Consider the following 57,671-nt stretch of genomic DNA (forward strand, 5'->3'; position numbering starts at 1 on the left):
TTTTTTGTTTATTTTCCCACTCATTTTACTATTATTAGCAAGCTGTGATCCATCTTCTACACCTAAAGAAAAATATTATTCAAGCACCAAAACCACAAATCTTGAATTAGAAAACGTTAAGGCAGTATCAATAGGAAGGTCTAAATATGACGTAGCAAGTTGTTTGAGGAAGAAACCAAAATTTATAGAGGTTACTGAGCAGCCTCCGTACACTACCTACATTTATGGAAAAAGTACAGAAAAGTATGATGTTGAATTTAAAATAGTAGATAATAAAGTCAGCAGATATTATTTGCTTAGTGACAAGTATGCTACAGAGAAGGGAATACATACTGGTGACAGCAAAAAAGATGTTATTAGGGCGTATGGAGAAAATTATTACGAAAGAGAAGATACCGGAGCAACAATAGTAGGGTATTTTGATAAAAATCATAAACTCAATATTGAGTTTTCTTTAGATGACAAGGATAAAGTTGGAGGCATTTTGGTTCAAAAAATGAATAATTAAGATGAGTAATAATCATTTTTGCTGCAGCTTTTAATATGTACTCATTTATGTAAATTGAGTATGTTTGAGCTATAAATCTAAAACAAATAAACAGAAAGGGTTTTTTCCTATTGAGTACGTTTACTAAAGTAGTACCGTCAGCTTTTATACTTCTCTATATAGTATTTTTCTTTTTAGATATTTCTTATCATTATGGTGTTCCTTATTCATATAGCTTTTTTCTTTTTTTATTTTTGTCGTTAATATCTCTAGTCTTATGTTTAGTAATATGGTTTAAGGACAAGGAACGTCTTTTTCTATTTTTGAGTGTAGTTTCAACCCTCCAACTTACGTTTACTGTCTTTATTTATCTTTTGCCAGAAGCAGGAACTAAACCATTAATTTATGAAAAAGTAATCACAAAAGAAGATGTTTTACATAAATAAGCTTACACAAAAAAACTTGAAGAATGTGTATCTAGTATAAGGTTATTAAAGAGATCCCTTAAATAAAGAGGATCTCTTTGGTGTAGGTTTTTGTAATAGTAATTATATTAAATAGATCTGTATACTTCTTCATTACAACGTGGTGTTTCATACTTATTAAAAAAAGAAATGTGTACAGTTAGTATAAGAAAAGGGATCTAACAAAAACCATTAATTTATATTTTAACCATAATATGTTATAGTATTTTAAAAATGGTGGTGTAATAATGAACGAAGGTAAAGAAACACCCGAAAGAAAAAGAGAGAGATTAAAATACGAAGAGTTAAAAAGAAACCCCGCAGGGAATATGAATGATGCATTTAATAGAAATGAAGCTGGAAACCTATCTGGTTTAGCAGGCAGCTTAGGATGGAAGGGGCTAGGTATACTTATTACTGTACTGATTATAGGCTTTATCGTTGTGTCCCTATTTTTAAAATAATATGAGGTTTATAAATTAAGAGTACTGGAGGAGCCATTTTGAAAAATTATGCAGTGTTTATTGGTAGTTTTATAGTGTTACTGTTTGCTTTTCAAATTGTTTCTGGGCTATTTCTTACACTTACATATGTACCTGAGACTTCACAGCATTTGAGTAGCTCAACGATCAGTATTTTTTCTTTTAATTATCCATTTTTAAGTTCTATTATAGCAGCGACTTTTTCATTTATTATTTCAAAGAAAGTATGTAAAGTTAAAAAGAGCACCTATAAATGATTAGGTGCTTTTTGTGCTGAGAACATTCATTATGGTTTTTAACAACTGTAGGTTTTCCTTTTTATGGTATTATATATAAATACATATTTAATACTGCCGAAAGAGGGAGATACTTAATGTTGCAATCACTGATTTTTGATATGGACGGAACGCTGTTTCAAACAGATAAGATTTTAGAATTATCGCTTGATGATACCTTTAACCATTTGCGCACAATCAATCAATGGGACGCTAGTACTCCTATTGATAAGTATCGTGAGATTATGGGTGTACCTTTACCAAAAGTATGGGAAGCTTTATTACCTATTCATTCAGATGAAATGAGAAAGTATACGGATGACTATTTTTTGAAAAGCCTAGTGGAGAATATAAGAAAAGGGAAAGGTGCTTTATATCCCAATGCAAAAGAGGTCTTTAGCTATTTAAAAGAAAATAATTGTTCCATTTACATAGCAAGTAACGGTTTAAAAGAATATTTAGAAGCAATTGTAGACCATTACGATTTGAATAATTGGGTGACAGAAACATTTAGTATTCAACAAATCCAAACCCTCGATAAAGGTGATTTAGTCAAAACAATTATAAAAAAATATGATATCAAACATGCTGCAGTAGTAGGAGACCGCCTATCTGATATCAATGCTGCAAGAGATAATGGTTTAATGGCAGTCGGGTGTAATTTTGATTTTGCTCAAGAAGCTGAGCTTGCGCAGGCTGATGTAGTAATAGATGATTTAATGGAGTTAAAAAGGATTGTATCTAACATAAATAGTAGCTTGTCAGTCTAATGGAATAGATAGTAGGCTTTTATGCATTATAGAAAAAGGATTAATCTCATTTGTCATCACAAATATATTCATAGTAGCATTAGAGCTAAAAAGCTGGGGCTAGGTTGAAAGATAAAACTTTTTCATTATGAGAAAGGCGGGGATGAAATGGCAATAGGAATCGCATTAACTGTTTTAGTATTAGGTCTTATGTTTGCGAGTGGACTAAGCCAAGGAAAGTTAGCTAAAAGAAAATATATAGTATGGGGAACGACTATTATATTAATAATAACTCCATTCTTTTCATGGGTTGTTTCTATTCTGTTTGGTATTAATCAAGGAGATGGTTTTGCAGCAGTTGGTTTAATGATGTTATTATTGCCGCTTTTCTTTTTAATCGGAGTCGTTACTCTTCTGATAGGTATTTTTAAGAAGGACAATATGAATAAATCTATTTAGAAAGCAAAGAAAGCTCTAAGATTTATTCATGGGGCTTTCTTTACTTTTTATTATCTCACTTAACGATATGATGATTATAGATATAATTGATTCTATAAAAATAGCAAAATTAACTACTCCAATTCCCATACCAGTTAATCCTCCGTAAAAATAGCTTATGACAACAATACTTAGACTAACTATTCCTGCAATTAAAGGTATTGTATATTTTAAAGAGGATGTTGTTCTGCCCAGTTTGTATGAAAGTAAAAGTAAGCAAGCAACTGTAGTTATAACAATCAAGTACATTATAGCCATTTTTAACCTCCTTGAGCTGTATGACATAAATATTACCATAAATTTACACGTTGATAAATGGTTTTTTGAATCTAGAAACAACGATTGGAAATAAATCATAGCCTGTCTATCTCATAGATTTTAAAAGCGAGTTTATACCAACCCAACATATGTATGTGTAATTTACCAAAGAAGTTTGTTGAAAAAGAAATTTTTTAATTAGTATCTATTAAAGGAGGAAGCGAATATGCAGGATAAAACGATGATAACAAAAGTTATGGCTTACATAACTAGATTCAATGAACCCTATACAGAGTTACTAGTTTGCGAACACAAAGATTATCCAGAAGCAGGAGTTCAAGTTCCAGCCGGTACTGTAGAAGAAGGAGAAACAATTGAAGAAGCTTTATATAGAGAGGTCAAAGAAGAGTCTGGGTTAATGGATTTTTTATCGGTGAACAAAATAAAAACATACGTCTATCATCATGAAAGTAAAAGTCAGTATCATGAACGACATGTTTTTCATTTAGAAGTTCAAGAAGAAACGGCAGAAAGGTGGGAATATAAGGTGAATTCTGAAGGGGAAGATGCAGGATTAATCTTTTTCTATTATTGGGTTCCTGTTGGAGCTGTTCCTAAACTAGCTGCAAATCAAGATGACTGCATTAATCAGTTATTCGTATAGTTTTGAATTTACTCATAAAAGAAACATGCAGTTAAACAAAAAATAAAACCGATTTTCACATTATATTAAACCGTCCATAAGGAGAATAGGAAACATGCTTAATCAATTAAAGCTGTGGGCTAAAAAGTTAAAAAAGCAGCTATTTATCTTATACTTAGCTTATAAAGATGAACGAGTATCTTGGTATACCAAATTATTTACTGCTTGTGTTGTTGCATATGCCTTCAGTCCAATCGACTTAATTCCTGATTTTATACCGATTTTAGGCTATATTGACGATATAATCATTGTTCCTTTAGGAATTATGATTGCTTTGAAGATGCTGCCTAAAAATGTAATAGAGGACTGCACACTAAAAGCAGAAGAGCTCATTCAAAATGAAAAACCTAAAAACTGGGTTGCAGGTTCAATTATTATCATAGTATGGCTACTTATTTTTATGTGGAGTTGTTTTATTGTTTTTAAGTTTTTAAACTGAATGTACTCTTATAAAGAAAAAAAGATATATATATAAGGAAGCTAAACAATCTCTAGAGAGTTTATTGAGTAGTAGGTCAAATGCTTGGAATGGGGCTTGTAGTAAATGATTTTATCGGAAAAATCAAATGGAGAAATATACTTGCATACAATCCTGTAGAATACTTTGCATTAATCCTAGCAGCTAGCGGGGTCATCATCTCTCTGATACTAGGTATACAAAGTTTGTACCGATGGATAATTGACCAAAGAAATCGAAAAAAATGGGTGAAACAGACTGTGTTATCTTCAACAAAGGAGTGAGAGCAGATCCTTATTTCCTCCATATGCATCTTAAAGCAGAAACAAAGGTTGTATCTTAGCCCATAGTTGGTAACCACAGGTATCAATTATGGGCTAATTTATCTCTATGCCTTTTGAAGAAATGTTCAGGTTAATGGTTATATTTTTATATAAATTATATTGATTTACAATTAGAAATAAAGGTTGAAATTAAACTAATAATCCATTTATTTAGTACGTTTTTTTATTATCCATTTTTTAGAGATGTAGTGTAAGAGAAAGCCTCTGTACTGATTTATAATATAGTAACTAACAATATAGAGTATACTTCCAAACAAAAAGCTATTAAGAAACATTCCCGTTAAAAAATTCTTTCCTACTTTCGCTCCTAGTTCTAGTCGATTATCCAAATTTCCATCTGCACTTTGAAGTAAAGTTTGATCAAAATCAAGTGGAAATATATATCCTCCAACTACTGTATTCAAATAAAACATCAACGGAAAAGCCCACATAAAAAACATTCCACCAACGAGTCCTGCTATGCTGTTTCCTTTACATAACTTAGCTAAACCTACGGATATTATAAGGCCAAATCCAAAGGTAGGAACAAAGTTCACAACAGAACCTAGACTAAAACCTAGCGCAACTTTATGTGAATGATCTTTTAATCGTAATAGTTTAATAAGTAAGTATTTAAACCGGCGCTTCAAAACCACTATTTTGTTCACATTATTCCTCCTATCTCTTTACGCTTGTATCCTATTTTTTCTTTTTATGGTTACAACCATAAAAAGGTGCTTTATTGTATGAAAGATTTAGCGGTATATACGTAAAAAGAAGAGTAACTTTAACCATTATAAGTATATTTATACTTTATATGACAAAATAAATAATTACCTCCTAATAAATCAAGTGTTTTTTTTAATTGTCACAAAAAATTCACAAATAGGTTGTTTCTTTTCTATTTCTCCCTGCTAAAATTTTATAGTCAAGAACAAGAAAAATATAACATCGGGGGATATACTTAGTGAAAAAGATAATTTCTTCATTAGCTTTATGCTCATCATTGATTGTTTTGCCAACAATCAGCCATGCAGCTTTAGGAGACAAGCTATTAAAAGAAGGTATGACAGATCCAGACGTAAAAGAATTACAGGATGTTTTAAGACAGAAGGGCATATTTTCAGCTACTTCGACTGGCTATTTTGGTTCAATTACAAAAGATTCAGTTCTAAGCTTTCAGCGTTCTCATAGTTTAACCGCTGATGGAATTGTAGGATCTAATACATATCAAGCGCTAATAGGTAATTCAACAAGTGCGGTTACGAGCAGTACGCTTCTAAAATATGGAATGACTAGCAATGAAGTTGAAAAAGTACAGCAATTGTTAAAGGAAAAAGGTTACTTTAATGCCACACCAACAGGCTATTTTGGTACAGTTACTCAAACTGCGGTTATGAATTTCCAACGGGATCATGGCTTAGCCGTGGATGGAATAGTAGGTCCAGCTACTTTGAATGCCTTAAATAACACATCTAGCAGCTCCACTGGTTCTTCAACTGTCAATAGTTCAACGCAAGCGACAGCTAGTGATATTGTTGCTTATTCCAAAAAATTCATAGGCGTACCATATGTGTGGGGAGGAACGTCTCCGAGTGGTTTCGATTGCAGCGGTTTCATTTATTACGTGTTTAAAAATGGAGGTGGAGTAACTGTACCGCGAACAGTAGCTACCTTGTATCAGTCAGGAAAAAGTACATCTACTCCAAATGTAGGAGATATTGTGTTCTTTGATACTACTGGAGGTCCTTCACATGCTGGAATTTATATTGGAAACGGGCAGTTTATTCATGCTGGCAGTTCAACGGGTGTAACTATTGCATCGTTAAGCAATTCTTACTGGGCACCTCGTTATTTAGGAAGTAAATCTATCCTCTAATAGATTACTAGTAAAAAAATATAGCAATTGAAACTAAGCAGCTTTATTCTTATTTGTGTAAATAAAGTGAAAAGTCCTGATATATAGTCAGGACTTTTTGTTATAGCAGCGAACAATGGTCTTAATATAAATGATGTAACTAACTCTCTTTACACTAAAAAACTGACCAATTATGGTCAGTTTTTTAAGGTTAATAAATAAGTTATTTTGCTCACTTCTCATATCGTTTGTAATTTTATCATTAAAAAATGAAAAATAAGTAAAAAAAATAATATTAATACAAATAAGTAAAAAATATTTAAGTTTGTATAAAATTCATGTGATTCACAAAAATATTGAGAAAGAACGTTCGTTGAAATTTTTAATGTTAACTTTTATATAAAAGCTGTGATTGCTTACAGAATGCAAAGTTCTTTTGAAAGCACCTTTTTATTTTTATGAATATTGAGCTTTATGATACGATATGAAGTGAACTTTTTAAATGAGGGTCTATATGCAAAAAATTAAAGGTAAAAGAATAAAAATCAGTATATTTATGCTGGGATTAGGGATTGTTTTTTTTCTGTTTGCCGGGAAAGAACTTGTGGTAAACGAAAAGCCGGTAAAATCTGACGTGATTATTGTGTTAAGTGGTGATAATGATCGACTGGAGAAAGGAATTGAATTATATAAAAAAGGCTATGCCTCTCATTTAATCCTTTCGAATGGTCAAGAGAATAATTTTTATCATCAAGCCAAGGAATCAGGGGTACCTGAGAATTCAATTATATTAGAAAATCACGCTACAAGTACTACGGAAAACGCTAAATTCACAAAAAGGCTAATGATGAACTATCATTTTCAATCCGCTATCGTTGTTTCTTCCAACTATCATATGAAAAGGGTAGAAAAAAACTTTAATAAAGAATTTAAGGATACCCAAATACAATTAACCTATTGTTCTAGTGGAAGTCGCTATTATAATCCACAGAGATGGTGGGAAACTGCTTTAAATAGAAAAGTTACCTACACAGAATACGTCAAGCTTATTGGCAATTATTTTGGTTTTAGCGGAAAGAAATCTAAAGAATTATTAAGAGAATTTATCTAACAAAATCGTATAAAAAGTCCATAGGGGATGTCTCTATGGACTTTTTGCTATTTAAAATTACGAGTAGTTGAACGTAATCTTGTAAGCTCATATGAAACGGAATGATAATGGATTACTTGTTTAACATAAAGGAAAGCACGGTGCCCCATATAAAGATTACTAAATAGAATAATCTTTGCAGCAGACCGGTAGGCATAGGAACAAAAAATACAAACATAATGAGTATGAGGATGAATAGTAAGGAGACTAAACAGCCATAAGTCCAATACTTGCCGCTGGTTAAAGAAGATGCATATATCCAAAAACCAGCTAAAACAGTGATCATGCCAAGCTGAGCGAATATTGAATGCCAAAATAAATTTATATCAGCCGGTATAAAGCCTGAAACAATGTTACCCAAAGCTAATATAAGAATAAAAGCTGTTGCTAGTTGGGTTATTTTTGTTTTCTTTAGGTTTTGTGAAATGTACAGAACACCAATTGAAAGTGTTAATCCGTTTATAATAAACAATACGTTCATCCAGAAATGGTGAGGAGAGCAAATTTTATGAGGTGCAATTGAATAGGTGTAGGTTCCACAAGAAGTTACGCCAAGATCACTCATTGCGTGATGTAAAAAACTGTAGGAAGCAGTTGAAGTCAAAATAAAAAAAGGTTCAACTAAAAAATACAAGCAAGTAGCAAACCAGCTTAAAATGCCAAGCTTTTTTGATATATACAGAATCATCACCTCTTAAAAAGTATTATATACGAATTGTATATCCAAATAATGTTAAACAGAATGGTCTTGACGCCTATTTTTAAGTAGGGCTTGAGGTTGATGCGAGGAAGGAGGACAAAGTGTTTAAACTTGAAGGTGCTTAGGAAAAGGCCTCTTTACTAATGTTTTGTAGCGGTAAAGAGGTTCAAAAGCTGCTTAATTAGAAATGAATAACGGCTGATTATGCACCCCCATACGTAAAGTTAATGTATTCCAAACGCGGTGACATTCAAGACATTTTCTCTAGAATTTTATAATCTGATGTTTTTTGAATATCTACATCATATTCATGGGCAAATGTTTCTAATTCCTTAAAAACATTTGGTGGATTGAATAATGCTATTCGCATATTCCACCCGTTTTCTACTTTTACTACTGCTAATTTTGTTTTCCAACTTAACCGTTTAAATACAATTTTTTTAATGTCCCTTGGTTTAACAGTTTTTGCATATACTTTAAACCGTAATATATATGTTCTATAGGTTAAAGTATCTTTGTCTATCTGAAATTCATATCTGAGGAAAAGGGAAAGAAACGAACAAAGGATAGCAAAAAGAAGTAAAAAATCAAGTGCTTTATATTGAACTGCTTGAATGCATAATAAAGCATTTAAAGGTAATAGGATGAAAATAATAGTTTTTTGAGCAGTAGCTTTAAATAACATAGAATCTCCTTTCTTTAGTAAATAAGCCAACTGATTTTTTCTATGATATTATTTAAGTGTTAATTTAGATTAGATTTATATTAGGAGGTCTTGTACATGTATAATACCATTTCAGATTTTATCAAAGAATGGAACAACGAAGCTACGCTAACTCAAAAAGTTTTGGATAGCTTAACAGATGATTTATTGAAACAACAAGTTTACCCTGAAGGACGTACGTTAGGAAGAATTGCTTGGCATTTTACAACAAATATTCCAGATTATCTAACTGAATTCGGACTGAGCATAGACAGAATAGAAAGTACAGCAAGCGTTCCATCTTCAGCACAGGAAATCGCTATAACCTTTAAAAATGTAAGTTCTCACGCTGCTAAAATCATTGAACAGCAATGGACAGATGAATCTTTAGAACTCACTCAAGAAGCGTTCGGAAGAACCCAATCAAATGCCACAATCTTAATGGGACTAATCAAGCATATTGTTCATCACCGAGGTCAAATTACCATTCTGATGCGTCAAGCAGGACTAAAACCCCCTGGAGTTTATGGACCTCCAAAAGAAGATTGGGTTCATTTAGGTGTGGAAAACCCACCGCTTTAATAATATCAGGTAAATAAAAAAGAGGCTGTTCATAGAAAATACTATAAAATTTTTTTCTAGGCAGCCTTTACGTAAAACCTAATTAATCAGTTAGTACTTACTCTGAAAAAGCTTTTGAGTACTGCACAACACCTTGCATATTTTTTGATAATCCCTCTGTTAACTCTAAGGTCATAAAGAATTCTTCAGGCACGTCAAAATGTTCTTTCTTATCGCTGTATTCTTCATTTAAAAAAGCGCTTTTCACAACTTCTTCAGTTTTATTATATTCTTCAGTGAGTTCTTGTTTAATTAAGATATCCATAATTAGTATGTGTATATTTTATAGTGTTATATTTTATGAGTCCACCCTTAATACATAATATTTGTAAATTTTTATGGTAAAATATACTATATATGTTAAATTAGAGTGTGTGAATAAGGGGTAATATCTGATGTTGAACGTATTATTTATATGTTTAGTAAGCTGCTTCATTATTTATATTGGGAAACGTGTATGGAAAAAAGGTAATACTAGTTTCATTGCTGGGTATGGAAAGATATTTACACCTAAGGATGAAAAACAGATCGCTAAAGGAATTGGCCTTATTATTATGTTATTTGGCTTTGAATCTATAATATTCCCCATTCTCTCTTTGTTTTTTGAAGGGATTGGATTTTATTATGGATTGCTGGTTGTATTAAACTTCTTCGCTATATTTGGACTTATGATAAAGGATCAGGTGCAGGGAAAAGTCTAAGGAGGAGAAAAAGATCAATAAAAATATTCGACTTATGATTGGTTTACTCAGCACTATTATCCTGTGTTTCTATGGAGTAAGAGGTTTATTCATACATGAAACAATACCGTTTTCTTCTTACCTCTTTGCGGTAGGTGGAGCTATCTCCACCATTACTCTTATCTGGGAATTAAAAAAGAAAGATACTGCTTAAAAGTGGAAGGAGTGATGATGTGAAAAGACGATGGATTTCCTGGTGGATAGCTAATATAATTTGGATCATACTTTTCGTCGTAGGCACAGCTGTTGTCTGGACAAGAGAAGTGGATGGAGCGGGTGTTACCCAAACACCAGAGCTAAAATTGTTCGCATTTATAGTGTTGCTAATTGTATTTATTTTCCCTTTGATTATTCAAGTTATATGGCTAATTATTAATTTTAAAACTAGTAAGCATGTACTATAGAAACTAGGAATGATGTTATGGAATAGAGAGGGATGATGTGTATGTACAGCAAAAAGTACTCTAAATGTGATTCAACTCTAATCAAAGCTCGTATTCAATCATCACCTGGTACAGTAGGTGTAAATAAAACACCGAGCAGCATATTAAACAACAATCACAATTACAGTGAGTTAATACCTTATGTTTGTTCAAGCTGCGGTTATGTGGATTTTTTATGTGGAGGAGCCTGGAAAGTTTGTTTAATAGAACTTTTAGGATTGTTCGTTTTCGAATACACTATGATACGTTACTGAACTTGGTATATCCTCTAATGTCTATTTTAATTAAAGGGCAAGGAAAATGGTTTGCGGAGGCTGCTTATTATGAAGAGAACACTTAGTTTTCTGTCAGTAGTTTATTTAACCGTTCTAACTGCATGTAACCAAGAAAGTACAGGAATAAATATAGAGAGCTCTGCTATCATTGTGATAGTTGGAAATAAGGAATATAACGGAACAGAAGATAAATTAGATCAAACACAAGAAATAGGAGACCAAATAGGAACAATAGAAAAGAAAACTAAAGCAACTAAAATGCCGGCAGGTAATAATCAATCAAACTATTTTACAGTTGGTTCAGAAATCTATTCAGTAAAAGGAACAGAGGATTATATTATAGTTAAAGATAAAGATCATAAAAGTCAGTTAATGAAAAAGGTAGCCCAAAAAAGGTGAGTATTATTTAAGTTGACTACTTTATCTTTTAGAAAATACGTTCTATGTGAGCGTATTACATATATCAAAACCTAATTATAGTAAAACAAAAAAAATTTAAGAGGTCGAAAGTGAATAAAAAAATTCGATGGAGCTTAGCTAGTTGTATAACAATTATAGGGGCGTTAAGTATATATTTTTTGTTCTTTTCTTACGATAAGTTTTATGTAACAAAAGACGAGAATATGTTTAACACAAAGCTTTTAAGTGATACATATGGAAATTATGAGTGCGTGGAGATGGCTGATCAAACAAAGTATGACTCTAAGAAATATTTTAGAGCCTTTGGTAAAACACAAAATGGGGATCTTGTTTATGCTATTAAAGGTGATCCTAAGCATAAACAAGTGCTGCTAGTTGAAAACACAGAGATGCCTATGTGGTTTTTATATTCTAGTCAATAAAGGGGCTAAAGTGTCTACAAAATCCATTATGTTAATTAAAGAGGATGTATTATTTTTCTCTTGAAATATAGTTGGAATAAAGAAGGCGCTGCGTTATGAAAAAGTTCTCTCTTAGTTTATTTATTGCTTTTCTAGTATTTATAATTTCAGCTTGTTCAAATACAGAGTATGTAAACAATGTCGAGCACTTAAAATTACAAAAAACAGAGGTAAGGCTAACAGATGATAAAAAAATCGTTGGGGAGATGATAGTACCTGATAAAAAGAATAAAAGTAAACGTATCGTTCCAACCGAGTTATACTATACATTCACGATGGAAAACACGTCCAATAATATTATGGCTCTCTCTGATCTCGATAAAACAAAACTTCGCATAGAACCAGATAAGGAGTTAGTATCAGCTGTAAAAGAAGCAATTGGTTCAAATATTTATAATATGGATAACAATAAGTTAGGTATTGGTATGAGTATAGGAGAAATTCCATCTAAAGGAACAAGTAAATTTACTCTTAGTTATACCTTAGGAGCAAAACAAAAAAATAATGAATTACCTCTTTTGCCAGCTGAAGAAAAACTAAAAAAGCTACAGGCTAATGCATTAAAAGGCACACTCATTATCTCTCAAGATGACAAGGACATTGCGGAGTTCAGGTTAGATTCAAGACAATAAACATGATTTCAAGTGTAAATAAGCGAATAATCCACTTACTCTGGCAACATACGGAGTTAGTGGATTATTCTTTTATATTTAAGCGCTTTTATGTGACAACTTTTTTTACGTGTGAGATTAGTTTTAATCATTTAGTCACGATAAGCGCTCGAATAATTTCATTCCAATAGTATTTGAAGTTTTTTTCGCTGGTATCTTTTTTCGCTAGACTCATTGATTCCTTCGTATTCTCTTTTTTTATAGACATTATGATTTCCCCTTATCTCTTTATATTTAGTATGTTGTGGTTTGATTTACCATATTTTATAATGAAATTAGCAATCATTACAGATGAACATTACGATTGAATCAATCGAAATATCCGATTATATAGAGGTGAGGAAAATCGAAATAAAACAACTAATTACATTTAAAACAGCTGCAGAAAATTTAAATTTTACCTATACAGCTAAAGTTTTAAATTTTGCTCAATCAAGCGTTACCGCTCAAATAAAAGCTCTTGAAAATGAACTTGAAACGCCTTTGTTTGAACGTTTAGGGAAGCGCTTAGTTTTAACAGAGGCGGGTAGAGAATTTAAAAGATACGCTGATAAAATGATTCAATTGACTAAGGAAGCAAAAAACGCTGTAAGCGGAGTGGAGGAGCCTGCGGGTACACTTATTATTGGATCTTCTGAAAGCCAGTGCACGTACAGGTTACCTCCAATATTAAAAGAGTTTAAGGATCAATTTCCAAAGGTTAAAATGATTTTTAAGCCCATTTACTCTCACACACAAACAAGAGCGCAGCTACTAGACGGTACTCTTGATATCGCCTTTACAATGGAGCCTATTCAGCATCATGATGCAAATTTACATACACAATGTCTTGTTGCAGAAGACTTAAAAATTATTGCTTCTCCTCAGCATCCTTTAGCTGATAAAACGGATATCTACTTAGAAGAGCTTGAAAATGAGACTCTTTTATATACTGAGTCGGGTTGTTCATATCGGGTAGTATTGGAAAACTTGTTTCGCGAGGCAGGTATTTGTACATCAACTAAATTTGAATTTGCAAGCGTGGAAGCTATTAAGCAATGCGTCATGCTGGATTTAGGTATTGCCATATTGCCCGAAGTAGTAGTAAAAGGAGAGCTTGAGAAAGGCATATTAAAAGAATTGGCTTGTACTAAAGTTGATACGCCCCTTTATACACAAATGGTTTGGCATAAAGATAAATTTATGTCTCTTCCTTTACAATCTTTTATTCAATTGGCTTGCAGTACTTTTGGTTTAAATTATATAGGTATCCAAAGTGAAAAACTCTAGGTACGTTAATTATGCTGACTAAAGAATTACACAGGGTATATAAAATAATCTAATGTCTTTCCCAATAAGATAAAAGGTGAAGGAAATCTTCATTCCTTCACTAATATATAGATGAACCTTAATAAACTAGATTTTAATTGGTGAAATCTGAGTTAGGAGTTGATCTGATTTGGAAACGAGAGTAAATCAAATCGAACTAAATGGTTTAACATTTCAATATCGAGAGGCGGGTGAAGCTTCGGCACCCGCCATTATTGCACTTCACGCTTTGGGAATGAGTGCAGAGTCTTGGGATGAAGTAGCAGCTGTATTAGGGAAGGAATATCGGTTTCTAGCTTTAGATCAGCGAGGGCACGGTGGAAGTGAGAGAACCGGCACCTATACGTTTGAACTTATGTGCGATGACTTGCTTCAGTTTGTAAATGCGATGAATTTGAAGAGCTTTACGTTGATTGGGCATTCTATGGGTGGTACGGTGTCCTATCTTTTTTCTGAAACATTTCCAGAAAGGGTAGATCAATTGATTGTTGAAGACACTCCTCCACCTTTTACAGGAGAAAAGTTCGAAATTCCTGCCAAAGCGCCTGGTCCTTTACCGTTTGACTGGGAGGTTGTACCTTCAATTCTTCAACAGTTAAATAACCCCAATCCTAAATGGTGGGAAAGTCTTACAGAGATAATTGCACCTACTCTCATCATAGGAGGAGGATCCAGCCATATTCCTCAAGATAAATTGCAAGAAGTTTCTAAGCGCATTCCAAATTGTAAATTAGTAACGATAGAAGGGGCTGGACATGAGGTGCATGCAGGAAACTTATCCGCTTTTTTAACTGCTGTGAAAAGCTTCCTTGATTCGTGACTTTCTAGAGCTTTTATTTAATTTGAAAGTTTGGTTAAGTAAATAGAAAACAAATAAAGAGCCTTAAATAAGGCTCTTTGTTTGTTCTTATTCTTTTACGATAGGAACATTCTTAAAAAATTGTTCTCGAATAGTTGCCGATTTAACTGCTTTATTAATCTTCTCTTTATTATTATCTATAAATTGCTGTGCGTTTTCTTTATCAAATAACTCATTGCTACTTGGTAAAGTTTGAATGTTTTTGGAAATGAATTGTTTCATTTCTTGTCTAGATACTGAGAATTTCTGATCATCTATTTTAAAACTGTACCCTTCAGCATTAGGTATTAGTATCGTTAAATAAATAGCATTATAAAGAAAGTTTTTCTCTAGTGTATCCTTACCGTCGAGCCAATATTTTAATATTTCATCTTCTGATAAAGAGTCCTCTTTAGTACCATACATTATTTTTGGTGTTTTATTATGTAAATTAATTTCTTTAAACGTTTCTCCTCCAGGCAATGCTCTTACAATAGCTACTACGTTAGAATTATCTCCAACATAAGTTCCACTGTGGTCTTTAAGATCTTTTACATCAACAGTGTTAATGCTTGTGACTTCTTCTTTTGAAGAACAGCCGGTTATACCTACAAGTATTAATAAGATCAAACAAAAAAGCACCTTAAAATATTTCATAAAAACCTCCATTTTCTTACTTTAATACCCTTATGTGGATATTTAACGAATTATCAGTGTATCGTAAATATGATGTTTTGAAAAGATGTAGGTACTTTTGTACAAAATACTCTTTGCTATAGGAAAAGTTTTGTCTACTGTAAGTAGAAGGAAGGAACTTTGAAACATGAAAAGACCCCAAAGCTTTCTTAAAAAAGCGCTTTGAAGTCTGCATATCTCATGTTTTGATTTTAGGAGCTAATCTCTACAATTGATTTGATGATTTGTTCCCAGTCTTCACTATGGACTTCATGTCCTGTACGCTCAAGAGCTATTAGATTAGCATGAGCAATAGCTTTTGCAAGAGCAAGTCCATGTTCGTATGGGAGTGCCGGATCTTCTGTTCCATGAATAATCAGTGTAGGTATGTTAATTTCACTCAGCCTGTCATAATATTGTCCGCCTCCTTGAAGCAAAGCATGATTAAATCTACTCGGCAGCTGTTTAGCACGGGCAGCTTCTCTTTCTGCTAGCTTATACATTCTTTCCTCTTCATAAGGTTTTGTCCCACTTAAAATTTTCCATCCACCTGCAAGGTAGGGAACGGTTTCCTCTTGATTTGACCAGTCTATGGAAGTGCTCTTCGTGTGGTAATCAAGTATCTGCTGATCCATTGGGGGCAATTTTTCCGCCTCCGTTCCAAATACGCTTGATGCAATTAAAGTAAGGGAGTCTATGCGATCCGGATATCTAAGAGCAAGGATTTGTCCTATCATCCCGCCCAAAGACATTCCCACAATATGAGCTTTGTCTATAGAGTAAGCATCTAAAACACCAATTGCATCGTCAGCCATATCCGTTATTGTATAGTTAGACGTACCGGGTGGATAAGTGGTAGATCGCCCTAAATCACGATGGTCGTAACGAATAACAAATCTCTCATGTTCAGCGAGGCGAAGACAGAAGTCTTCATCCCACCAATCTAACGAAGACATTGCTCCCATTATTAAAAGTACAGCAGGATTCTTGGGGTTTCCAAAACTTTCTGTACAAATCTCAACGTTATCAATTTTTATTATCTCTTCATTCATTCGTGTACCTCCTTTTAAGTGTTAGAGAAATGAAAAGCAGTCCTTTATTCAGTTCTCTAACATAGGGATATTTCCTTTTAGAATTTTATTTAGGAAATCGGTTATTCTACCTATCTCTTTACCTTTTTACTAAAAAGTAAAATATAGCGTTCTTGAAAATGTAACTAAGGAAAGAGCCTAAACTTGTTGGAGACTAGGGGGATTCAGCTTTTGCTGTCTGAAACATGTTGATAAGGCAGGAAAGTTGAATGCATGTATGGAAAAATACTTATGTGAGGTGAAATAAGAATGAATGATTACTATGGAGAAAATACCTTTTAAACTTTAATTACATTTTTTCATTTATTACAACTTGATAGATTAATCTACATATACGGGATTGCTGAATTCGTGTGCTATTGATAAGCATATGAATTCAACGTTCTCATGAGGAGATGCTTTATGAAGCGGTTAATAAATAAAATTGCGATTGTTACTGGTGCTAGTCGGGCAAAAGGTATTGGTACTGAAATATGCAGGGAATTAGCTAGAGAAGGCGCAGATATTTTTTTCACTCATTGGTCAAAGTATGATCGTTTAATGGATTATTTTAATGAGGATGATTTTAAATGGTCGAAACATCTTATGGAAGAGATTCGCAGTCTGGGAGTGCGATGTGAATCAATGGAATTGGATTTATCGCAACCCGATGCACCAAGAAAGTTGCTTGATGAAGTTCAAAACAAACTAGGTTCTCCATCAATCCTTGTAAATAATGCAACACATTCCGTGGACGTAGATTTTCGTTCTATAGATGCTGATATGCTTGATGCTCATTATAACGTGAATATTAGAGGGACATGTCTTTTGACTGTTGAGTTTGCACGTCTAATCGAAGGCAAGCATGGCGGTCGAATTATTAATATGGTTTCAGGTCAAGATAAGTCACCTGAGCCTGGGAATTTGGCTTATGTTGCAACAAAAGGGGCTGTGTCTACGTTTACTAAATCAGTTGCTATTGAATTAGCACCTCTTAAAATTACCGTTAATGCTGTAGATCCTGGACCAACTAACACTGGCTGGATGAGCAGTGAGTTAAAGGAAGAGCTACTGCCAAAGTTCCCAATGGGTCGACTTGGTGAGCCCCGGGATGCCGCAAAATTAGTTATCTTTTTAGCAAGTGAAGAATCAGAATGGATTACCGGACAAATTATTCACTCAGATGGAGGCTTTTGGTGATTTAACATAGTAGCGGTCTTCGACTTTTTAGCGGATTTTTGCATGAAACAAGCAGTTAAAAGGATCTTCGAATGAAGATTCTTTTTTATAATGTAACGTAATATGACGATAACCGATTTTCTCCACTTTATTAGTCAGTCCCAAAGGATTGTTAATGGGCTCCAAAAGAAAAAGTACGGGCTTTTCTAAATCAGTAGTAAGATGAGATATTTCATTTATGACGAATGCTTTATCATTTTCACTTATTGACGACAAATAGGATATATTCAGGGGGAAGGTTTATATGTCAAGCTTTGAGGACGAAGAAGTGCTAACAGGAGGGAATGTCTCTAACGTTTATCGCTCGGGAGATACTGTACGACGAGAATTAAAATCAGATAGTCATAAATTTCATAAGCTATTAAAGCATTTAGAGAACAAAGGTTTTAGTTATGCACCAAAATTTTTAGGCATTGACGAAAAAGGAAGAGAGGTCTTATCATTTATTGAAGGTGAAGCTGGTAATTATCCCCTGAAGAAATATATGTGGTCTGATGATGTTTTAATAGAAATAGGGAAAATGCTCCGTCTTTATCATGATTCAGTGAGTGATTTTTCATTTGATGACAGCTGGAAATCAATAGATAACACTCCTAAACCATTTGAGATACTATGTCATAATGATTTTGCCATATACAACATCATTTTCAAGCACGAAAGACCAGTAGGCATCATTGATTTTGATGTTGCTGGGCCCGGTCCAAGAATTTGGGACATTGCTTATACTCTTTATACGTGCGTCCCTTTAAGTAGATTTTATCTTTCTGAAACAGGTGAGAAGATTTATTATAATTCATTGCAGCATGCTCAACATATAAACCGAAGAGTGAAATTATTTTTTGAATCATACGGCGAAGAATTACAAGAAGGTTATTTGGAAGTGGTATTGCTGCGATTAGAGGGGTTATGTAAAACAATTACAAGAAAAGCCAGTGAAGGCGACAGTGCGTTCCAAAAAATGATACACCAAGGGCATCTTGAACATTATCAAAATGATATTAAATTTATTCGTGAACATAGGAGAGAATGGGTTTAAGGATAAGTTTTAATTAAAGAAACAACACACTTTTATTAAAAAGCGTGTCTTTAACACCCTTTATGTAAATGATGGTTGTTATTCTTTGTAGAGGAGCACTTGTTATGCGAATTATTAATATTAGAGAACAGGTAGAGTACAAAGATAAAGCTATTGAATATATTCAGAGTAAGTGGGCGAGTAAAGAGAATTTAAGACTTTATGAAGACTGTATTATACATAGCTTAAAGACAAATAGTTGTCTTCCAGTTTGGTACTTGTTAGAAGATAAAGGAGAAATTATCGGCTGTGCAGGGCTTATCACCAACGATTTTATAAGTCGAATGGATTTATGGCCCTGGGTGTGTGCACTTTATATTGAAGAAAGTTATCGAGGTAAATCCTTAGGTGAGCAACTTCTTTTAAAGTTGAAAGAAAATACGAAAGATGCCGGATTTGATAATCTTTATTTATGCACTAACCACGTTGGATACTATGAAAAGTATGACTTTATATATATAGGTGATGGTTATCATCCATGGGGGAGTAGTTCAAGAATCTATAGGGCTAATTTAATTAAACTGTGATTGTATTTAATAGATTAACTATCAATTTTTATTTGAAATGTTTTTAACTGTTTCAATCAGTGAATAGCGGGTATAGGTTGATTATACAAGCGTAGTGCCCCCCAGGAACATGCATGTATATTTCTTTTTCTTACTTACCCTGTTTGAACCCTCCTATTGTGGCGGGTTCTTTTTTTGTGTTTAAAAGATACAACTTTTTAGACTATATACACCGGACACCTTAATCATATCTTATACTCAATGAATCAATGCAACAACAGTGTTACGAGATGAAAGAGGTTCAGTGTAGTTTTGAATTGCGGTAGCAAAAACGACCGTTACGTACTAAAGGCTAGCTTTTTATATGTGCTCTAGAAAGAAGCATTATGTTGACTAGGAGTGAATGTAAGAGAGATTGTAGAAATACTATGGACAGATATAGCCAAATTTTTAATTGGTAAAATATTTTTTGTGATTTTACGCGCTTTGCTTATGCCAATTTTCATTTTTTTCATAGTATGTACTATAAATGTATAGGGAGGTGAAGTTATGCCAGGACGTCGTAGTGGAGATCGTCGTACATCTCAATCTCGCTCTATAGTAGATAATTTTCGAAGAGGAGATAAAATTCAAGTTTTTTCTGCTGGAAGACAGCTTGATGGCAATGGTACGTTTATTCGAGCAGAAGGCGGATTTTTAGTATGGGAAGATAATTCAGGTAATAGAAATACGACTAGTTTAGAAAGTATCAGCGTTCGCAGATTAAGAAAACGTAGTTGCTAATCTTTTGGACAGGCTCTGATTTTATATAAATAAAAAAACACCTTCAAGCTGAAAACCGGGTATGGGGTACCGAGCAATCACTTGGAGGTGTTTTTTCTCATGAAAAACTGGTGATTTCGTTTTGAATGTATTCATTAGTTAGCATTTTTAGAGATTAATTTAGTTAACCACTATAGATTAATACCTTTCATAAGACGGAAGGTTTCAAGAAGTAAAACGTTTAACCCTAGCCATACGCCTCCAAATACATATCCTGCTGCAATATCGCTGGGATATTGTATGCTGAGATACAAACGACTAATCGCAATAAGCAACAAAATAAGAATGGCTGCTATTGGTGCTAATGTAGGAACCCATAATCTTTTAGAGTGTCGAACCAGCATAAACACAGCAAACCCATAAATAACAAAAGCCATTAAAGACTGTTCGCTTGGAAAGGTGTATGAAAGGTGTTCTATTAACGACTTTCTAATAGGGGAGAAATGATGGAAAATTCGTCTCAGACTTTCTTCGTACAGCTCTCCGCCGCCTGCAACAGCTACCAGAGATAATAATTCAATTTTTTTATCTCTGCCTTTCCATAAAATCCATACAAGTGTAAAGAAAATCAATGCTACCAGAACTTGCCTGGATCCCAGCGTGAAAAATACCCGCATTGGTACATTCCAATCTTTATTAAAAAGGACTGTTATTAATAGACTCGTTATTTTGTTAAAATCTCCAAACTCGTTTGCGATAAAGTCTTGCGTCATTCCAATCATAAGCAGAATAAACCCTAATGTTACTAATGCTGTAAATATAAAAACAAGCCCTGCCCGTTTCCGCGTATGAAACACATTTACTATCCACTTGAGACAATTAATTGCTATCTTTTTAATCGTTACTTTGAACTTTTTATAAATGTAAATAGCAACGAACAAACTTACAGTTACAATCATCCCAATGATAAAGTACTTCTTGATAGAATGATGAAACTGTTCCCACTGAGGTCCTAATAACTTTCCTAGAGTAATAAATGTGGTGACCCAAAGAAATGATCCGCTATAGGCGTACAGTGCATACGTACGAAAAGGAAGCCGAGTAATTCCTGAAAAATATCCTGTAATATGTCTAATAACTGGGAGGAAATAAGCAATAATCAACAGTTTGTTTCCATGTACACTAAACCATTTTGACATTCTTTCAATTCGCTCTGGCCCCATATGAAGAGTTTTTCCGTATTTATCAAAAAAAGGAGTCCCTAACTTATAACCAACTCCGTAGGCTATAGTCATTCCAACCATACTCCCCATACCGGCAACCAAGATACTTCCCACCCAGCTCAAATGTCCTTGAAAGGCAAGAACCCCAGCGTAGCCCATGAGCAGCTCCCCTGGAAGAGGAAGAGCAAGAAGTTCCAGCATCAATGCTAGAAACAGCACGATATATCCGTATTGATTTATATAAGATGTGATAAAATCCATGGTTTGTCCTTCTTTCATAGTATGTATTTACCTAAAGCACAGTTAGTAACTTGAATTTTATTGAAAATAGGAGAAGTGAAAAGAGTAATTTCACCTTTGTTTTTTTAATGTAGCACTATTTATAAAAAAAACTGGATTTTTCATTGATTTTTAATGTTATTTTTAGCCTATTTTTAATTACAAAACGTAGACTGAAAATGTGCTATTTGAAAGCTCAGCTTAAGACTGTATGTTTTTCTAATAAATAGTGTAAGAAATTCCTAAACAATCTATGTAACGAAAAAGAAGAAAAGATACACCACACAAATTGATTAAAAAGGCTAAATACCCGGTATTAATTTTTTATCATGTTTACTCTTTTATTAGTAAAGTAATTTTTTACTCGTATAAACAAGAGAACAAAAAGGTGCGTGAAACAGCCCAGGCTTTACCACATTGCAAATGCATAAAAACTACAAGGAGGGAAAGTCATGAATAATCGCGAGAAAGATAAATACCTCATTCTTTCCGCTACATTTGGAGAGGGACATAAACAAGTGGCAAATGCGATAAGCGAGGCAGTAAATGAGATGGTTGCTGATGCTGAGCCTATTACCATGGATATCATGGAGTGGATTCATCCCAACCTCTATCCAATCAGCCACTATATTTATAAAAAAAGCATTAAGAAGTTTCCTCAAGTGTATAGCTTTTTGTATAAAAAAACTCGTGTAAAAAATTCGTTTTCCGTTAAGCTAAATTCGATCTTTTTATCGGGCATGCAAGCTGTGCTTAAAATCATACAGGAAATAAAACCGAAAGTAGTGGTTAGTACCTATCCATTTGCCGCCGGGATTATATCAAGATTAAAAGAGCAAGGGTTAATTGATATTCCAGCGGTAACCATCATCACAGATTATACGGATCATTCTTATTGGATTCACCCCTCTACAGATCAATATGTGGTAGGATCTGCTCGATTGCGTGATCAATTAATTGTGTTAGGGGTAGAGGCAAACAAAATTAAAAACACTGGAATACCTGTACGGAAAAGATTTATGGATGTTCTTCCAAAAGACCTTCTCTTAGATAAATATATGATCAATCCAAATATGTTCACCCTGCTCATCATGGGAGGGGGAGACGGATTTTTTGGAAAAGGGATTTCAACCTTTAAGGCATTAGAATCCATTTCCACACCGATTCAACTTTTTATAGTATGTGGTAAAAATAAGAAATTAAAAACACAATTAGAATGGGAATTAAAAGGCTCGAAGCATGACGTGAGAATTTTTGGATACTGTGACAAGGTTGAAGAATTAATGGCTATTTCAGATTTAATGATCAGCAAGCCGGGGGGAGTAACAACCTCTGAGGCAATGGCGATGGATTTACCAATACTGCTTTATCATTCGTTACCAGGACAAGAAGAAGACAATGCAGAGTATTTATGTCGTTCGGGATTCGCACTGTCTGCAAAGTCAGAAAAAGAGTTAATTGCGCAAATTGAAAATCTTGTCCGCGATTCAGCACCTTTAAGATGGATGAAACAAAGAATGAAAAAATATCAAACCAAAACATCATCCATAGACGCTCTCCATGTCATTATCGAAGCAGCAAGACGCGGTCCATTACGTAACGTAATAGATAGCAGAACGATACAAAAGCAAAAGGAGATAGAGGTGAGTATATAATATGGAGTTCATGATTTTTGCTATTATTTTTTTTATTTTATTATACACCGTTATTCCGTATTTCTTATCACGTGGTCTAGGAGTGAACGTAGTTAAAAGAGGAAGGGATTTATCTAAAATTGCTTTTACGTTTGATGATGGTCCGAACCCTATTTATACGCCGATACTTCTTGATTTATTGAAGAAAAATGAGGTGAAGGCAACCTTTTTTGTGGTCGGTACTAAAGCAAAAAAGTACCCTGAACTGATTCAGCGCATGCATAATGAAGGGCACTTAATCGGAATTCATAACTACGTACATCACTCCAACTGGTTTATGTCGCCTTGGAAAGTTAGAAATGGACTTAAGAATACAGCCAAGGTGATTAAATCTATCACTGGAGTCACACCTATTTATTATCGCCCGCCTTGGGGAATGCTCAACCTTTTCGATTTTATGAGAAGAGGTAAATATAAGATTATTCTATGGTCAATCATGGCGGAAGATTGGCGAACCTCTGGCGGAAGCGAAAAGATTAGACAACGCCTAGCCAACATAAAAGGCGGGGATGTCATTTTGCTGCACGACTGCGGAAATACGCTAGGGGCAGAATCTGAAGCTCCAAGAAACACAATTAATGCGTTAAAAGATGTATTAAAAACAGTGCAAACAAAAGGATTCACTTGTGTCCGTGTTGATGAATTGGTAGAAAAGCTATAGGTAGTAAGAGGATTATCTTTATTAAAGCTTGCGAATGAAATTTTAATTCTTGTTATTACCGTAACTAAATATCTTGTCTGTTATAAAAAAGAACCTCTATTTTAAAGAGGTTCTTTTTTATAGTCAGTAAAAATATATGGTAATATAATCATATATTGGTTATATTTATAATTTAGTGATTTTTAAAATCTGTATTGAATCAACAGTCAATTTAAACGAAATCTATGAAAGTAGGGTAGTTCTTGAAAAAAGTTATTTTGAAATTCTTTGTATATTTTTTAATCTTCTTTGGAGGAAACTTAATGATTAATATTTTGTTTACCTCTAATTTTGATCTTTTAACAACATTTTCAACCGCTTTTGGAGTTTCCTTTGGGATTGCTATCTTTGAGTATTATACACATAAAAAAGGCAAGGTAGCATAAGGTGCAGTGTTTTTCACCCAATACATAAAAGATTTTATTAGAAACTTAAATGTCATAGTATTAAATTATAAAAATTTTGAGGTTTGAGATGGGAAATTCGTTGAATTACATTTATTTTTTTATTGCCATTATAGTTAGCTTGTACTTTTTTATCACCAATAAACACTCCAGAAAGCCACTATTCATGTTGTTACTATCGATGCTTTTATTTTATAGCAGCGCGTATTTCTTTTACTATAAGACTTATCCAATTAACTTACTCAGTACATTATCCATACTTGTGCTTTGGTGGATCATCCTTTTATTGCTAAGAGAGATTTACTCTAGAGAAGAAAATATTTTCTGGAATCTTTGTTTAATCTATGTAGCGCTATACCACTATTTGCATTATGTTTTTGATTCATTGGCTCAAAAGAACTTTTTGTATGGATTTATCTTTTATTTTTATACAAATGTAGGATTACTTCTGCTTGGCTTGTACTATTTCTTAAGAGTCTATAAAAATAGAACCGTGCATTAGAATGAAAAAAGCTCTTTGGAGATCAATGTCCACAATTCTTGTGGCGTTAAATTTTTATAACAGATTGCTTTGGAGAAAATCAATTATTTTTCATCATTTAATAAATATTATTAAATCTCATGGACGCCTTGTATATTTTTATATTATTTACCGCACTTTAAAAGAAAAAGGTGAGGCTGATATAATGGCTAAAATAATTCCATCCTTATGCATTTTGCTCGGGGCTTATGTTCTTATTGTATTCATCGACGTTTTTCAGGGGAACTATATGTTTCAATCGTTTTATAACCTAAAACAATATTTTGTAATTGCCCGTGGGGAAGATTATTTTTTGGTTATTTTATTTGCTTCAATATTCCTTGCTGTTAGCATTTTTCCTGTTTTAAAAAAACAATAGCCTCCCTTCTCATGAAAGGGTAGGCTTTATTTTTTGTTTTATATATGCTGTAATCAGCAATAGGATGGGAATTGCTATATGAAAAGGGAGGTGCAATAAATAAGGAACAATTTTGAGTCCTTCATTTATATGAGCTTGGTAACTAGGAGCAATCATCAGTGAGGAGAAAAAAATAACACCGCCAATTAAATAAATGTTTGTAACAGAAGGTTTCATTCGAAACAAATCAGCCGCGCCAATCACTGCACAAAAGAAATAGATGGTTATTTTAACAAAACCTAAAATGACCATGAGAATAAGAATAAAGGTATCCAGTCTTTGAATAAAACTAGCTATGTTAATGTAACTCACAGCTGTAAGAGCCGGGAAAGAGGATCTTAAAACAGTCTCTGGTCCGAGTACACACAAAAGAATAATTGAATTAATGGTTAAGGTAATTCCTCCTATTATAATGGCGGATAAACCAATTGTTGCGGCCTGATTTTTTTTATTTAAATAAGGAAGAATCATAGTAAAGGTAATCAATTCCCCGAAAGGTACAGTAATGCCAAGAGGGACTAACTCTTTTCCTATGTTTCCCCATCCATTCGCTAATACGGGTTGAAGGTTCTCCACCTTGATGTAGCCTCCTACTACATACAAAATATTTAATATAAAAAGAGTCAGTAAAATAACAACAAAACATAAGCATGTAACTCGTGCGAATGCTTCTATTCCTAAGTGAGTACTATAAATTAACACAAAGGTCATGCATATGCCCAGTGTAATAATCGATGTAACATAGTAAGAAGAGCTAATTAGTAATTCTTCAAAATCACGTAGTACTCTGGAAGCAATATAAACAAAATATATAATATAACAAAAGCTGATAGCACCGCCTACGTATTTACCCCAGATTTTAATGAGGTAGCCAGTCAAAGGCATATTAGGGTATCTCTTATATAAGGAGATATAGACTAAATACAGTAAACATCCAAAAAAAGTAGCCAAAAGGGGGACTATCCATGCATCTTGCCTAGCAGCCTTTCCGATATCTAAAAGCAGCGTACTGCCTAATATAAAGATAAACATCATACAAAATAATTGAAACCCGTCGATTTTTATTTTAGTCAATGCTTTTTCAGCTCCTCATCTAATTTACTTCATAAGGATTTGTCCGCATTCCGGTATTTACAATACTGACGTTCACATTCATCGATACCTTCGCACTTGAAAATAGATTCTCCCAATTCTGTTTATGCTGACGCCAATAACTAGGGTTGGTTCGAGACAAGCTATCACCAAAGCCAAATATATCTGCCTTTTCTTTTTGTGCGATGCGAATAGTTTTTGTGATTTCCTTTTGTACTTCTTTTTCCAATTCTTTCAATACCTTAGGGTTGTTTAAATCTTTTTGGCATGATGTTTCCGTAATTTCTCCCACGACGTTCAAATCTGTATGAATGAAAGGTTGTCCACGGCGGATTGCTGTTTTTATTTGGCCTTTTATTCCAGTCGCTGTAACTGTGATATTCTCATTTATATTACAAGGGAAAACAAGGGCTGTGCTTTTCACTTCAGACGTAACAAGTTGAACAGATCGAGCCTCATCGCCATCTAGCCATCGAACTAATTTTCCTTTTCTAAACATGGCTAATCCTTTTACCTGCATAGCACTTGGGCTGGTATTCTCTAAATTGCCTGCTTCTTCTGCCTTCTGAGAGGGCTTGTTAATGCTGATTCCAGGAAGAGATAGATCTTTTCCCTCACTCAAAAGCATAGAAATAACTTCATATGCTTGTACATTACTAACTATTCCGTACATTTTTTGATTATTCTGGCTGGTACTTAGGATACTTTTGACTGGAGTAACCTCAAAAGGTTCAATCACACCGAGCAATTTCTCAGCAGTCCCATCACGTGCAATAAAAACTGGAATACTTGTACGAGCTTGTTTGCCTCGATCCAAAGCATCAAATAATAAGCTAAGGTCATTTCTTGCTAATTTTTCACCTATAATGATAAGCGAAAGATGTGAAGTAATATGTTCTCTTGGAATGACGATGGAGGCTTTTTTTAATGCCTCTACTAGTGTTTTGGCAGTTACTGTGTAGTTAATGACAGGAAGACCCTGTCCTCCTGACGAACTGCCCTGTGATAAACCACTTGGATTAATGATCTGATAGGTTACTTTATAAGGTTGTTCCAAATTTTCGTTCTCATCAATTCCCAATCCTATAATAACTCCTATTTGGTTTAATTCTCGGTAATTCGAACATCCTGAAACGCATAAACAAATGGCAGCGATCCATAAAAGCGAAAGATAAGTTTTCATTTTCTATCCTCATTCATCTTTATACGACGTCTATTTATTTTGATGTTTTTTCAACAGAGATGGTAAAGAGAATCGAACTAAAGTATCCTTTTGCTCTTTAAAATCAAAGGGAGCAAAAGGTGAAAAGTAGGGAATACCAAAAGATCTTAGACTACTTATATGAAGCCATATACATAAGGTCATAAGCAAAATTCCATATAAGCCAATAAATGCTGAAATTAGAATCAAGATAAACCGAAAACCACGGGCCGCATTGACAATGCTAGTAGATGGCAGTGTAAAATTGCTGATGGCAGAAATAGCAACAATAATTACAACAGCCGCTGATACAAAACCTGCTTCTACAGCTGCTTGTCCTAAAATCAGTGCTCCTACAATGGAGACTGCTGGTCCAATTGCTCTAGGCATTCGGATTCCGGCTTCTCGCAACATCTCAAAAGCTAGTTCCATCACTATCATTTCTACAATTGCTGGAAAAGGAACTCTTTCTCTTTGCGCCATTAAGCTGACCATTAATGTGTTTGGAATAAGTCCCTGATGATGCGTAATCAATGCTAAATAGATAGCAGATGCATACATAGAAAGAAAAAAAGAACCAAATCTTAGTATCCTTAAAAAGGAGGAAATGTAATAATTCTGATAATAATCTTCGGGAGACTGAAAAAATTGAGAAAAAATAGCAGGCGCAATTAATACAAAAGGTGTTCCTTGTACAATAATAGCAATTCGACCTTCTAATAAATTTCCTACAACGGCATCAGGTCGTTCCGTATTTAATAGAAGTGGAAAAATAGTGGTCCTATCATCCCGGATAAATTCCTCAATATAGTTCGACTCAAGGACCCCATCTACCTTAATCTCTTTTAAACGTTCTTTGATTTCCTCTACAATACGTTCATCTGCATTCCCTTGGATATACATGATTCCTATATCTGTTTGGGTTACGCTTCCAATTTTCATGCTGTCTAAGCGTAAATTAGAATCCTGAATTCTAGCTCGTATCAAGGAGGTATTAGTCCTTAAATTCTCTGTAAAACTATCTTTGGGTCCTCTAACAACAGTTTGACTGGTTGGTTCTGTTACTGCGCGGGACTGAAGTTTTTTTGTATTGCCAATGAAAATTTTAGAACTTCCATTCAGTAGTATGACCGTATCACCAGTTAAAACTGCCGACACAAATTCATGCCAATTCTCTTTTATAGTCAATTGAGATACAGTCAATATTTGAGGTATTTGTTCTTCTATCTCTTTGACGGCTACTACTTGATTACTTTCTTTAAGCCACTGAATAAGAGGCGTCATGATATTCTCATTTATAATGTTTTCATCTGCTAATCCGTCAAGGTGAATAACGGCTGCTTTTAACGTTTTTTGATACGGAGACTCAACCATTCGAAACGATATATCAGAACTATTTCCTAATTCGTTTAATAGTCTCTCTATATTTTTATTTACATCATCATATAAGGGAGCTGCTGAACAATCTGGTGTCTTTTCTCTATTAGAGCTTTTCAGAAGATATTTTTGTCGCACGTTTTACCACCTTTTATATGAGTGAATATTTGTTATACAACGAGTAACGTTATCATTCCTATAAAATGTAAAAAATATGCACATGAGGAAAATACATAAAATGATAGGAAATGTATCTAACTTTGTTTTCTATTTTGTCGCATTAGTTGAATGTCAAAGTAGAGCTGAGGATTCTTTAGAGTTTTTAGATGAAAATCAAAGCGGGTTAGCTAGTATTACTTTATATCCAGTGACAGATCAGAAGGTATTGTTTTAAGAGTGAAGTAATTGGAGAGAAAAGCACCTCACACTTCTCTGTATATCTGATGTTTTTATAACCGATATCGTACATTGTCATAATTAAAAATGAAGTGAATATTCACATTGATTGATTCCAAAATTCCCAATGCAAAAGAATAAAAAGCCCTCTCTTAAGTTTAATTGCTTAGAGATTGGGCTTTTGTATAGGAATATCTTTAGTATTATAAATGAATTTCTACGCTACGTTTCTCTTAAACAAATGGGAGTTATCTTTTATGCCTTAACAGTCTGTTTTTTTACAGGAATGTAGATATCAATCTCTTTATTTTCTGAACCATAACATCTTTTATCATACAGTTCAAATTCCATTGATCCGTAGTGCTCATAACCCGATTCAGGGAACCATTCTGTAAAAACATAATTCCATGTGGACTGAATGGAAGAAGTAAAAGATTCTTCATTTGATTTTGGTGTAGTAAATACGGCATAGTCTAGTTCAGGGAAACTTCTGTAAACTGTTCCTTTAGGCGCTGAAGTGCCTTCCTTTACTTCCATGCCAATTACATAAACAAACTCACCCGTTTCAGGATTAAAATCGGTGCAAATACCAAGCTCCGTGTTTTCTTTTAAGGGATTGGGGATTTTAGAGCCTAATCTATTTTGCATGTACTGTTGCCAAAATTCAGGAATGTCTTTGTTATTCTGGCCACCCTCGTTCTTCGTTTTTAGCTCATATCCAATGACATAAAAAGCAGATTTAGTGACTAGTTTTGGTTCCATCTTATTTCCTCCTGACAAAAGTGTGGTAGTTAGGTAGGCTTTTCCCCGCAGCGGTCCAGATATTCTCCTTGCGTTACGGTATTGCTTCGGCGAAACATCATAAAAGTTTTTGAACGCTCTGTTAAATGATTCTTGATAGTGGAAACCAACATCAAGTGCGATATCAATGACTTTTTCATCTGTGAAAAATAAGCGTTCTGCTGCGCGTGTAAGTCTTCGTTTCCTCACATAATCCATTACCGATTCTCCAACCATGGCTTGGAAGACACGGTGATAATGAAAAGGAGAAAAGCAAGCAATTTCTGCTAACTTTTCTAAAGTAATTTGTGTCTCCAAATTCTCCTCAATGTAATCTAGCGTTCTTTGTATGCAAGTTACATAATTCATTTACATTCACCTACCTTACGTCCACTATAACAGCAAACAAATCGTTGTTCTTAACATTTTTTGCTATATTCAATTAGATGAGGGTAGTTTTGCAATATACGCCTCTAGATGTATAGTCCTAAGGGGATTTTAATGTTAAAATTTTCTATGTAAATTAATGGGATTAATACATTGGTAAAGGGAGCGTTCGAATTGAAGAAACTTTATTTTAGCTTAATAATTATTTTTTTATTAGGTGCTTGTTCTTATCAGGAAAGTACAAAAGAAGTTAGTGAAGAAATTGTATTACCAACTTCTATATTTAGTTCATCGAAAAATAATGCTGTAATTGATGAAAAGGAAATGAAAGAAAGTATAAAGACTTACTTAAATACTAACGAGGATTTATCCAATATCAGTGATCAATTTGAAGAAATGATGGATTCTGATCAACAGCTAACTAAAGCTGAAGCGAAAAAACTTGAACAACTAAACAATCTGGTCAAAGAAAATGATCGTAACTTTTCCACATATATCTCGCACAATACTCTACCAGAAGGATATAAAAAAGAGTCAGAGAGAATTAGCCGCTTTATTATGGGTTCCAATCAAATTTTGGATGAACTGGATCAAGCCATCGATGACATGGTTGAGCATATAAGCGAAGGAGGTTTTTCTGAAACAGAAATTGAGTCACTTATGAATAAAAATGAAGGCGTAAATGGAAGGGAACAGAAAAAGATAGAGAATTTTCTAGATGACAAAAATATTGATACAAAAGCTTTTGGACGAAAGAGTTAAAACAATTTAATAGATTTGCTTTGGTTAGGGAGAGTTTACTATTGGAGTAGTTAAGTCTACAAATAAACTTGCATTTTCTATTATCTATTTAGTCTTCGGTACAGTTTTGGGGATAGTAGCCAAATATTTAGATACTATTGCAGGTGCTGATGGAAGCTGGTGGATGAATATTCTGCCGTATTTCGGGGATTTGTGTTCAAGGACAGGTATTTGGGTACTGATTGCTACCCTTATAGCCGCGTATAGTAAAACCAAAATTAGTGCGGCTCTTAATACATTCATGTTCTTTATAGGAATGCTAACAGGCTATTATATATATTCCGCTTTTCTATTTGGATTTTTTCCAACTAGTTATTTTTTACTGTGGGGAAGTATCGCACTAGCGTCTCCGTTTCTAGCAGCTATTGTATGGATGGCTAAAAATAATTTACGTCTAGCTTGGATATTACCAGCGTTGCCTATGGGGTTATTGCTAAGTCTTTCTTTAGCGGTTGGAGTATTTTATATACATGTAAATTATATTGAAGAGTTCATTATGTATGCTGTTTTATGCGGAGTCTTTTACAAAAATCCAAAGCAGCTAGCGGCAACAATTTCTGTTTCGTTTATCATTTCGTTTATTATCAAACAAGTAAGTCCATTTCACTTTTGATTTAGATTAAGGTTTAAAAAAAAATGAAAGTTTACTATGTGAAAAGGGGATTTCGGTAACTAACTATAAATACAATTCAAAACGGCTTTTACATATATATTTTTCAAAATACAGTAATTAGGAAACTTTTATAGAAGTAATTCGTATAAAAGGCAGGAGGTGATGGACATTAACACGGAAAAACGTCTGGATGAAATTGAAAGAAAATTAGATGATTTACATAATAAGATAAGTAAGCAAGAAAATAGAGTAAAGTATAAACCTATCTTTACAATTGTACTCCTTTTATCTGCAATTCTCATATTTTTTGTGCTGATAGGTGTTGTAAGCTTTTTTACAGGTTAATTTTTTTACTAATCTCTCAGAATTATTTCTGGGAGACCTTTCATTATTTAAACTAACGACAATTCATTTTGTATAAACTTCTATATAATATACCCGCTTAAAATAAAAGGGGATAAAATTATGATGGGAAATGAAAAGAAACGTTCCACATTTAGTGCGACTTTCAAAACTTACGAACAGCTATTAAAAAAGATCTTACATATGTTCTTTACTAGATAATATTCTACGCCATGTTAACTAAAGATATATATTTTAATAAAATATAAAGTAGTAAAAATGACATTATGGTGTTTACATGGAGGAAGAGCATGAGAAAGTTTTATATTGCTTTATTTAGTCTTTTCTTTTTTATTTCATTAGTAGTTGGATGTCAAAGTAAAGCTGAGAATCCTTTAGAGTTTTCAGGTGAAACTCAAAGCTGGTCAGCTACTATTACGTTATATCCCGTTGAAAATAGTAAAGAAACAGCTCAAATGAACTTAAATTATCTAGGTGGTAAGGTAGAATCCGTAGGAGATTTTGGGATTAATTTAGACACTTCAAATAATCAAAATGAAATTGCAGTAAGAGACGCAAAGTTAAATAAAGAAGGGAATTTCAAAGAAAAAGTAAAGGTTGACGCTAGTAAAGATGTAATTAAACCTGAATATATGATTTTAACTGTTAAATGGAATGAAAAGTCAGAAGATATGATTTTAAAAGTTAAGTAATTAGGAAGAAAAAGCACCTTATACTCATCTATATCAAATATTTCCTCAGTTCTTTATCCTTACTATTTGTTAAAATATAATATTATATATCAGGAATTTTATTTTTGCAGTTTAGATTAATATAGTAGCGGTTTTTTGGAAAAATCCTTAGCTCACATAATTTCTAGTTGATTCCTTAAAAGGTGAATGCCCCCTCAAGCCTTCTGAGTAGGGGGGCGCTATACGAACATTTTCAAAATCTAATAGAAGATTATTAATGCTCACTTTCGTCTATTTCGTCTTATTTTCACGTAAATAGTCGGTGATGTACCAATGACGTTCCCGCAGGAGTCTAATGCTTTTACTTGAAAATAGGGACCAACTGCCTGAGCATGGATATCTGTTTCAAATCCAGTACGAGGGCTACTAAATATCACTACTGACAATTTAAAAGGCGTTGGTCCTGCCAGTAACTGCCAAGCAACCGTTTCTGTTGAACCATTCCATGATGCGTAAGCTGTAGCTTGACCGTCATGCAATAAGTCTACCGTTATGCTAGGCGGGTAAAGTGGTAGACCTACCCACTTATTTTTAAACGCTCGATAAGAAAGGTTCTGATTTGGATACCGCATATCATATAACAAATTAAATGAAGGATTTCTTTGTGTATTACCAGCATTCTTAAATTCTGAAAGGTAGGGCTCTTGCCCCCACCCAATGAGTTGATTTCCATTGGAAAGCTTTTGCGCATTTCCTTGACTTGGAACGTATAAAGCTGGGTCATGATAATACGTTCGATCTACATTGGCGACCTTGTGTTTATAGTCTAAGTGAAGAATTAAACCACGCGCCTGTCCCTCAGGAGGAGAGGTTGAAGAGGCACAGCAGGCGTCATCAAACAAGCTTATCCTATTTTCGGACCTATAGCGCGCATCATGCTGCCAAGAAAATGCAGCGTTCGGTCCAAGCTTAAAATCACTTTGTTTTCCACCAAGTTGCCAAATTACCTTTCCCGTTTTTTTATCAATGTTATAAATGGCCCACATATTACGCATACTCACTAGAAGTGTATTGTTTGGCCCTTCTTCGACTGAATTTACGTGGTAGCAATCCCATATATTATTAGAACTTGTCGCGGATGAAGCAGGTACCACTGAATCAGCTGGATTAATATGTTCAAGTGCACTCCAAAAGAAGAGAAGCTCTCCCGTCTCAATGTCTACTTCTTGAATAGAGTAATCATCAAAATACCCGCGTAATGGTCCACCATACTTAGATAAATCTGCAGGTACTTGTTTTACTGCCGTAAACAAAGCCGTATTCCGTTCGGTGATTGTAAACTCATGCACATCAGCTGTAAATCCTTTTTTAGCAAATAATTTTTTAATGACCTTATAATGCTGGTTGATAATTTGAAAATAAGCACCAGGTTCAGGATCGCCTGCTGGAAGGTTTGGGGTTGCGGTTTGAGTTCCTGAAATTGTTCCTTGCCACATCGTAAGAACAGGATTCCCGCAGTGCATTTGTACTCGAAAGTCTGTGTTTTGGATATATCTACTAGCAAGTGGTCTAAACCATATTGGATTCCCTGTCTGATCCATAATTAGTGCCCCAGTTTGGCCAATCATCGCTGCTTCATATACCGTATAGGGCGCAACAAATAATAGGCCGGGAGCTGTTCCGGGCTTATCAACATTAATGGTAACCTTCATGGGATGTAAATTAGGAGCCGAAACAAAATTCCATACTTGCGGGTTTGAATGATTGGTGGATGATTGTGAATTAAAATTATCCATTCCCACTCTCATCTCCTCTAAATTTTATTATTAGCACTGTCGAGCTATTAATATGTCATTTACGTCAGAATATGTACATATGTTTTAGGTTTACTTGTGTCTTTTGTTTATTTTAAATGTTAATATGTAAAGACACATGAAATAAATGTAAAAAACGAGCCCTTAGCAGATAAGAGCTCGTTTTTCTTGTTCATATACCATTATATATTATCGATGCAGCAATATTTTAATCGTGTTTAAAGTTGAACTACTAAATAGATAATAAGAGATTTCTTTTATGTCTAAAACACAGACAATTTCAAAAACTTTATGTATAATAAATGCTACATTTGTATTAATAGCTAAGATTAGGAGGTATAAATAATGATACAAGAATTTAATAAATATACGCCCCTTGATTATAACCAAATAAAAAATAACGAACTTGTTCATAGATGGATGAGACCTCTTTCCGCTAACCTGACAGAAGGTCAAACATTAAAGGAAGCCATTCATTTACTAGATATGCACGGTATTGAGGGGTTACCTGTTGTTTCCGCACAACAGAAAGTTATAGGGGTGCTGACAACTCCGGAATTATTGAGATCCTTAACTGGATGCCACTCACTAAATACCAAAGTTGAAGAAGTTATGAAGCCTTCAATAAACAGTGTTAGTCCTCATGACTCTATTGACACAGCTTGGAAAATACAAGGAGGGATTTTACCTGTTATAGATGAAAAAGAAAAATTGGTCGGGTTATTAACTAAAACGGATATTCTTCATTCGTATTCTTTCTATTTAAAGCATCTCCAAGAAAATCCTTATGCTGTTGAAACATTAGACGCTGTTCTAGAAAGCGCTTACGAAGGTATTGTTATTGTGGACACAAATGGAATTATTAAGGAGTTTAACGCGGCCTACTGCCGTTTTTTAGGAAAAAAACGTGAAGAAGCTATTGGAAAACATGTCACAGAGATTATAGAAAATACCCGTGTGCATATCGTTAGTGAAACGGGGACAGATGAAAGAGGTTATGTTCAACGTATCCAAGGTCAAGACATGATTGTTCATCGTATTCCGATTAGAAAGGAAGAGAAAATTGTAGGAGCAATTGGCATGCTTATCTTTGAAGGCGTCAGTGAGCTTTATAATATCTTAGGTCGTATGCAGGAATTGTCCCGAAAAGTAACAGAATCTCATTTGCCAAATCCTGAACAAATAGAGAATAACAATCATTTTGATCAAATTATTGGAGAAAGTCCCGCAATACAAACCGTAAAAGAGATTGCTAGAAAAGCAGCAAAAACACCTTCTACCGTATTAATTACTGGAGAAAGTGGCACCGGAAAAGAATTATTCGCAAAAGCAATTCACTATTCTAGTCCATTTTCAGAAGGACCCTTTGTTAGTATCAATTGTGCCGCTATTCCTGAACAATTACTTGAAGCAGAGTTATTTGGCTATGAGGAAGGAGCATTTACAGGAGCACGCAAAGGAGGAAAGCCAGGTAAATTTGAACAAGCTCATAAAGGTACCTTATTTCTAGATGAAATTGGAGACATGCCCCTACTTATGCAAGCTAAGATACTCCGAGTATTACAAGACAGAGAAGTGGAGCGAGTCGGAGGAATGAAAAGTCAACATGTAGACGTACGAATTATTGCTGCTACTAATAAAAGGTTAGAAGAGCTAGTTAAGAAGGGAGAGTTCCGTGAAGATTTATATTATCGTTTAAACATTATTCGTTTGAGTATTCCGCCACTTATAGAAAGAAAAGAGGATATTCAAATATTACTCATACACCACCTTAAAAATTTTTGTGAAAAGTTTGGAATCATTAAAAAAAGCTTTTCTTTTGAAGCAATGCGGTATTTACAAGAATATCAATGGCCAGGAAATATACGGGAACTTGTCAATACGGTGGAAATGTTAGTAAGTCTAGTAGAAAATCAAGAAATTACGGAAGAAGACTTACCTGCTCATTTTCGAAAAAAAGATACAAGCTCTTTTATAACAGAAAAAAATAGTGATACAAACAGACTCTTAAAAAAGGTAAGAGAAGATATTTTATCTAGTGAAAAAGACACTATTTTGAGAACGCTTGCTGACGTGAACGGTAATAAGGCTGCTGCCGCGAGAATTCTTGGAATTCAGCGTTCTACTCTTTACATAAAATTAAAAAAATACGGATTATAGTTCAAGTGTCTGTATAATCGGACATATATCAAACACTTATGTATTTAAAAATGGACACTTTAACTAAAAGAAGCCTTTGGAATTAAGCTTTTATAATTGGCACGGTTCTTGCATTAATAACAGTGACGTTAATGTAAGGAGGGATTTTATGAAAGGGTATTCAAAATTTTGTATGCCTAACTCAGTCTTTTATGGGGAAAATTCTTTAGCTCAGCTTGGAGAGCAAGTGAGAGCTTATGGAAAGAAAGTACTTTTAATTAGTGATCGTGTTATGGAAAAAATAGGACATGTAAGAAGTTGCGAAAAAATACTAGAGGATTTAAATGTTTCTTATGCTGCATACTTAGATGTTAATACAGAGCCTACGGATTTACACGTTAATGAAGCATTAAACCTGTGTCTAAGAGAGCAATGCGGTGTTATTATCGCAATAGGTGGAGGAAGCTGCATTGATGCTGCCAAAGCTGTAGCTGTAGTAGCAACCAATGGTAGTTATATTGGTGATTTTGCAGGCGGAAAGTCTCCAATTACAGAAGATCCTCTTCCGCTTATTGCAATTCCAACTACGGCTGGAACGGGTTCAGAAGTAACAAATGTTACCGTAATTACGAATACCAAGGAAGATATAAAAATGATGATTAAACATCAAGCATTTCTTCCGAAAGTAGCGATTGTAGATCCAATTTTCACAATTTCTACTCCTCCACAAGTTACAGCAGCAACGGGAATTGATGCACTTTGTCATGCTGTTGAAGCTTATATATCACGTTTATCTCAACCGTTAACGGAAACATTGGCTCTTTCATCGATAGAAGCTATTTTGAACCATTTAAGAAAAGTTTATCAAGATGGAGAGGATTCAGACGCAAGGGAAAAAATGGCCATTGCTTCTATGGAAGCTGGACTTGCTTTTAGTAATGCTTCTGTGACGCTAATTCATGGAATGTCCCGTCCAATTGGTGCTTTATTTCATGTACCTCATGGTATTTCAAATGCAATGTTACTTCCAGCGGTACTTGAATTTACAAAGGAAGCTGCTATCGATTCGCTAGCAAAAATAGGACATCTAATTTATCCAGAATCGAAATCATTAAACAAAGAAGAGCTAGCTGATGTGGCTATTGAGAAAATAAAGCAACTTTGTTGTGACTTAGATATTCCTAATATGAAAGCATGGGGAATAGATGAACGAGAGTTTCAAAAAGTAGTTGATAAAATGGCAACGGATGCACTAGCAAGCGGCAGTCCTGGAAATAACCCAAAAGTGCCTACTCATCAAGAAATAGTGGATTTGTACTATTACTGCTATAACTACAATTTTTCAAGAAGCAAAAATACTGTTGAATCTTAAAAATCTACTAGTTTATCTAAAAGGAGAATGGAAAATGGAAACTACAACTAATACAAAAGTAATTCAAAACTATATTGCCGGTGAATGGGTAGAGTCATCTACAAGGATTAGAGAGAAAGTCTATAACCCTGCAACTGGAGAAGTAATTGCAGAGGTGCCTCTTTCAACAAAAGAAGATGTAGATCAAGCTGTCCGAGCTGCGAATGAAGCATTTAAGGGCTGGTCCAAGACAGCAGTTCCAAAACGGGCGCGAATCTTATTTAAGTATCAACAGCTATTAGTAGATAACTGGGATGAATTAGCAAGGTTAGTGACGATTGAAAATGGAAAAAGCTTTAATGAAGCACATGGTGAAGTACAACGTGGTATTGAATGCGTGGAATTTGCTGCGGGCGCTCCTACCTTAATGATGGGGAAACAGCTTCCTGATATTGCGACAGGCATTGAATCCGGCATGTACCGCTATCCAATTGGCGTAATTGGAGGGATTACACCGTTTAACTTTCCAATGATGGTTCCTTGCTGGATGTTCCCTCTTGCGATTGCTTGCGGTAATACATTTGTCTTAAAACCATCTGAGCGTACGCCGCTTTTAGCTGCAAGATTAGTAGAATTATTTGAAGAAGCTGGATTGCCAAAAGGCGTATTAAACATTGTAAACGGCGCGCATGATGTGGTAAATGGTCTTCTTGAACATAAATTAGTGAAAGCTATTTCTTTTGTTGGTTCTCAGCCAGTAGCTGAATACGTATACAAAAAAGGTACAGAAAATTTAAAGCGTGTTCAGGCTTTAGCCGGTGCAAAAAATCACTCAATTGTACTAAATGATGCTGACTTAGACGTAGCAACAAAGCAAATTATTGGTGCTGCCTTCGGCTCGGCAGGTGAGCGTTGTATGGCCGCTTCTGTTGTAACGGTACAAGAGGAAATTGCAGATAAATTAATCAATCGTTTAGTAGAAGAAGCAAACAACATCGTCATTGGAAACGGCCTAGAAAAAGATGTCTTCTTAGGACCCGTTATTCGTGAAAATCACAAAGAGCGTACGCTTAGCTACATAAAATCAGGCATAGAGGAAGGAGCTCGGTTAGTTCGGGATGGCCGTGAAGATAGTGCAGTAAAAGATAAAGGCTATTTTGTAGGGCCAACTATTTTTGATCATGTCACACAAGAAATGAAAATCTGGCAAGATGAGATTTTTGCACCAGTATTATCGATTGTACGTGTAAAATCACTAGAAGAAGCAATTGAGGTAGCGAATAATTCCCGATTTGCAAATGGTGCTTGCATTTACACAGATAGTGGTGCAAGCGTCCGCGAGTTCCGTGAAAATATTGAGTCAGGCATGTTAGGAGTCAATGTAGGAGTGCCAGCTCCTATGGCGTTCTTCCCATTCTCGGGCTGGAAAGACTCTTTCTACGGTGATCTTCATGCAAACGGCACAGATGGCGTAGAGTTCTATACAAGAAAGAAAATGGTTACGGCTCGTTACTAAAAAGATATTTAGAGACAAAGGGGAAGCTTTAAGTAATTCTCATTAATATTGTCCAAAAATAAATGTGTTTGATATTAATGCAAGTGAAATAAAAATCACATAGTCGCAAAGACCTTTTCCACTAAGGCTTTGCGACTTTTTTGTGTTTTAATAATATTATAGAGACATTTGCCTGAAAATTGAAATGTCACGGGATTATTTTAATTCCTCTTAGTATTTATTAAACCACTTTTTTATTACCTTTTCTCAAAAAATGATAATAATAATATAATAGTCAATTGTTAAAATAGAGAAATATCTATAATATAAATATATCTAGTCTAGTTATTAACGAGTTTTTATATTAAGAAAACGTACTATAGAGGGAACAGGGAGAGGTAAATATGAAAAAAAAACAAATTAATGCAATAGAAGTGGCTAAGTTAGCTAATGTATCACAATCGACGGTTTCTAGGGTATTTACTCCAGGTGCCAAGGTGTCTCCTAGGACACAAAAACGCGTGTTAGAAGCTGCTCAAAAAATAGGATATCGCCCAAATGCTTTAGCAAGAGGATTAATAACTAATAAGACTAATATAATTGGACTTGTAATGGGTAATATTCAAAACCCTTTTTATCCAGAAATCCTTGATGAATTCACAAAAAGTTTGTACGAAAAAGGGTATCATGTACTTTTTTTTCATACAAAGAATGATGCAATTACCCAAGATGAAGTATCTCAATTTCTTGAATACAATGTAGAGGGTGTGATAGTGACAGACGTTTTGCTATCTTCAAATGTTGTCTCCAAACTTTCTACACATGATATACCTATTATCCTTTTCAATCGATATACCCAAGATTCTACCTGTCATTCTGTATGTTGTGATAATTATTCAGCGGGCATGAAAATCGGGGAATATTTATTTAAACAAGGTCATCAAAAGTTCACTTATATTACCGGTCGTACCAATACATCAACGAGTCGTGATCGTGAGAGGGGATTTGCTGAGTTTCTTTTACAAAAAGGAATAAAACCGGTAATTGAAGAAGGTGATTACACTTATGAAGCTGGTTACACTGTAGCAATGCGTGTACTAAAAAATAGAAATCGTCCGGATGCTATTTTCTGTGCAAATGATATTGTAGCTTTAGGAGTAATAGATGCTGCTAAAATATTAGGAATATCTATTCCAAATGAATTGTCAATTGTAGGATTTGATGATATTTCAATGGCCTCCTGGCCTCCTTATTCTTTAACAACTTGGCAGCAACCAGTAAAAGAAATGATTGAAGCAACTATTAATATGTTATTAAATACAGTGGATGGAGAAGCGACCAAGCCTCAATCTCTACTTTTTTCAGGCAAGCTTCTTGAGAGAAAGTCTGTAAAACTTCTCAAAAATAGTTGACAATGAAAGGGCTATCATTTATGATTTAGTAGACACAATAGTGTGAATTGTGTAAATAATAGGTTTTTTCTAAAAGGGATACATAATATCTCTTTTGTAACTAAAAATGCATACGTATGCAAATAGCTTTTTATTAAAGTTAGGAAGCTTACTATTAATTGAATTAATACTACTATGATTTTAAAATTCTGTTTCAAAATGCATACGTATGCATTTTGGGAATGTTGTTAAATGAAGCATGAATTTAATGCATACGTATGCAAATAAAGGGAGAGATTTGTCATGGCGAAAGTTTTTAAACAGGGGAAAAGTCAGGAAGAAATTAATCAAAATGATATGCAAGTATCAGCAATAGTAAGTCAAACCATTAAAAAAATTGAGGACGAAGGAGATAGTGCAGTTAGAGAACTATCAAGAAAATTTGATAATTGGTCTCCGGAAAATTTCAGATTGAGCAATCAACAAATCATTGAGATCGTGAATAGTGTACCAAAGCAAACAATTGAAGATATTAAATTTGCTCAAAATAATGTAAAAAGATTTGCTGAAGAACAGAGAAAATCTATGCTAGACATTGAAGTAGAAACATTACCTGGTGTTATTTTAGGCCATAAAAATATTCCAGTTGGAAGTGTTGGATGTTATATTCCTGGTGGACGTTATCCTATGGTTGCTTCTGCACATATGAGTGTACTGACAGCAAAGGTAGCTGGAGTAAATCGAGTGATTGCTTGTACTCCACCTATTGGAGGAGAAATTCCATCAGCTACAGTAGCAGCCATGCATTTAGCAGGAGCCGATGAAATCTACATTCTTGGGGGAATTCAAGCAATGGCTGCCATGGCTGTTGGTACGGAAACAATTGAACCTGTAGATATGCTGGTAGGGCCAGGTAATGCTTATGTGGCAGAAGCAAAACGTCAATTATACGGTCGTGTTGGAATTGATCTCTTTGCAGGCCCTACAGAAACATTAGTTGTAGCTGATGAAACAGCAGACGCAGAAATGATTGCCACTGACATTTTAGGACAGGGAGAACATGGACCAACTTCACCGGGAGCATTAATTACAACATCTGAAAAGTTAGCTCAAGAAACTGTAGAAGAAATTGAACGTCAGCTCGAAAAGCTCCCAACAGCTGATGTAGCACGTGTTTCATGGGAGGATTACGGAAAAATCATAATTGTAGAAAATGAACAGGAAGCTTTAATAGAAGCAGACAAATTAGCTTTTGAACACGTTGAAATCTTAACTGAAAATCCAGATTATTTTTTAGAAAACATGAATAATTACGGATGTTTGTTTTTAGGTCCTGAGACAAATGTAGCTTACGGTGATAAAGTCATTGGTACAAACCATACGCTTCCAACAAAAGGAGCTGCACGCTATACTGGTGGACTGTGGGTAGGTAAATTTTTAAAAACATGTACTTATCAAAAGGTTACAGAAGAAGCTAGCGCGCATATTGGGGAATATGCAGCACGCCTTTGTCAACTAGAGAACTTCTCTGGGCATGCTGAACAAGCTTTACTTCGCGTACGTCGTTATGGAAAAGTAACAGCAAAATAACCAATAAAAGGGATGCATAAACTTTTTATGTATCCTTTTTCAGTAAGTTTTTGTTCTTTAGATGAATTACTGATTATCCCTATTAAAATATTGAAAGCGTTTGCTTTTAGAGGGCTGGCGGTAGAATTACTAGAGCTTAATATGGTTTAAAGGCTAAAAATTTAAACTAAGAAAGAAAATATAATAAGTTGCGACGAGAAATATAGGGGGAGAAACAATGGATTTAGTCATCATTATACTTGCTTTGGGGCTCTTAATGCTTATTGCTTACCGAGGTTTTTCTGTCATTCTTTTTGCGCCTCTATGTGCGTTACTTGCGGTTATATTAACGGAACCTAGCTATGCTTTACCTTTCTTTTCTAATATTTTTATGGAAAAGATGGTCGGCTTTATTAAGAACTATTTTCCAGTCTTTTTATTAGGAGCAGTTTTTGGAAAGTTAGTTGAAATGTCTGGAATTGCTGAATCTATAGCTAAAACAATCATAAATTTAGTTGGTCGAAAACGAGCTATTTTAGCTATCGTTCTCATGTGTGCAATATTAACTTACAGCGGAGTCAGTTTGTTTGTAGTAGCGTTTGCCGTTTATCCATTTGCAGCGAACCTTTTTCGAGAAGCTAACATTCCTAAGCGACTTATTCCTGGAACCATTGCTTTAGGAGCTTTATCTTTTACAATGGATGCTATGCCGGGAACACCTCAAATTCAAAATGTAATACCGACTTCTTTTTTTAAGACAGATATTTATGCAGCTCCTATATTAGGAATAACTGGATCGCTCTTTGTACTTTGCCTAGGACTTCTTTATTTGGAAAGACGCCGTAAAAAAGCTCAAAGTGCAGGTGAAGGTTATTTTGGTTTTAATGGTGCTGGGGAAGAGATAGCTGTTGCTGCTGAAACAGTTAATATGTCAGCTGCTCCTTCTACTAATTCTGCTAGTATTGGGCGTCAGGTATTAGCATTTGTTCCTCTGATTTTAGTTGGAGTGGCCAATAAATTTTTCACTATATCTATTCCAAAGTGGTACCCAGAAGGTTTTGATTTTTCTAAGTTAGGTTTAGAAGCCTTTGGAAAAGTAGACTTAGCAACAGTAACAGGAATTTGGTCGGTAGAGCTAGCTTTAGTGCTAGGTATTATTACAGCACTTGCCTATGACTGGAAGCGCGTGACTAGTGGATTTCAACAAGGTATTAATGCCAGTATTGGCGGAGCTCTGCTAGCAGCTATGAATACAGGTTCTGAATATGGTTTTGGTGGAGTTATTGCATCTCTTCCCGGATTTGCAACTGTACGGGATAGCATCTCACATACTTTTACAAATCCACTTATTAATGGAGCTGTTACAACAAACGTATTAGCTGGAATCACGGGTTCAGCATCTGGCGGAATGGGGATAGCACTGAGTGCTATGGGAGATAAGTATATACAAGCTATTACACAATATAATATTCCTCCTGAAGTTATGCACCGTGTCGTAGCGATGGCATCGGGTGGGATGGATTCCTTACCTCATAACGGAGCCGTAATTACCCTACTTGCTGTTACTGGATTAACCCATAAACAAGCTTATGGAGATATCTTTGCAGTGACTATTTTTAAAACACTCGCATGCTTCTTTGTAATCCTTGTTTATAGTTTAACTGGTTTAGTTTGATAATAGAATCTATGAATCTAATAAAAGGAGGATTATAGTGACTTATTTTTCTGAACTCAAAGGAAAAAAAGTGCTGGTTACTGGAGGTAGTAAAGGGATTGGTAAGGATATTGCTTTGGCGCTCGCTAAACAAGGGGCAGACGTAGTCATTACAGGGCGTAACGAAGCTGATTTAGTGTCGACTACAAATGAATTAAAGCGGATTCATCCCAATTCTTTCTACTTAAAAGCAGATATACAAGATATACAAAGTGTGCATGAAATGGTAGATAACGCAGTTTCTACATTAGGTAATATTGATATACTCATAAACAATGCAGGCATTAATATTGCAAAACCAGCACTAGAAGTAACCGAAAAAGATTGGAATCAAGTCATAGACACCAATCTTAAAGGAACCTTTTTCTGTGCACAAAGAGTAGGCAAACATATGATAGAACAAGGAGGAGGAAAGATTATTAATATGGCGTCCCAAATGGCTTTTGTAGGGTATATTAAGCGCTCTGTCTATTGTTCTAGTAAAGGCGGCGCAGTTCAGTTAACAAAAGCACTTGCAGTTGAGTGGGCACCCTATAACGTAAGAGTAAATGCTGTGGCTCCTACTTTTATCGAGACAGATTTTACGAAAGAAATGTTTGAAGATGAGGAATTTTATCAGGATGTTGTTTCCCGTATCCCTTTAGGAAAATTGGCTCAGCCCTCCGATGTTACAGGAGCAGTTCTTTTTTTAGCTTCCGATTTAGCTCAGTTTATAACAGGAGAAACAATTAAAGTAGATGGAGGGTGGACAGCAATATGAGTGTTTCTAAAGAAGAATTAGCAATTATAGGTTCTGGTACAATGGGGCATTCTATCGCTTTATCTGCATCTATAGCAGGCTTCAACGTGAAAATTTGGGGAATAGATGATAATGATATTCACCGTGGGAAGCAAGGTATTGATGAAAAATTGAATTTGTTGACAACGTATGAGGTAGTGGATTCTAATGAGATAAAAAATATAAAAGAACGTATCTACTTTACAAATTCATTAAGAGAGTGTGTAAATAATGCGAGTTTCGTGATTGAAGGAATTCCAGAAAACTTATACTTAAAACAAAAAATGTTTCAAGAGTTAGATGAATTATGTTCCCAAAATGTAATACTTGCGAGTAACACATCCGGTTTGAGTCCAACTGATATTGCTGCTCTTACATCATATCCGGAAAGAACAGTAGTTACACATTTTTGGAATCCAGGACATTTGATCCCTCTTGTAGAAGTAATACGGGGAGAGCAGACGTCAGAACAGACTGTTAATCGATCGCTTGAATTACTTGAAAACTTGAATAAAAAGCCTATTGTGGTTCAAAAAGATATCCTTGGTTCAATTGGAAATCGACTGCAGTATGCTTTATTCCGTGAGGCTCAATATATTCTTGAGCAAGGGGTGGCCTCAATCGAGGATATTGATAAAGCTGTTTGTTACAGTATAGGTAGACGTTTGTCGGTGACAGGCCCATTTATGACAGCTGATATGGGAGGACTAGATGTATTTGATTCTATATCAGCCTATCTATTCCCCGATTTAAGCAATCATAATAAATCGTTTAGCAAGATAAAAAAACTTGTAGATGAGGGAAATTACGGACAAAAAACGGGAAAAGGATTTTATGAATGGTCACAGCAGCAATCAAAAAAAATGAACAAAGAACGTGAACAACAACTTATTTATTGGCTGAAAAGAGATTTAGAAGAGGAAAAAGAACAAAAATAAGTTCCTTTAATGAATAAATGAGCAAGTAAACCTTGAGAGGAAGTTATGAAAAAGAAAAGGATGATCCAAAGGGCCATCCTTTTCTTTTATTTTGATACTAGAAGAGGCTTTGAGGTTTTCGGTTTTATACTGACAAGTATTATACTGAAAATGACTAATAAGAGACCTACTAGTAGATTCATTGTAATTGGTTCTTTTAAAAATAATGAACTTGCTGTAATAGAAATAATAGGGATTAAAAAAGTATAGGTGGAAACTTTGCTTGCTTCTCCTGAACTAACAAGTGTAAAGAAATCAAGCCAACCCAGAGCAATGACGAACACAGATATGAACAACAATACGGCGATAAAAGCCGGATTCCATGAAATAGATGACCAGCTTTCTGTAAGTGTTCCGGAAGCCATTAAAAATAATCCACCAATAATAATGTGCAGTGTAGTAAGCCAAATTCCATCAACTTTATTAGAGGTTTTTTTCATAAATACAGTACCAAAAGCCCAACTTAAAGCAGAACCTAATGCAAGACAAATGCCTGTAATAGAAATATGGCCTTTTAAACCTCCAAGACAAATGACAAGAACGCCCGCAAATCCTAAAATAAGACCTAATATTTTGAAGGGATACATTGATTCACCAAGCCAAATCCAAGAAAATAATCCCATTAAGATTGGTTGAAAGAAAACAATCGCGGTAAAAAGTCCGGCCGGTAAATAATTTAATCCAATCGTCTGAAGTCCATAGAATAAGATGATATTAAATAGTGCGGATATAAAATAAATAGGCCATGTCTCTTTAAAACGAAGCATTTTATATCTAGGAACGGCAATTATGAGTAATATGATTCCGCCGATAAATAATCGTATACCTGCAAATAAAAGTGGTGGAGAGTAGTGCAGCGCGAATTTCGTTAGAGGCCAGTTTATTCCCCACATAAAAACAAGAAATGCAAGAAAAAATCCAATTCGCGTTTTAGAATATTGCTTCATGATAAAACCTCCTTGTTATGATTACATTAAACATGATACGATAGGAAGATGAATAAAGAAAATGAATGTTTTTTATAAGGAGTATAAGTAATCACTTATGATAACAATTACACAACTTCAAGTATTAGTAAAAGCTATTGACACGGGAAGTTTTACAAAGGCTAGTCATGTTTTGAATATGACTCAGCCAGCTGTCAGCCATGCAATATCTAACTTAGAAGCTGATTTGGGCGTTAAATTGCTTCTAAGGGATCGTAAAAGAGGTCTACTTTTAACTGATATTGGGGAACGTATTTTAGTACATATTCGAGCAGTATTAAATCATATTGAAAAAGTGGAACAAGAAGTAGCAGCTGAAAAGGGGTTTGAAGTAGGAACAATAAGAATAGGAAGTTTTCCTAGTGCATCTACGAAATTTTTACCCGGAATCATTAAAGTTTTTAAACAAAAATATCCTTCTCTCCAGCTAATTGTTCATGAAGGAACATTAGATGAAATTAAAAGTTGGCTCAAATCTAAAGCTATCGATATAGGGTTTATCGTTCTTCCAAGCACAAGTATGGATATTGTGCCGATTGCTAAAGATGAAATGGTAGTTTTAGTACCAAAAACTCACGCTTTATCTGAAAAAAATTCTATTAGTATTAATGACTTAGATAATGAGCCATTAATTTTGTGCAGAGGAGGGTTTGAATCTCCCATTATAGATATGTTTAATAAAGCTAAAGTGAAATTAAGAGCTGAATTTACGGTTTCTCATATCAATACTCTATTAAAAATGATTCAAGAAGACTTAGGCTTGGCCATAGCTCCTAAATTTTCATTAACAAGTGTACCTGAAGGAATTGCTATAAAAAAATTAGAACCAAGGTTTTGTAGAGAAATCGCACTAGCAGTTCCAGCGTTAAAAGAAGCGTCCATTGCTGTAAAGTTATTTATTAAGGAAATGAGAAATCTAGATAGTGAAGCTGAATAAGAAAATGAAAAGCCTCTCCAATATTTTACCAAATTAAAGTCTTCTTCAACTAATAGAGAAAAAAAGAATAGCTAATAAAAAACATTTCTTAATTTTGAGGAATCACTTCATTCGATACTTGATTGGATCTTTCACTTATTTACTGGTAACACTTGTTATAGCATGGAATATAGATTTGTCTTGATTATTTCTCTATATGATATGTATGTTAACTTGAAAATCGTGTAATAAATTGAGTAAATAATGATAAGGAAAGCGAGAGAGAATTAGAAGAGGCGAAAGCTCAATTGATTCATAACATACAAAGGAATCTTTATTAATGCAGAGGATAGGAAATATAACGACTCGGCAATAAGAGGCTAGTTTGAACGAATCTAAGATGACTAAAAATGGTTAGTTTTCGTATTCTCTAATAGAGTAGAACTAGTTAAAAGCGTGGATTAAATCTAACCCACACCCTTTTTTAATCTATTAAGAACGCTTGGACAAGAAACTTAAGGATGGTTATCACTTGTTTCCATTTAACGTAAAGCTAACAGATAAAAAAGAGAATAGATGGAAGTGAAGTAAAAAAGCAAAGAGAATATTCTCTTTGCTTTTTTCTTGTTTTCATATTCATAGAAGCTACATAGTAAATTATATATATAACATCTTTGTTCAAATACTTACTGCTCTTTTTCTGATACCATTTCAACTTTACCTGGCCAGAAAGCAAATCTTCCTAAAACCGTAGTAATCGCAGGTACAAGGAATGGTCGCACAATAAATGTATCTAACAGAACACCTAAAGCCGTGATAATTCCAAACTGAACCAGAACTTGAATAGGCAGTGTTGCTAGAACCGCGAAGGTAGCAGCTAAAATGATTCCAGCTGATGTAATAACACCGCTTGTTTCGCTTACGCCTTCTTTAATTGCTTGCTTTAATGGCATGTGCTTCTTTTTCTGCCAGATGCTTGAGATCATAAAGATATTATAATCCTCACCAAGCGCCACTAAAAATACAAATGCATATAAAGGAATCGCTCCTTGTATAGCATCTGCCCCCATGATGTTGTGAATAATGAGCCAGCCTAATCCTAAGGCTGCACTGTAGGATAAGATAACCGTTCCAACCAAGTAAAGCATGGCTACAATGGAACGCAAGTAAGCCAATAGCAGGAGCGATATAAAAATAATAATTAATGGGACAATGATACTGTCGTCTTTATCACTAACTGTCATTGTGTCATACTGTGTTGCTGTTTGACCGCCGATCCATACTTTGGATTTGACTGCGGAAACTCCGGACTGTGACAGTGCCTTTTCAGCTGCATCTCTCAAGTCTGGAATAGCTTTCATTGCTTCTATACTATATGGATTCACATTAAACATAACGTCATATACTTTTAGATCCTCATTATTTGTACCACTTTGAGGTGCAGAAACAGTACTAATAAGGTCATTTTTCTTTAATGCTTTTTCAAGGTCAACCGATTTTCCTTCCGTATCAATGACTACTTGTGCTGGTGCTAGTTCACCAGGAGAGTAAGCATCAGAAATAATCGTAAATCCTTCACGAGAAGGCATATCTTCAGGGAAAGAAGACAATAAATCATATGTGTACTTGATTTGACTAGAGTAAATGGATAAAGCTCCAAAAAAGACTAGACAAGCTACAATGATTGTCCATGGTTTAGTCGTAACCACATTACCAATCCAATTCCCGACACGGTTTTTCGCTTTTCGGTCACGCACCGGTTTTCCTTTCTTTTTCGCCAATTCCTCTTCCATTTCAGGAGTACGAGGGACGAAAGGATAAAAAGAACCTCTTCCCATAACCGAAAGCAGGGCGGGAATAAGTGTTAAACTTGCTAATCCCATAATCAGAATAGATAAGCTAAAAGGGATTGTAAAACGATGGTAAGCACCGTATTTTGCTACGATTAAAGCTAAAAGAGAGATGACAACCGTAAAGCCACTCATCGCTATAGCACCTGAAGCACCTTTAAAGGCGTTGATAAGTGCTTGTCTCTTGTCTTTTACTTTGCGAAGCTCATCGCGATAATGAGAAATTAAAAATAAACAATAGTCTGTTCCGGCTCCAAATAATAAAACAGTCATAATGGATATGGACTGCGAGTCAACCGTAATCCATCCTTTATCTGCTAAAATACCGAGAATTGGACTCAGCACCCCATAGGCAAAACCTACGCCGATTAAAGGAATAATCGCTAAAATTGGGGAACGATAAATGACAAGAAGTAAAATTAAGACCAATAAAACTGTCGCAATTAGTAACGAAACGTCTGCTCCTTCAAATAAGCTCGTTGCATCTACTTGAATTCCTACAGGACCCGTAACGCGCGTGCTTAATTTATCTTTTTCATCGATATCTGTCGCAAAAGAATCGTATGAAACGTTTTCTTTTACTTGTTTTTTAACCGTATCTAGATTTTTTTCTAGTACATCCGTCTCAACGTTTTCTTTAAAGAAAATAGGCTGTACAAGCGTGGTACCATCTTTTGATATCATTTTTTGTAGAGCTGCTAACGGTAATTTGTGCAAAGGCGGAGTAGACGTTTGTTCTTCTAATGGTTTCTTTTCTAAATCTGCCGCCACTTGCTGAATAGATTTTAAGTCATCGGTATTCAAACCTGAATCTTTATGCCATGTAAGCAGGGCAGGAACCCCTGAAGAGTTAGGGAATTCTTTCTTTATAAGATTTTCAGCCTCTACGGAAGGTGAATTCTTACTTAAGTTTGGTGCATTGTTCACTTCCGTTTTATTAACGGCAGGCCAAGCAATTGTTAGAAATGCAGTTGCCAGAATCCATACGGCAATAACAACCCAACGACTCACTTTTCCAGTCATCAATCGACTGAATGTTGCTAAAGGTGATTCTTTCATTAATTCTCCCTCATTTCCAAATCTGTTTGTTTCTATTACAATATATATAGAACCTTCAATAATTATATATACCAGAAGGTTAATTAATCAACTAGTTTAAATGTGCCAATTTCTTGAACTAGAAGGAGGGCCCTTATGAATACTGATAAGACACCGAAAAAAAAGCCTGGCAGACCTAAAATAACAACTGAAAATAATATAACAAGAGAGCAAATTTTAAAAACAGCTGCCCATCTCTTTATGGCATATGGATACGAAAAAGTTTCAATGGAGCAAGTGGCTGAAGCAAGCGATGTGACCAAGGCCAGCGTTTACTACTATTTTAAAAATAAGGCAACTTTGTTTACCGTTTCGGTATCAAGTATGTTCCAACGTATCACAAAACAGACAGAAAAATTATTACAAAACTCCAAAGGGCTGAAACACAGATTATATGAGGTAACATTAGATCATTTAAAAAGACCGCATATTGATTTTGAAACATTATTGCAAGAAGCGACTTCTTCGCTTACAGAAGGTCATATTCATGAAATTCGTGAAGCGGAGAAAGCAATACATGAGGCATTGGAGAACGTATTCAAGCAAGCTGCAAAAAGCGGTGAAATTGTCGTAGCAAGTCCCAGATTGCTTGCGCATACATTTTCCACGGTAACAATGATTCGGAACAAAAAAGAATTAATTACAGAATTAGGAGGCCCTGAAAAAACGGCTCAGGCTCTAGTGGACCTGTTTTGGGTGGGGATTAGTCCTAATTGACGTTTTTATTCCAGCGTAAAAAAAGAAATAAAAAGCGGCTAAAACATATTGATCAATATGTTTTAGCCGCTTTTTATTTGGCCGTAAGTACTTTGTGGAAATCGGTAAATAATAGCGATGATTACATGTTAAGTGACAAACTTATAAATAAATGGTGGTTCAACGTTTTCATTAACAACCCAACAAGGCGAAGTTATATGATGAAAACGTAAAAATTTAATAATTTGGTTTTTATTTGTATTTTAAATAATACTTTATAAAAGGTTAGTGTTAAAATAATGAAAATCCTAGCTTTTAGAGTTGCGTTTAGTATATATGGTTATTCTATTGTAAACAAAACCTTTAGTATAACAGCTTATATTTTGGAAAGGGGAAAATTGGATGGAATCTATTTGGCTTGAATATGTGTGGGCACTATTGATTCTAATCGGGTTAGAGGGGTTATTATCAGCCGATAATGCTCTTGTACTAGCAGTTATAGCTAAACATTTGCCCGAGGATCAGAAAAAAAGAGCGATTAATTACGGAATTCTTATGGCATTTATTTTTCGATTTGGAGCTCTTTTTGCCATTTCATTTATCGCCAACGTCTGGTGGATACAAGCCGTAGGAGCAGTTTATCTTCTGTATTTAGGTTTAAAGCATGTCATTCAGGCGCGGTTTGGGAAACATAATGAGAATATTCATGATGATGATGAGAAGGAGTCTGCTGGAAAGGGGTTCTGGCCGACAGTTGGGAAAATTGCGTTAGCTGACCTTGCTTTTGCCATCGATTCTATTTTAGCTGCAGTGGCCATAGCTCTTGGACTTCCGGATTCACAGTTTGGAGAAATCGGTGGGATGGACGGAGGGCAGTTTGCAGTTGTAGTTCTTGGAGGAGTTGCAGGCCTTATCTTAATCAAGTTTGCAGCAAGCTGGTTTGTAAAACTCCTTGAAAAACGACCTGCCCTAGAAACGACAGCATACGCCATTGTTGCCTGGGTAGGTGTGAAACTTGCTGTTATTACTTTTGCCCATAAAGATATTGGTGTCTTAGATCCCCATTTTCCTCATAGCACCATCTGGACTCTAATTTTCTATGGAGTATTAGTTGGTATTGCTCTATTAGGTTGGTTTGCACCTGGCAATAAGTCATCAGAAAAATCATCGGCCTAGAAGGTAATCGAGTGTGATAATCACCCTGAATTCATCAATTAACCTTACTCTTTCCTTCCAAACGGATCCTCGCTTTAATATTTAAAAGCATGTTTAGATTTTATAGAAAAGTGAGTTTTGGTGATTCAGGTGTAATTATCAAGTGCGTTAATCCAAGCTGGGTTAACGCACTTTTTAATTGAAACTTTTTAATTGAAATGGTTGCGCAAACGAACTTGGTTATTTTATTTCTGATTTTTGTGCCTTTTACGATAGTCAGTAAAGCAGGAAATTAAGAAAATCCCAATAAAAAAACCAATAAAAAGACCGATAAGACTTTCTATTTGAACATCTTTTTCTCCAATTATTTGACCGTAAATTACCCTGAATATAACATCAACAAAAGAGAGAACAACAGCCTTGATGGTAATATGTAAACAATTAATAAAATCACACCTTTTACAAAATGTATTACGCAATTTTAAACGATTAAAAAGGTCTAGAAAGAAAGACTTACAATTTAAGATTCATTGAAGGGTTACATATTACACCTAAAGGGATTTATTCTGCAATACAATAGAAGGTCAATTGCAAAAACAGGTGATTATTTTTGTTAGTTTTAATATTCCTGTTTCTTTTTCTGAAACTTTTAAAAAATAACGAATACTTGTTTAAATGGAATTGATTTGGGAATATAATTCACAAGTCAAAAAAATGACAAGGAGGATGAAAACATGGCAAAGGGACTAGCTATGCACGAAACGCTAGAAGTTCATGAAATCTTAACGCTTAAAACATCATGTGTAACAAAAGGAACAGCGATGTTGGAATTGGTAGAGGATGAGGAATTAAAAAAGATTCTTGAAGAAGATGTCCAAGCATCTACTGAAGCGATTAAAGAATTGAAAAAAATCTTAAAGAAAGCTCAATAAATAGGAGGGGTAGAAAAATGGCCACTAAAAGTACTCTTACTAAAACGTTAGACGATCTTGCTATTGCGACTGATTTATTATTGTCAGCTAAGAGTGGTGTACGAACATATGCTGTAGCGCTTACGGAAACAGCGACGCCGGAAGTTCGAAAGGTATTAAAAAAACAATTAAATGAAACCATCGAGCTTCATGAAAAGATTGCTCAATATATGATTGATAATGAAATGTATCACGCCTATGATGTAGAAGAACAAGTAAATCACGATTTAAAAAAGGCAGATAAAGCGTTAGATTTAGCGAAAGGTTAACTAAAATTCCCCCTCTGACAATAGAGGGGGAATTTTTTAAGGTTACATAAAAAGTTCTCTTTTGATATTTCTACAAAGGAAAAGAAGTCTATATTTTATTCTCTTAGAAGTAGATAACTTACCCCACTTTATACAATATTTAGATGATATTTTATAGTCTTTTATCCCATATCCGAATAAATTGGTTTTAATTGGCTGCTGAAGGATATACCTATTAGTAGAACGACATATTCTATGGGGATAGAGGAGGAGAAAATAGTGAAGGAAATTAAAGTAGCAGAAAATAGTGGTCAGGCAAATAAGTTTATTGAAGAGTTTTTTGCTAACGGGTTTAGTAAAAACGAAATTTATTTATTGACCTATAATAAAGAGCGCTCGGAATATTTAACAAATACAACAAATACAAAAGAATATCGAGCTTCTGAACAAGGAGTTTTTGAATCCGCAGTTAATAAGTTATTTTCTCGTGAAGATGAACTTCATTCTAAAATGGCCTCGTTAGGTTTAACCCAAGAAGAAGCTAAACAGTGTGTCGGTGAAATGAAACAAGAACGTATAATCATTATTGCAAAAAAAGATATGTAATGGTTTTTCCTAGGAATAACTTTCGAAGAAACTAACTGATCGAGAACTATTAGTAAATCATACTAGCATGTTGCTTTATATATAATATTTGTTCTTCTGTACAAAGGGTTTATGAATAGGAAAGCTACTGAACGAAAAGTATATTACTAGAGTCGTTTACTACTCTCATATGGAGGTGAAAGGATAATGATTCAATTTTTTGGTATCCACATAGGGACGTTATACTTTCCTACAAGTATCCTTCTAATTACTTTATTAGTTTTAGTAGGTTTTATTATCTATTTTCTTAGTAGAAGAAAAAGAAATAGAGATCAAACGATTCATTCAAATGAGAATAGAGTAAAGGGCAAAAGAGGAAAAGATAAAACTCTGTAAATGATCTAAAAGAAGAATTAATATATTTCGTCATCAAACAGAATTTCAGTTTGAAGTGAAAGTAAATCATTCTCACCTTACAGTTCCTGATAAGCCTTACACCATATTTAAACCTTGAGAAGGTATGATTTAAATAAATGCAGAGAGGGCCCTTGAATTCATTTCCAAGGGCTGTTTTTATTTGTATTCTGTAAAGGACAGACGACCTTTTAATCTTTTATTTTCTTACTATTTCTTATTTATAACTTCAAAAGAAACTTTATTATCGTTTTTTAAGATCTTAAACAAGCAATTGAACCCTTGATAAATTTGAAATAGTAGTCTAACCTTCATATTAAGGAGTGAAAATTATGAACGAAAACATTTCGGGTATTGATTATCAAGAAGTCATTGAATATGCGTTAGATCCACTCATTATTCATTCAAATCATAAGATTATATATGTTAACCACGCAGCTGAACATTTTTTTAGAGGAAAAAGGGAAGATATCATAGGTGCCAGTCCTTTAGATATATTTCAAGAAACATCTAAAGCAGCAATAAGGAAAAGAATCCAATCTGCTTATGAACGTCCAGCAGAGCTTATTGAGGAAACCATATTTAGATTGGACGGGACAACTGTTAATGTTGAATTATATTGTCATCCCTTGCTGCTGGGAGATAAAAAAGTAATCCAAACCTATGTGAGAGATATTACGGTAAAAAAAGAGAGTGAAACAAGACAAAAAGAAATAATAAAGCAAATAAATGAACTGTCTACAACCCTTGTTCCTCTTTTAGAGGGAATCGCTGTACTTCCCTTAGTAGGATCCATAGATGAGCAAAGAGCAAACCAACTTTTAATGGCTGTTCCAGTAAAAGTGCAGACGCAAAATATAAATTGTTTAATTATAGATTTTTCCGGTATTTATACATTGAATTCAATTGTAACGGAGCATCTTTTTAAAATTAATAGCGTTATGTCACTACTTGGAGTGCAATGTATCTTAACAGGATTAAGGCCAGAATTATCTCGCTCTGCTGTACAGCTAGGTATTAATTTAGATTCTACCCGGACAATGGCTACTGTAAAAAACGCACTTCATTTTTTGGGAATTACTTCTAGTGAATAACCTGTAAAATGAAAATAACTAAAGTAACTTCTACGTTTTTAAAGATACATATGATATGAATCTTTAGATGGTGCTACTTTCAGAGGAAGTTTCTTATTAAAGAAATAGTGGCATCGTCTTTATGGTTTCGTGCTGTTTTAAATATTTTTAGATGGTTTTTTAAAATTAGATTTGTATCTTGTATACATTAGAAAAACAAAAGAAACTCCTGAACATATACCAGGAGTTTCTTTTGTTTAAAATAACATATTGTGCAATCGCACGTTTGTTAAATAAAAGATAGAAGAATCATTGAATCGCTTTCTTCAGTTTAAGATCTTGTATAAAGCTTCAGAAGCGTTATCTATATCATAATCGTTATAATTTAAGGTTTTTTGATCCGTAAGTGTAGTGATTTGAAAAATCTTAGATGTTTTACAATACGACAGTTCCAGTACTTGAGGAATGGTATGAGTAATAGCACTATCCTCATATTGAATCAGAGTATAAAGCGTCTTTTTTATTTCAAGTATATTCATAAAAGTACCTCTTTCCATTATAAGGAAACCCAGGGTACAAAGAGACCATATAATTTTAATTTATGTTCTTTCTCTATTGTAACATATGAACGTATAGAAAAATACCTGTCGAGAACAGACAGTATGGTAACTGCAATTGTAAATTCTATGCACTTCTAATTTTGCTAGCTGGTCAGTTAAAAAGGTGACCATTAACAGAACATGTTCTTCTTATAATAGAATTACCTTGAATAGATTCAGTAATAAAAAAGAGTAGATTATTAATCTACTTTATGGCTTTATAAACAACTGGTGAGGAAAGTTTAATCAATGTAGATGGCTGCCCAAAAGCCATAGATTCATCAATGAATGTTTCAAGAGATTGAACGGAATTAGTTAAAACTTTTACTAAGTAGTTGTATTGACCTGCCAGACGATGACATTCGATAACTTCAGGGTGTTCTTTGCAATATTCTACAAATTGTCTGCAGTTTGTATTGCTGTATAAAATAAAAGCAGTTACAGGTTTGTTAAAATTTTCAGGATTAATTATTGCTCTATATCCATCTATTATATTTTTTTCTTCAAGTTTTTTTACTCTTTCATTAACAGCAGGGGTAGATAAACCAACCAGCTTTCCCAACTGTGTAACGGACAAACGAGCATTCTCTTGTAGATGTAGTAATATATTTTTATCAATTTCATCCATAAAACATACCCCGCTTTAAATTATAAATTAAAATAATAGGTTTTCCGTCAATATTAAAGTTATTATTTAGTAATACAATAAGAAACATATGTAA

At 34.5% G+C, this 57,671-nt stretch carries 59 protein-coding genes and 1 pseudogene (1 of these 60 running past the window's edge); 44 read left to right on the top strand and 16 right to left on the bottom strand.

Annotation, left to right across the window (positions count from 1 at the left end; all coding sequences use genetic code 11):
* The 4 genes from OK414_RS08000 to OK414_RS08015 form a co-directional block, all read left to right on the top strand.
* On the top strand, window positions 1-508 hold the 3' portion of the coding sequence (locus OK414_RS08000; protein ID WP_263045386.1) for a hypothetical protein. Its footprint begins 17 nt before the window's first position; only the last 508 of its 525 coding nucleotides appear in the window; its start codon lies beyond the left edge, outside the window; the stop codon is at window positions 506-508.
* 691 nt (window positions 509-1,199) lie between these two features.
* Window positions 1,200-1,415: a DUF6366 family protein gene (locus OK414_RS08005; protein ID WP_205662571.1), complete on the top strand. Its 216-nt coding sequence runs from the start codon at window positions 1,200-1,202 to the stop codon at window positions 1,413-1,415.
* A 391-nt stretch (window positions 1,416-1,806) separates the two neighbouring features.
* Window positions 1,807-2,478 (top strand): HAD hydrolase-like protein, encoded by a 672-nt coding sequence (locus tag OK414_RS08010; protein WP_205662572.1) that lies wholly within the window; start codon window positions 1,807-1,809, stop codon window positions 2,476-2,478.
* Between the two features lie 147 nt (window positions 2,479-2,625).
* Window positions 2,626-2,916: a hypothetical protein gene (locus OK414_RS08015; RefSeq protein ID WP_034653157.1), complete on the top strand. Its 291-nt coding sequence runs from the start codon at window positions 2,626-2,628 to the stop codon at window positions 2,914-2,916.
* A gap of 15 nt (window positions 2,917-2,931) precedes the next feature.
* On the opposite strand, the gene OK414_RS08020 is transcribed toward OK414_RS08015, so the two are convergent.
* A complete protein-coding gene (locus tag OK414_RS08020; RefSeq protein WP_205662573.1) occupies window positions 2,932-3,213 on the bottom strand; it encodes a YesK family protein in 282 nt (93 codons plus the stop codon).
* 226 nt (window positions 3,214-3,439) lie between these two features.
* On the opposite strand from OK414_RS08020, the gene OK414_RS08025 reads away from it, so the two are divergent.
* Both OK414_RS08025 and OK414_RS08030 read left to right on the top strand, forming a co-directional pair.
* Window positions 3,440-3,877, top strand: a complete 438-nt coding sequence (locus OK414_RS08025; protein WP_034653153.1) for an NUDIX hydrolase — start codon at window positions 3,440-3,442, stop codon at window positions 3,875-3,877.
* Between the two features lie 94 nt (window positions 3,878-3,971).
* Window positions 3,972-4,355, top strand: a complete 384-nt coding sequence (locus OK414_RS08030; RefSeq protein WP_205662574.1) for a YkvA family protein — start codon at window positions 3,972-3,974, stop codon at window positions 4,353-4,355.
* Between the two features lie 508 nt (window positions 4,356-4,863).
* Here OK414_RS08030 and OK414_RS08035 read toward each other — a convergent pair.
* Window positions 4,864-5,364 carry a DUF2062 domain-containing protein gene (locus OK414_RS08035; protein ID WP_034653148.1) on the bottom strand — a complete coding sequence of 167 codons (501 nt, stop codon included), beginning with the start codon at window positions 5,362-5,364 and terminating at the stop codon, window positions 4,864-4,866.
* Window positions 5,365-5,663: 299 nt separating this feature from the next.
* On the opposite strand from OK414_RS08035, the gene OK414_RS08040 reads away from it, so the two are divergent.
* The gene (locus OK414_RS08040) at window positions 5,664-6,575 is read left to right on the top strand and encodes a peptidoglycan-binding protein (RefSeq protein WP_034653147.1); all 912 of its coding nucleotides are present in this window, start codon (window positions 5,664-5,666) and stop codon (window positions 6,573-6,575) included.
* Window positions 6,576-7,068: 493 nt separating this feature from the next.
* Window positions 7,069-7,665, top strand: coding sequence for a YdcF family protein (locus OK414_RS08045; protein WP_034653145.1), 597 nt, complete (start codon window positions 7,069-7,071; stop codon window positions 7,663-7,665).
* 112 nt (window positions 7,666-7,777) lie between these two features.
* On the opposite strand, the gene OK414_RS08050 is transcribed toward OK414_RS08045, so the two are convergent.
* Together OK414_RS08050 and OK414_RS08055 are read right to left on the bottom strand one after the other, a co-directional pair.
* Window positions 7,778-8,392 carry a DUF998 domain-containing protein gene (locus OK414_RS08050; protein ID WP_095379949.1) on the bottom strand — a complete coding sequence of 205 codons (615 nt, stop codon included), beginning with the start codon at window positions 8,390-8,392 and terminating at the stop codon, window positions 7,778-7,780.
* A gap of 262 nt (window positions 8,393-8,654) precedes the next feature.
* Window positions 8,655-9,089 carry a diguanylate cyclase gene (locus OK414_RS08055; RefSeq protein WP_095379950.1) on the bottom strand — a complete coding sequence of 145 codons (435 nt, stop codon included), beginning with the start codon at window positions 9,087-9,089 and terminating at the stop codon, window positions 8,655-8,657.
* Window positions 9,090-9,185: 96 nt separating this feature from the next.
* On the opposite strand from OK414_RS08055, the gene OK414_RS08060 reads away from it, so the two are divergent.
* Window positions 9,186-9,689 carry a DinB family protein gene (locus OK414_RS08060; protein WP_263045385.1) on the top strand — a complete coding sequence of 168 codons (504 nt, stop codon included), beginning with the start codon at window positions 9,186-9,188 and terminating at the stop codon, window positions 9,687-9,689.
* 199 nt (window positions 9,690-9,888) lie between these two features.
* On the opposite strand, the pseudogene OK414_RS29965 reads toward OK414_RS08060, so the two are convergent.
* Window positions 9,889-9,993, bottom strand: a pseudogene (locus OK414_RS29965) (GNAT family acetyltransferase); the annotation flags it as partial.
* Between the two features lie 130 nt (window positions 9,994-10,123).
* Between OK414_RS29965 and OK414_RS08070 the strand changes: the two are divergent.
* From OK414_RS08070 to OK414_RS08100, 7 genes are all read left to right on the top strand, one after another.
* The gene (locus OK414_RS08070; protein ID WP_263045384.1) at window positions 10,124-10,429 is read left to right on the top strand and encodes a hypothetical protein; all 306 of its coding nucleotides are present in this window, start codon (window positions 10,124-10,126) and stop codon (window positions 10,427-10,429) included.
* A 212-nt stretch (window positions 10,430-10,641) separates the two neighbouring features.
* A complete protein-coding gene (locus tag OK414_RS08075; RefSeq protein WP_034653132.1) occupies window positions 10,642-10,872 on the top strand; it encodes a DUF3923 family protein in 231 nt (76 codons plus the stop codon).
* A gap of 362 nt (window positions 10,873-11,234) precedes the next feature.
* Complete coding sequence (locus OK414_RS08080; protein WP_034653129.1) at window positions 11,235-11,585, top strand: hypothetical protein; 351 nt, start codon at window positions 11,235-11,237, stop codon at window positions 11,583-11,585.
* 110 nt (window positions 11,586-11,695) lie between these two features.
* On the top strand, window positions 11,696-12,028 hold the full coding sequence (locus OK414_RS08085) for a hypothetical protein (RefSeq protein ID WP_047932725.1): 333 nt from the start codon (window positions 11,696-11,698) through the stop codon (window positions 12,026-12,028).
* Between the two features lie 95 nt (window positions 12,029-12,123).
* Window positions 12,124-12,699 carry a hypothetical protein gene (locus tag OK414_RS08090; RefSeq protein WP_263045383.1) on the top strand — a complete coding sequence of 192 codons (576 nt, stop codon included), beginning with the start codon at window positions 12,124-12,126 and terminating at the stop codon, window positions 12,697-12,699.
* A gap of 384 nt (window positions 12,700-13,083) precedes the next feature.
* A complete protein-coding gene (locus tag OK414_RS08095) occupies window positions 13,084-14,007 on the top strand; it encodes a LysR family transcriptional regulator (protein WP_170943818.1) in 924 nt (307 codons plus the stop codon).
* A gap of 169 nt (window positions 14,008-14,176) precedes the next feature.
* Window positions 14,177-14,866, top strand: coding sequence for an alpha/beta fold hydrolase (locus OK414_RS08100; protein ID WP_263045382.1), 690 nt, complete (start codon window positions 14,177-14,179; stop codon window positions 14,864-14,866).
* A gap of 87 nt (window positions 14,867-14,953) precedes the next feature.
* On the opposite strand, the gene OK414_RS08105 is transcribed toward OK414_RS08100, so the two are convergent.
* Window positions 14,954-15,541 (bottom strand): DUF4825 domain-containing protein, encoded by a 588-nt coding sequence (locus tag OK414_RS08105; RefSeq protein ID WP_095379955.1) that lies wholly within the window; start codon window positions 15,539-15,541, stop codon window positions 14,954-14,956.
* Window positions 15,542-15,771: 230 nt separating this feature from the next.
* Window positions 15,772-16,611 carry an alpha/beta fold hydrolase gene (locus OK414_RS08110; RefSeq protein ID WP_263045381.1) on the bottom strand — a complete coding sequence of 280 codons (840 nt, stop codon included), beginning with the start codon at window positions 16,609-16,611 and terminating at the stop codon, window positions 15,772-15,774.
* A gap of 441 nt (window positions 16,612-17,052) precedes the next feature.
* Between OK414_RS08110 and OK414_RS08115 the strand changes: the two genes are divergently transcribed.
* From OK414_RS08115 to OK414_RS08130, 4 genes are all read left to right on the top strand, one after another.
* Window positions 17,053-17,829 (top strand): SDR family oxidoreductase, encoded by a 777-nt coding sequence (locus OK414_RS08115; protein WP_016763661.1) that lies wholly within the window; start codon window positions 17,053-17,055, stop codon window positions 17,827-17,829.
* Window positions 17,830-18,112: 283 nt separating this feature from the next.
* Window positions 18,113-18,904: an aminoglycoside phosphotransferase family protein gene (locus OK414_RS08120; RefSeq protein ID WP_095379956.1), complete on the top strand. Its 792-nt coding sequence runs from the start codon at window positions 18,113-18,115 to the stop codon at window positions 18,902-18,904.
* 104 nt (window positions 18,905-19,008) lie between these two features.
* On the top strand, window positions 19,009-19,470 hold the full coding sequence (locus OK414_RS08125; RefSeq protein WP_016763663.1) for a GNAT family N-acetyltransferase: 462 nt from the start codon (window positions 19,009-19,011) through the stop codon (window positions 19,468-19,470).
* 528 nt (window positions 19,471-19,998) lie between these two features.
* Entirely contained in the window at window positions 19,999-20,232 is a 234-nt protein-coding gene (locus OK414_RS08130) for a hypothetical protein (protein ID WP_051421143.1), read from the top strand.
* A gap of 170 nt (window positions 20,233-20,402) precedes the next feature.
* On the opposite strand, the gene OK414_RS08135 is transcribed toward OK414_RS08130, so the two are convergent.
* Window positions 20,403-21,695 (bottom strand): VTT domain-containing protein, encoded by a 1,293-nt coding sequence (locus OK414_RS08135; RefSeq protein WP_205662581.1) that lies wholly within the window; start codon window positions 21,693-21,695, stop codon window positions 20,403-20,405.
* A gap of 470 nt (window positions 21,696-22,165) precedes the next feature.
* Here OK414_RS08135 and OK414_RS08140 point away from each other — a divergent pair, with 470 nt between their 5' ends.
* From OK414_RS08140 to OK414_RS08155, 4 genes are all read left to right on the top strand, one after another.
* The gene (locus OK414_RS08140; protein ID WP_263045380.1) at window positions 22,166-23,368 is read left to right on the top strand and encodes an MGDG synthase family glycosyltransferase; all 1,203 of its coding nucleotides are present in this window, start codon (window positions 22,166-22,168) and stop codon (window positions 23,366-23,368) included.
* Between the two features lies 1 nt (window position 23,369).
* Window positions 23,370-24,068, top strand: a complete 699-nt coding sequence (locus tag OK414_RS08145) for a polysaccharide deacetylase family protein (protein ID WP_263045379.1) — start codon at window positions 23,370-23,372, stop codon at window positions 24,066-24,068.
* Window positions 24,069-24,370: 302 nt separating this feature from the next.
* The gene (locus tag OK414_RS08150; RefSeq protein ID WP_016763668.1) at window positions 24,371-24,493 is read left to right on the top strand and encodes a hypothetical protein; all 123 of its coding nucleotides are present in this window, start codon (window positions 24,371-24,373) and stop codon (window positions 24,491-24,493) included.
* 545 nt (window positions 24,494-25,038) lie between these two features.
* Window positions 25,039-25,410, top strand: coding sequence for a hypothetical protein (locus OK414_RS08155; protein WP_095379958.1), 372 nt, complete (start codon window positions 25,039-25,041; stop codon window positions 25,408-25,410).
* Window positions 25,411-25,419: 9 nt separating this feature from the next.
* Here the strand turns inward: OK414_RS08155 and OK414_RS08160 are convergent, their stop codons facing one another.
* From OK414_RS08160 to OK414_RS08170, 3 genes are read right to left on the bottom strand one after another with little or no spacing between them, the layout of a single operon-like run.
* A complete protein-coding gene (locus tag OK414_RS08160) occupies window positions 25,420-26,523 on the bottom strand; it encodes a GerAB/ArcD/ProY family transporter (RefSeq protein ID WP_095379959.1) in 1,104 nt (367 codons plus the stop codon).
* 19 nt (window positions 26,524-26,542) lie between these two features.
* A complete protein-coding gene (locus OK414_RS08165) occupies window positions 26,543-27,724 on the bottom strand; it encodes a Ger(x)C family spore germination protein (protein WP_263045378.1) in 1,182 nt (393 codons plus the stop codon).
* Window positions 27,725-27,754: 30 nt separating this feature from the next.
* Window positions 27,755-29,257 (bottom strand): spore germination protein, encoded by a 1,503-nt coding sequence (locus OK414_RS08170; protein ID WP_095379961.1) that lies wholly within the window; start codon window positions 29,255-29,257, stop codon window positions 27,755-27,757.
* A gap of 100 nt (window positions 29,258-29,357) precedes the next feature.
* On the opposite strand from OK414_RS08170, the gene OK414_RS08175 reads away from it, so the two are divergent.
* Entirely contained in the window at window positions 29,358-29,513 is a 156-nt protein-coding gene (locus OK414_RS08175) for a hypothetical protein (protein WP_170943815.1), read from the top strand.
* Window positions 29,514-29,770: 257 nt separating this feature from the next.
* Here the strand turns inward: OK414_RS08175 and OK414_RS08180 are convergent, their stop codons facing one another.
* Entirely contained in the window at window positions 29,771-30,664 is an 894-nt protein-coding gene (locus tag OK414_RS08180) for an AraC family transcriptional regulator (RefSeq protein ID WP_034653114.1), read from the bottom strand.
* Window positions 30,665-30,856: 192 nt separating this feature from the next.
* On the opposite strand from OK414_RS08180, the gene OK414_RS08185 reads away from it, so the two are divergent.
* The 4 genes from OK414_RS08185 to OK414_RS08200 all read left to right on the top strand — a co-directional run bounded on the left by OK414_RS08185 (window position 30,857) and on the right by OK414_RS08200 (window position 33,151).
* Window positions 30,857-31,444 (top strand): NDxxF motif lipoprotein, encoded by a 588-nt coding sequence (locus OK414_RS08185; protein ID WP_216874749.1) that lies wholly within the window; start codon window positions 30,857-30,859, stop codon window positions 31,442-31,444.
* 106 nt (window positions 31,445-31,550) lie between these two features.
* Window positions 31,551-32,096 (top strand): hypothetical protein, encoded by a 546-nt coding sequence (locus OK414_RS08190; RefSeq protein ID WP_252342943.1) that lies wholly within the window; start codon window positions 31,551-31,553, stop codon window positions 32,094-32,096.
* Between the two features lie 162 nt (window positions 32,097-32,258).
* Window positions 32,259-32,441, top strand: coding sequence for a hypothetical protein (locus tag OK414_RS08195; RefSeq protein ID WP_205662587.1), 183 nt, complete (start codon window positions 32,259-32,261; stop codon window positions 32,439-32,441).
* Between the two features lie 308 nt (window positions 32,442-32,749).
* On the top strand, window positions 32,750-33,151 hold the full coding sequence (locus OK414_RS08200; RefSeq protein ID WP_095379965.1) for a hypothetical protein: 402 nt from the start codon (window positions 32,750-32,752) through the stop codon (window positions 33,149-33,151).
* Window positions 33,152-33,411: 260 nt separating this feature from the next.
* Here the strand turns inward: OK414_RS08200 and OK414_RS08205 are convergent, their stop codons facing one another.
* The gene (locus tag OK414_RS08205; RefSeq protein ID WP_216874751.1) at window positions 33,412-34,926 is read right to left on the bottom strand and encodes an arylsulfotransferase family protein; all 1,515 of its coding nucleotides are present in this window, start codon (window positions 34,924-34,926) and stop codon (window positions 33,412-33,414) included.
* A 363-nt stretch (window positions 34,927-35,289) separates the two neighbouring features.
* On the opposite strand from OK414_RS08205, the gene OK414_RS08210 reads away from it, so the two are divergent.
* The 8 genes from OK414_RS08210 (at window position 35,290) to OK414_RS08245 (ending at window position 46,319) form a co-directional block, all read left to right on the top strand.
* Window positions 35,290-37,104 carry a sigma-54-dependent Fis family transcriptional regulator gene (locus tag OK414_RS08210; protein WP_263045377.1) on the top strand — a complete coding sequence of 605 codons (1,815 nt, stop codon included), beginning with the start codon at window positions 35,290-35,292 and terminating at the stop codon, window positions 37,102-37,104.
* A 148-nt stretch (window positions 37,105-37,252) separates the two neighbouring features.
* Window positions 37,253-38,455, top strand: a complete 1,203-nt coding sequence (locus tag OK414_RS08215) for an iron-containing alcohol dehydrogenase (RefSeq protein ID WP_034653105.1) — start codon at window positions 37,253-37,255, stop codon at window positions 38,453-38,455.
* 34 nt (window positions 38,456-38,489) lie between these two features.
* Window positions 38,490-39,950 carry a CoA-acylating methylmalonate-semialdehyde dehydrogenase gene (locus OK414_RS08220; RefSeq protein WP_016763678.1) on the top strand — a complete coding sequence of 487 codons (1,461 nt, stop codon included), beginning with the start codon at window positions 38,490-38,492 and terminating at the stop codon, window positions 39,948-39,950.
* A gap of 383 nt (window positions 39,951-40,333) precedes the next feature.
* Window positions 40,334-41,341 (top strand): LacI family DNA-binding transcriptional regulator, encoded by a 1,008-nt coding sequence (locus OK414_RS08225; protein WP_034653103.1) that lies wholly within the window; start codon window positions 40,334-40,336, stop codon window positions 41,339-41,341.
* A gap of 282 nt (window positions 41,342-41,623) precedes the next feature.
* A complete protein-coding gene (gene hisD, locus OK414_RS08230; RefSeq protein WP_216874757.1) occupies window positions 41,624-42,910 on the top strand; it encodes a histidinol dehydrogenase in 1,287 nt (428 codons plus the stop codon).
* 217 nt (window positions 42,911-43,127) lie between these two features.
* The gene (locus OK414_RS08235) at window positions 43,128-44,564 is read left to right on the top strand and encodes a GntP family permease (protein WP_034653100.1); all 1,437 of its coding nucleotides are present in this window, start codon (window positions 43,128-43,130) and stop codon (window positions 44,562-44,564) included.
* Window positions 44,565-44,601: 37 nt separating this feature from the next.
* Window positions 44,602-45,363: an SDR family NAD(P)-dependent oxidoreductase gene (locus OK414_RS08240; protein WP_095379968.1), complete on the top strand. Its 762-nt coding sequence runs from the start codon at window positions 44,602-44,604 to the stop codon at window positions 45,361-45,363.
* Window positions 45,360-46,319 carry a 3-hydroxyacyl-CoA dehydrogenase family protein gene (locus OK414_RS08245; RefSeq protein ID WP_047932758.1) on the top strand — a complete coding sequence of 320 codons (960 nt, stop codon included), beginning with the start codon at window positions 45,360-45,362 and terminating at the stop codon, window positions 46,317-46,319. The genes OK414_RS08240 and OK414_RS08245 overlap by 4 nt, the downstream gene beginning before the upstream one ends.
* 86 nt (window positions 46,320-46,405) lie before the next feature.
* On the opposite strand, the gene OK414_RS08250 is transcribed toward OK414_RS08245, so the two are convergent.
* Window positions 46,406-47,305, bottom strand: a complete 900-nt coding sequence (locus OK414_RS08250) for a DMT family transporter (protein ID WP_016763684.1) — start codon at window positions 47,303-47,305, stop codon at window positions 46,406-46,408.
* 100 nt (window positions 47,306-47,405) lie between these two features.
* Between OK414_RS08250 and OK414_RS08255 the strand changes: the two genes are divergently transcribed.
* Window positions 47,406-48,281 (top strand): LysR family transcriptional regulator, encoded by an 876-nt coding sequence (locus tag OK414_RS08255; RefSeq protein WP_034655231.1) that lies wholly within the window; start codon window positions 47,406-47,408, stop codon window positions 48,279-48,281.
* Between the two features lie 665 nt (window positions 48,282-48,946).
* Here the strand turns inward: OK414_RS08255 and OK414_RS08260 are convergent.
* Window positions 48,947-51,169 carry an MMPL family transporter gene (locus OK414_RS08260; protein WP_263045376.1) on the bottom strand — a complete coding sequence of 741 codons (2,223 nt, stop codon included), beginning with the start codon at window positions 51,167-51,169 and terminating at the stop codon, window positions 48,947-48,949.
* 135 nt (window positions 51,170-51,304) lie between these two features.
* Here OK414_RS08260 and OK414_RS08265 point away from each other — a divergent pair, with 135 nt between their 5' ends.
* The 6 genes from OK414_RS08265 to OK414_RS08290 all read left to right on the top strand — a co-directional run bounded on the left by OK414_RS08265 (window position 51,305) and on the right by OK414_RS08290 (window position 56,371).
* Entirely contained in the window at window positions 51,305-51,925 is a 621-nt protein-coding gene (locus OK414_RS08265) for a TetR/AcrR family transcriptional regulator (protein WP_047932765.1), read from the top strand.
* 381 nt (window positions 51,926-52,306) lie between these two features.
* The gene (locus tag OK414_RS08270; protein WP_016766363.1) at window positions 52,307-53,080 is read left to right on the top strand and encodes a TerC family protein; all 774 of its coding nucleotides are present in this window, start codon (window positions 52,307-52,309) and stop codon (window positions 53,078-53,080) included.
* A 713-nt stretch (window positions 53,081-53,793) separates the two neighbouring features.
* Window positions 53,794-53,991, top strand: a complete 198-nt coding sequence (locus OK414_RS08275) for a hypothetical protein (protein ID WP_034653090.1) — start codon at window positions 53,794-53,796, stop codon at window positions 53,989-53,991.
* A gap of 17 nt (window positions 53,992-54,008) precedes the next feature.
* On the top strand, window positions 54,009-54,299 hold the full coding sequence (locus OK414_RS08280; protein ID WP_016766365.1) for a spore coat protein: 291 nt from the start codon (window positions 54,009-54,011) through the stop codon (window positions 54,297-54,299).
* Window positions 54,300-54,557: 258 nt separating this feature from the next.
* A complete protein-coding gene (locus OK414_RS08285) occupies window positions 54,558-54,884 on the top strand; it encodes a general stress protein (protein WP_016766366.1) in 327 nt (108 codons plus the stop codon).
* Between the two features lie 725 nt (window positions 54,885-55,609).
* Window positions 55,610-56,371 carry a PAS domain S-box protein gene (locus OK414_RS08290; RefSeq protein ID WP_095379971.1) on the top strand — a complete coding sequence of 254 codons (762 nt, stop codon included), beginning with the start codon at window positions 55,610-55,612 and terminating at the stop codon, window positions 56,369-56,371.
* A gap of 783 nt (window positions 56,372-57,154) precedes the next feature.
* Here OK414_RS08290 and OK414_RS08295 read toward each other — a convergent pair.
* Window positions 57,155-57,577 carry an Lrp/AsnC family transcriptional regulator gene (locus OK414_RS08295; protein ID WP_016766370.1) on the bottom strand — a complete coding sequence of 141 codons (423 nt, stop codon included), beginning with the start codon at window positions 57,575-57,577 and terminating at the stop codon, window positions 57,155-57,157.
* Window positions 57,578-57,671 lie beyond the last annotated feature (94 nt).

It is taken from the genome of Priestia sp. JV24 (assembly GCF_025910025.1).
GTDB classification, from domain to species: domain Bacteria; phylum Bacillota; class Bacilli; order Bacillales; family Bacillaceae_H; genus Priestia; species Priestia megaterium.

Coding starts and splice junctions, on each gene's coding strand:
- OK414_RS08005 (WP_205662571.1), top strand. CDS start 1,200: ATGAACGAAGGTAAAGAAACACCCGAAAGAAAAAGAGAGAGATTAAAA.
- OK414_RS08010 (WP_205662572.1), top strand. CDS start 1,807: ATGTTGCAATCACTGATTTTTGATATGGACGGAACGCTGTTTCAAACA.
- OK414_RS08015 (WP_034653157.1), top strand. CDS start 2,626: ATGGCAATAGGAATCGCATTAACTGTTTTAGTATTAGGTCTTATGTTT.
- OK414_RS08020 (WP_205662573.1), bottom strand. CDS start 3,213: ATGGCTATAATGTACTTGATTGTTATAACTACAGTTGCTTGCTTACTT.
- OK414_RS08025 (WP_034653153.1), top strand. CDS start 3,440: ATGCAGGATAAAACGATGATAACAAAAGTTATGGCTTACATAACTAGA.
- OK414_RS08030 (WP_205662574.1), top strand. CDS start 3,972: ATGCTTAATCAATTAAAGCTGTGGGCTAAAAAGTTAAAAAAGCAGCTA.
- OK414_RS08045 (WP_034653145.1), top strand. CDS start 7,069: ATGCAAAAAATTAAAGGTAAAAGAATAAAAATCAGTATATTTATGCTG.
- OK414_RS08050 (WP_095379949.1), bottom strand. CDS start 8,392: ATGATTCTGTATATATCAAAAAAGCTTGGCATTTTAAGCTGGTTTGCT.
- OK414_RS08055 (WP_095379950.1), bottom strand. CDS start 9,089: ATGTTATTTAAAGCTACTGCTCAAAAAACTATTATTTTCATCCTATTA.
- OK414_RS08060 (WP_263045385.1), top strand. CDS start 9,186: ATGTATAATACCATTTCAGATTTTATCAAAGAATGGAACAACGAAGCT.
- OK414_RS08070 (WP_263045384.1), top strand. CDS start 10,124: ATGTTGAACGTATTATTTATATGTTTAGTAAGCTGCTTCATTATTTAT.
- OK414_RS08080 (WP_034653129.1), top strand. CDS start 11,235: ATGAAGAGAACACTTAGTTTTCTGTCAGTAGTTTATTTAACCGTTCTA.
- OK414_RS08090 (WP_263045383.1), top strand. CDS start 12,124: ATGAAAAAGTTCTCTCTTAGTTTATTTATTGCTTTTCTAGTATTTATA.
- OK414_RS08105 (WP_095379955.1), bottom strand. CDS start 15,541: ATGAAATATTTTAAGGTGCTTTTTTGTTTGATCTTATTAATACTTGTA.
- OK414_RS08110 (WP_263045381.1), bottom strand. CDS start 16,611: ATGAATGAAGAGATAATAAAAATTGATAACGTTGAGATTTGTACAGAA.
- OK414_RS08115 (WP_016763661.1), top strand. CDS start 17,053: ATGAAGCGGTTAATAAATAAAATTGCGATTGTTACTGGTGCTAGTCGG.
- OK414_RS08120 (WP_095379956.1), top strand. CDS start 18,113: ATGTCAAGCTTTGAGGACGAAGAAGTGCTAACAGGAGGGAATGTCTCT.
- OK414_RS08125 (WP_016763663.1), top strand. CDS start 19,009: ATGCGAATTATTAATATTAGAGAACAGGTAGAGTACAAAGATAAAGCT.
- OK414_RS08130 (WP_051421143.1), top strand. CDS start 19,999: ATGCCAGGACGTCGTAGTGGAGATCGTCGTACATCTCAATCTCGCTCT.
- OK414_RS08135 (WP_205662581.1), bottom strand. CDS start 21,695: ATGGATTTTATCACATCTTATATAAATCAATACGGATATATCGTGCTG.
- OK414_RS08140 (WP_263045380.1), top strand. CDS start 22,166: ATGAATAATCGCGAGAAAGATAAATACCTCATTCTTTCCGCTACATTT.
- OK414_RS08145 (WP_263045379.1), top strand. CDS start 23,370: ATGGAGTTCATGATTTTTGCTATTATTTTTTTTATTTTATTATACACC.
- OK414_RS08150 (WP_016763668.1), top strand. CDS start 24,371: ATGATTAATATTTTGTTTACCTCTAATTTTGATCTTTTAACAACATTT.
- OK414_RS08155 (WP_095379958.1), top strand. CDS start 25,039: ATGTCCACAATTCTTGTGGCGTTAAATTTTTATAACAGATTGCTTTGG.
- OK414_RS08165 (WP_263045378.1), bottom strand. CDS start 27,724: ATGAAAACTTATCTTTCGCTTTTATGGATCGCTGCCATTTGTTTATGC.
- OK414_RS08175 (WP_170943815.1), top strand. CDS start 29,358: ATGATAGGAAATGTATCTAACTTTGTTTTCTATTTTGTCGCATTAGTT.
- OK414_RS08180 (WP_034653114.1), bottom strand. CDS start 30,664: ATGAATTATGTAACTTGCATACAAAGAACGCTAGATTACATTGAGGAG.
- OK414_RS08195 (WP_205662587.1), top strand. CDS start 32,259: ATGGACATTAACACGGAAAAACGTCTGGATGAAATTGAAAGAAAATTA.
- OK414_RS08200 (WP_095379965.1), top strand. CDS start 32,750: ATGAGAAAGTTTTATATTGCTTTATTTAGTCTTTTCTTTTTTATTTCA.
- OK414_RS08205 (WP_216874751.1), bottom strand. CDS start 34,926: ATGGATAATTTTAATTCACAATCATCCACCAATCATTCAAACCCGCAA.
- OK414_RS08210 (WP_263045377.1), top strand. CDS start 35,290: ATGATACAAGAATTTAATAAATATACGCCCCTTGATTATAACCAAATA.
- OK414_RS08215 (WP_034653105.1), top strand. CDS start 37,253: ATGAAAGGGTATTCAAAATTTTGTATGCCTAACTCAGTCTTTTATGGG.
- OK414_RS08220 (WP_016763678.1), top strand. CDS start 38,490: ATGGAAACTACAACTAATACAAAAGTAATTCAAAACTATATTGCCGGT.
- OK414_RS08225 (WP_034653103.1), top strand. CDS start 40,334: ATGAAAAAAAAACAAATTAATGCAATAGAAGTGGCTAAGTTAGCTAAT.
- hisD (WP_216874757.1), top strand. CDS start 41,624: ATGGCGAAAGTTTTTAAACAGGGGAAAAGTCAGGAAGAAATTAATCAA.
- OK414_RS08235 (WP_034653100.1), top strand. CDS start 43,128: ATGGATTTAGTCATCATTATACTTGCTTTGGGGCTCTTAATGCTTATT.
- OK414_RS08245 (WP_047932758.1), top strand. CDS start 45,360: ATGAGTGTTTCTAAAGAAGAATTAGCAATTATAGGTTCTGGTACAATG.
- OK414_RS08250 (WP_016763684.1), bottom strand. CDS start 47,305: ATGAAGCAATATTCTAAAACGCGAATTGGATTTTTTCTTGCATTTCTT.
- OK414_RS08260 (WP_263045376.1), bottom strand. CDS start 51,169: ATGAAAGAATCACCTTTAGCAACATTCAGTCGATTGATGACTGGAAAA.
- OK414_RS08265 (WP_047932765.1), top strand. CDS start 51,305: ATGAATACTGATAAGACACCGAAAAAAAAGCCTGGCAGACCTAAAATA.
- OK414_RS08270 (WP_016766363.1), top strand. CDS start 52,307: ATGGAATCTATTTGGCTTGAATATGTGTGGGCACTATTGATTCTAATC.
- OK414_RS08275 (WP_034653090.1), top strand. CDS start 53,794: ATGGCAAAGGGACTAGCTATGCACGAAACGCTAGAAGTTCATGAAATC.
- OK414_RS08280 (WP_016766365.1), top strand. CDS start 54,009: ATGGCCACTAAAAGTACTCTTACTAAAACGTTAGACGATCTTGCTATT.
- OK414_RS08290 (WP_095379971.1), top strand. CDS start 55,610: ATGAACGAAAACATTTCGGGTATTGATTATCAAGAAGTCATTGAATAT.
- OK414_RS08295 (WP_016766370.1), bottom strand. CDS start 57,577: ATGGATGAAATTGATAAAAATATATTACTACATCTACAAGAGAATGCT.